Raw genomic sequence first — 56,691 nt, 5'->3', positions numbered from 1 at the left:
AGGCAATCCGGCCGGGAAGCTGGATGGCCGCCATGCCCATATAGTGCATGGCGCCGATGCCGAGACCCACAATGGCGCCGCCGAGTGCGCGGCCGGTGGCGCCCTGCGCGCGCCGCCAGACCAGGATGCCAACCGCCACCGCGGCGACGACCGTAAATGCCGAGCCGAGCGTTGGCACCACGGCAAAGGCCGTGGGAAGACCGGGATCATAGGCCAGCATGGCGACAAAATGCGTGGCCCAGGCGCCGCCACCCAGAGCAATTGCAGCCATGATCGCCCGCCCATAGCTCGTCGCAAGCCGCGTCGCCGCCGGTTGCTGCCCCAGAAGGGTCACCGAGAGGGTGGCCGACAGCATGCAGATCAAGGCGGCAGCGAGGACGAGACGGAGGTCGTGCTCGGTCACGACGCAGGCGAGGATGCGAAACATCGATAGGAGGCCCCGGTGCGGCGCGGCAGTTGCCAAGGGGATCGGAACGGACCGGCTGCAGGGTATGATCTTAGTGCGGTCACGTCCCTGTGCGGGCGAGAGCCGCGCCGCTTGCGTGCCTCAAAAGCAACGGGTGCTGCGGCTGCAGGTGCTGCGACGCCCGAGGGAACTTGAGCAAGACCAGCTTGAGCGGATCGAGCCTGATCTCGACGGCGTGGTTTGAACCGAAAATCATGGGGGACCGACGATATGCACCCTGGCCGCGCGGCGCCGTCGGTTTCGGTGCCTGCGTGGCGATGTGGCATCCGGGCGTTCAGGCTAGCGCCTGGGCCTGCCGCGCCGCCGGCCAGCGGCGGTATCCGGTGGCTGGTGCCGTGGCCATGTAGCCTTGCCCTGACGGCTACACTCCTGGTATGGCCCGCAGACCTCGCCAGGTCCCCGCCTGGGTTGGTGGCGGCGAGACAACACCGTCCAGCAGACCCGATCGCGTGCGGCAGGGCCGGATCCAGAGTGACGACGGTGTCAGCGGTTCTGGTTGGCGCCGGAGAGGGTATTCGCGGGGGCGCCGTCTGCCGGTCGCGCGGCCGCCCATCGATGATGTTGGCGGGCCAAGCCCCGTCCCAGCTCTGTCACAGCGTCCTGCCAGCAGTCGCGGCCTCCGACTGTGACGGCGTCACTATCCTGGCGCTCCTGCGGCAGCGAGATGCTGGCAGCCGGTGCTAACCTCGTAACCCGGATGCGGCAGAGGCTTGCGCCGGGCCAGTGCCTTGGCAGGAGGCGCCGCATCAGGATGTCCGGTGCCGCCATGTGGCGCTACGCCATGCGCTGGCGTCGCGCCAGCGCCTGCCACTGACACCCGGACGCTGGGTTAAACCCTCCGCTGGGAACCCTACTTCTCCTGGCGGCGGAACGCCTCACGCCGGCCTGCAATCTCCTGCGTCACCGCCATGGCTGCTGGTGGATCCATCTGCGCCAGGATCGGGCCGGCCTGGCGCTCGGGGATCTTCAGCAGGATCACCGCGGCCTGCGTCGCTTCCAGGCGCTCCATCACCTTCGCCGCCTGTTGCGGGCGCATGTTGACGTAGAGGGACACCAGGGAATCGATGTCGCCCTCGGCCGCCGTCACTTCGCGGGCGACGAGGCGCTCGACTTCCTCGCGGAGCTTGGCCAGCTCGGCCAGTTGGGTGCGCGCCATGGCTTCGGCGGCTACGGCGCGAGCCTCACGCACTTCCAGGGATCGCTCACGACGTTCGGTTTCCGCCTGGCGTCGAGACACTTCGGCCAGCAGCCGGCCGTCATTCTGGCGGGTTTCAGCCAGGGGATTGGTCCTGACAGGACCGGACAGCGTCGTGGAGACTGTGGGGGTCACGGTCACCCCGCTCCGCAGTGTCATCGAACTGCCGACGACCTCGAGCGCCGGCGCCTCAACGATGCTCGGGATCGAGCTGGCGCTCGGCGTCGTACCGGACCACAGTTCAGCCAAGCCCATGATGCGCGCCGGCACCAGCGCGGCGATGCCGAGCACCATCAACGGCAGACCAAGCCGTGGGCCGAGAACCCACCCGAGAGACCGGTTCGGCGCTTCCAGTGTGGGCCGGCTGTTCGAAACCCGAGGGATGCGGTTCATTGATCGATCTCCAGCCGCTAGCCGAGTTTGACGCGCACAGCGCGTTCGATGGGTGCTTGCGCCAGCTCGGCGACAGCGGTCGGTCCCGGCGCGGGTGCAAAGGTCAGCTCGGCGGCCAGGATCTGCTCGGGCTGGCGGAACTCCACTGGGCTGGGGGATTCCAGGCGAGCGGCAAGCTTCTCGGCAAAGCCCAGTGGTTCCACCAGCTCCCGCGGCGGGGCGGCAACGCGGGCGTTGTTGAGCTTCCGGCTTTGCCGCAGGGCTTGATCAAGCCGCGCCGCGACCTCTTCGGCATTGCGGGACGCGATGGTCAGCTCCTGGGCGATATGCCGGCAGGAGTTCAGCTTGCTGTCGACCTCGGTCAGGCCCTCTTTGACCTTCCGCGCGATGCCGCTGGCGGACAGATCAAGCCGCTGCGATGCGGCGTCGAGCTGGGCAATCACGGTACCAGCCTGCCCAAGCGCCGTCCGCAAACTGCCCATGCGGCGATACAGCAAGACGATCCAGCCCGATTGGGCGGTTAAGATGGCGAGCCCCGACGCATCGAGGATCTGCAACAAGGTCATGGGATTCTCCACAAGCCGGCAAACGGTGTCTGGCGCGAGCTATGCGATGAGACGCGTGCGATCCTCGGCGGTCTTCTCGACAGCTCGGGAGCTTGGCCAGTCCTGCTCTACGATGCGCTCATCAACCTGCAGCACCACCCGGCCGCTTTTGGCGGCCATATGGGCGCGGCAGATCAGGAGATCCTCACAGAACACCTCGACCGGCTCCTCCTGCCGGCGGTCGAGCGGCACCACTGAGCCAGGCTGCCAGGCGGCCAGCTCTGAGAAGAACATGGTCCGGCTCTCGATCACGGCGCGCAACTCGACCGTGGCCCGCGGCAGTTCTTCCGCCAGATGGTGGCGCCAGATGGTGTCGCCGCCCTGTTTCCGCCCCATCACGTCCTGGCTCAGGAGATCGCGCACCGGCTCGATGGCGGAGTAGGGCAGCAGAAAATCGATGTTGCCGCCGCGACCTTCCATGGCGATCTCCGCGCGGAAGGTCACAGCCGCCGCGGTGGGCTTGGTGATCAGGGCATAGCCCGGGGTGATCTCAAAGCGCTCCAGGCGGAAGGTGGCCGGACAGACCGCCTCGAAGGCCTTGCTGAGATCCTGCGTCACCACGCTCACCAGCTTTTCCACAAAGGTCCGCTCGATGGGGGTGTAGGGGCGTCCCTCGATGGGTTGCACCGCATTGCGGCGGCCGCCCAGCAGGATGTCGACAATGGAGCCGATCAGCCGGGAATCGAGGGTTGCGAGGCAGTAGCCATCCCATTCCTCGATGTGAATCACCCCGATCATGGCGGGCAGCGTGACGCTGTCGAGAAAGGCGCCGACCCGCACCGGGCGGGTGCGGTCAATCACCACCTCGGCATTATCCGCCGTGAATTTACGCACGCTGCTGGTCAGCAGCCGCGCCAGCCGGTCCACCACAATGTCCAGCATCGGCAGCCGTTCATAGCGAACGGCACCGCCGAACAAGGCTTCGAGGCCACGCCGCGGCGCCTCTGGTGCAGCGGCCTCCGAGCCACCAAAGAGATCATCAATATCGCCCTGGCCCAATTGCGGGCCAGCGGCATTGGCCCATTCCGCCATGTCGTTATCGGCGGCGGCGGAGTCGTTTTCATCGCTCATGGCTCAGGCCACCGTAAAGCCGGTGATCAGCACGTCGCGCACCACATCCGGCCCGAGCAGCACCTCCAAGCGACGGAACAGGTCGCTGCGCAGGCGGTCAATAGCCAGCGCCCCCTCCAGCTCGCCATCGCGCAGGGTCCGCAGATACAGGATGAGATTGTCATACACCCGAGGCCCCACCAGCATCGGCTGCACCAAACTGGCATCGCCCATGATCTCGATAGACAGGGCCAGGCGCAACTGACGCGGCCGCCCCCCATTGGGCAGGGTCAGCGTCATCTCTGGTAGTTCAACAAAGGCCGGCTTGGGGGCCGGGACAGCGGGGGCTGGGGTCGGACCCAGCACGCCGGCGAGCATCCCGCGGGCGCCCTCAGCAATGCCCGGCACGAAGAACCAGGCGCCGGCCGCCCCTCCCCCCAGCAGCAGGACGCCGCCAAGAGCCAACAGGGGCAGGCGGCCACGGCGGCGTCCCGGCGAGGCAGCTGGCCTCGTTGAAACCTCAGCGGTAACATCTGACATGCGGTTTCTCTCGCATACGAATAGGACGCGGTAGCGTAGAATGCGAAATATATACGCTACCGTCGGTTTTCGCGCTATGCGAAAAACGCAGAAGACGGTATCTCGTTGAGGCGCGCCGGACGGGTTGGTCGGCACTAGGACGGAACGACAGAACGTCGATGGAAACCAAGACTCTCGAACCCGCATTCCAGTTGCGGAGCCTTGGGGCCAGCTTGGCCGGCCTGGGATCTGCGAAACTTGCTGCGCTGAGCGGGGTCGCCCTGGCGGCGCTGGTGGGCGTCGTGTTGGTGGCACGGGCGCCGCAAAGTCCCAATGGCCTGCTCTATTCAGGGCTCGAGCCGGCCGATGCCGGGCGCATTGTAGCGCGGCTGGAGGAGCTCAAAATTCCCCTGGATGCCCGCGGTGATGGCACGATTCTGGTGCCGCTCGACCAGGTGCCGCGGCTGCGCATGCAGCTGGCCTCCGAGGGTCTGCCGCGGCAGACCGGCGCCGGTTACGAGCTGCTGGACCAGGCCAGCCCCATGCAGATGACCTCCTTTATGCAGCGGGTGCAGCGGCTGCGAGCCCTCGAGGGCGAGCTCGCCCGCACCATTATCACCATGCACGGTGTGCGCACCGCCCGGGTGCATATCGTCCTGCCGGAGCGCGAGAGTTTTTCGCGGGATGCGCCGCCACCCACGGCCTCGGTGACGGTGACCACTCAGGCCGGCCAGCGGCTTGGCAGTGCCCAGGCCGCGGCGATTCGCTTGTTGGTGGCCGGTGCCGTGCCGCGGCTGCGCCAAGAGGGCGTGTCCGTCGTTGATCCCACGGGGATCGTCCTGGCTGCGGATGGCGGGACCGGCGCGATTGCAGGCCGGGTGGGTGAATTGCGCGCCGCCCAAGAGGCGGTTTACCAAAAGGCGGTCCTGGATCTGCTGGAGCCGATTGTCGGCCATGGCAAGGTGCGCGCCATTGCCGCCGTGGAGATTGACGCCGCGCGTGTGGTGGCCCGCGAGGAGAAATACGACCCACTCGGTCAGGTGGAGCGGAGCCGTCAGACCTCGACGGAGCAGGAGACAAACGAGGATTCGCGGGGGCAGCAGCCGGTCACGGTGGGGCAGAACCTGCCGAACCAGCAGGTGGCGCCCAACAATCAGCGGACCAATGCCACGGCCCAGCGCAACAACGAGACCATCAATTACGAGATCTCCTCGCGCACTGAGGAAACCACGCGGGAGCCCGGCGCGGTCCGGCGGCTGAGCGTCGCCGTGGTGGTGGATGGCGCGCCCGATGCGAATGGCGTCATCCAGCCACGCTCTGCCGCTGAGCTGGAGCGCTTTACCGCCCTGGTGCGCTCGGCCGTCGGCTTTAACGAACAGCGCGGTGACCGGGTCACGGTCGATGGCATGCGCTTCCTGAGCGAGGACCCCCTGGGCACCCTGGCCGGGGGCGAGGTTGCTGCCACTGGCATCGCCTGGTGGCAGCTGGGCCTGGGGCTGGTGGTGGTGCTGACGGCCGGTGGCGGTGTCCTGCTGCACCGCCGCCGGGTTGCGGCCGCGGCCCGCGCGGCAGCGGCAACGTCGGCCCAGTCCGAGGCGCTGCAGGAAGCGATTGCCAATATCGGTCCTGACCTGCAGATCCGCCTCTCCTCGCTGAACGCGCTCAACGAACTCATTGACGAACGTCCCGACGAGGCCTTGTCGGTGGTCCGGGCCTGGATCCAGGAGGGGACGCCGGGATGATGCGTCCATTCCTCCCACCCTCGCTCGAGGCCCTCAGTGGGGCCGACGGAATGGTGGCGGCCCGCATCGCCGCCGAGGCCCAGCTGCGCGATGCCGCCTTTGCCGACGGCCATGCCCGCGGCCTGGCCGAGGGCCTGAGCCGCGGTCGGCTCGAGGGCGCGGCAACGGGACGCCTGGAGGGTCAGGCCGAGGCGGAGGCGGGTTTTGCGGAGCAGCGCCGCCATGGCGCGATGGCCGCCGAGCAGGCTCTCGTGGACTTGGCGGCCGGGCGGAGCCAGGACCGCGCCGCCCTGGATCGGGAGATGCGTGCGGCTCTCGCCGCCGTCCTGACCCTGGTGGTGCCGGCGCTGCTGGAGCACGAGGCCGGCGCCAATCTCCTGGCGCTGATCGCCGAAGCCATGACCCAGCGCACGGCCGACCGCATCGTGGTGCGGGCGCATCCCGACACGCTGGCCCTGCTCGAGCCCGGTGGATTCCCGGCGGCGGGACCGCTGCCCGGCCTCGCGGCGGGCGAGGCGGAGCGTCTGCTGTTGGAGCCTGATCCCGCCATGCCGCCTGGAGCGGCCACCGCCGCCTGGACCGGCGGGGGCTTGCTCATGGATCCACGCACGATGGCGGCGCGTGCGCTCGCCATTCTTGGTCCGATGCCGACCGAGATTCGTCCTCAGCAGGAAATGACGCCATGACCAGTGATCCCTTCGCCTCCGAGCCATCGTCCAGCGGCGACCGCAAGCCGCGGATTATGGACATTCCCGTCAATGTTCAGGTTGTGCTGGGCAATAAGCGCTTGCCGATGGCGGCCCTGTTCAATCTCAGCCGAGGTTCGGTCATCGAATTCGACAAGAAGGTCGGAGAGCCGGTCGATCTCCTCGCCAATGAACGCCTGATTGCGCGTGGCGAGATCCAGATCACGGATGATGGTCGGCTGTCGATCTCCATCACTGAGATTGTCTCGTCGTCCGTCTAGCGCTTCACATTACGAAAGTCGGCAGAATGCCAAGCTTTCCTCTGCGGTGGTGGATCCCCGGCCTGGGCGCAATGGGCGTGCTGCTGGCGCTGCCTGATCTGGCCTTGGCACAAAGCGTGTCGATCAATGTTGGTGCCAGTGGCGCCGCGGCGACGGCCAGTGGCGGACAGAGCCTGACGACCAACCTGGTTGCCCTGGTTGTAGGGACGACGCTGCTGGCGATCGCACCAGGTATTTTGGTCGTGGCAACAGCCTTTACCCGCATCGTGGTGGTGCTCTCCATGTTGCGGACTGCGCTGGGGCTGCAGCAGTCGCCCCCCAACACGGTGATCGTCAGCCTGTCCTTGTTTCTGTCGGCCTTTGTGATGGCGCCCGTGCTGGAGACCGTCTGGCAAGATGCGGCGCGCCCGCTGATGGATGGCGCGATTGCGGAGGAGCAGGCCGCCGAACGGGCGCTGCGGCCGTTCCGAAGCTTTATGGAGGCCAATGTGCGGGAGCGCGATCTGGCCCTGTTTATTGAAATCGCCCAATGGCGGCCCAGTGCCGAGGCGGGCGATGCTGCAGGGTCCTCCGCCCGCACCGCACCGGCGAGCCCCTCGCCCGCTGCCGGCTCTGCCATCCCCCTGCCCCGCGAGAGCCGGTCGCAGGTTCCCCTGCATATCATGGCGGCAGCGTTCCTGACCTCGGAGCTGGCCAAGGCCTTCCAGATCGGGTTCTTGTTGTTTTTGCCCTTCCTGGCGATTGATATCGCCGTCAGTGCCATTCTGATGGGCATGGGCATGATGATGTTGTCGCCCGTGGCCATCAGCCTTCCCTTCAAGCTGATTTTCTTCGTGCTGATCGACGGCTGGGCCTTGGTCGCCGGCTCGCTGGTGCGTGGGTTTTCGCTATGACCGCCCTGGTGCAACCCACGGCGCTGGGCGGCCCGCGCACCCAACGTCGGCGGCGGTTGGCCGGAACCCTACGTTGGCTGGCCACCCAGGAGGCGCTGTCCCTCACTGCAGGATCCAGCCTGGCACGCCCGAGCGATCCGCTGGCCCTGCAGGTCCAGGCCATGGCCGACGAGCAGCGCCTCCAGAGTCTGGGCGCCGATCTGCCTGAGCAACTCGCTCGTGTGGCCGCGACAGCGCCCATCCCACCTGAGGTCTGTGCCGCGCTGGCAGCCATCCTGCTGCCGCTGCTGCACTGTCCTGCCCCCGCCACCGCGCCTCTCGACGCTGCCAGGAATCCCAGCCCATGAAGGCTCCCGAACCACGCCGCAATCTGCGAACGACATCTGGTGACGCCGGGCCGACGGACCCGCTGGCGGATGTGGCCGTGTTGTTCATGGCGCTGGACGAGCAGCGAGCGCAAAGCATCTTCGCGCGCCTGGAAGAGGAGGAGATCCGCCGGGTCAGCCGCTCCATGTCGTTGCTCGGCAAGGTGGACATCGAACAGGTGGAACGGGTCATCACCCGCTTCCGCAGTGAGGTGGGCCGCACGGGTAGCGTGATCGGCACGGCGGAGAGCACCGAGCGCCTGCTGCGGCGCCTGCTTCCCAATGAGAAGGTCAACGAGATCATGGATGAGATCCGTGGTCCCGAGGGCAAGACGATGTGGGAGAAGCTCGCCAATATCTCGCCGGAGGTCTTGGCGACCTATCTCAAGACAGAATTGGCGCAGACGGCGGCCGTGGTCCTGACGAAACTGCCGGCCCAGCATGCCGCGCGGGTGCTGGCGCTGCTGCCACAAGCTTCGGTCGATGAAATCGTGCTGCGCATGGTGCGTATGGACAGCATCCAAAAGCACGTGTTGAACGACATCGAGCAGACCCTGCAGCGTGAATTCATCACCAATCTGGCCCGCTCCTATGAGCGCGATAGCTCGCAGATTGTCGCGGAAATCCTGAACCGCACCGACAAGAGCCTGCTCGAGCGCCTGATGACGCATATCGAGGCGCGGGAGCCGCAAACGGCATCGCGAATCCGCCGGATCATGTTCACCTTTGACGATCTGGTCCGGGTTGATCGGAGCACCTTCGGCACCCTGGTTGCCGAATGCCCGACCGACAAGCTGCAGGTTGCGCTGAGCGGCGCGAGCCAGGAGCTGCGGGACATGTTCCTCGGCAGTATGTCGGAACGGGCGGCGACGATGCTGCGCGACGAGATCGACAGCATGCCGGCCCAGCGCCGGAAGACCGTCGAAGATGCGCAGGGTGAGATCATCACCATCGCCAAGCGTCTCGCCGATGAGGGGCGGATCTTCATCCTCGACGAGGATGAAGCCGAGGGCTGAGTGGGTCATGTTAGCCAGTCGTTTGCTGTCGCACGCTCCCGGTGAGGTTGGCACGATGGCAGCCGATCCGGCCCCGGGCGGCGGCATGGCGTCACGCTTGGGGCGCGAGATCGCCGCTGGCTATGCAGCAGGCCGGGCGGCCGACCGAACCGGCGCTGCCGCTCCGGTCTTGCCCCTCCGGGGTGCCGACAGCCTGCTGCCCAGCCTGTCAGGACCTTTTGTCCTGGCCTTTGCCCTGGCCGTGCTGCGCCCGGATGCACGGCGATGGCTGGGGCGAGAGCGGTTGCGCCAGCTGGCAGCCAAGCTGGGCCTCAAGGATGCTGCGTTGACCAGTTTGCTGGATGCGGTCCCGCAGCCCCCGGCCGCGCTGGGGGAGAGCGTGGCCTGGGCCGGGCGCCGCGTTCCTCTGCTGGCTGTGGATGGTCGGGCCGAGTGGATCGAGCTGTTTTGGCGGCCCGACCGCCGCGGCCCTGATCGTGGCGGCTTTGCCGTGCGGCTGCGACTTCCCGTCACCGGGCGGATTGAGATTCGCGGCCGCCTTGAAGGCCTGCGGCTCGACGCTGTGATGGAAACCCAGCATCCCCTGCCGAAACCGCTAGCTTTCGATGTGACCGAGTGTTTTGCGGCGGCGCTCCTGCGGCTGGGGCTGGAGGGATGTTTGACATTGAGGCACGCCCAGCATGAGCGCCGCACTTGAATGCGAAAAATGATTGGGGTATAGGATGATCAACCCTTGGTTGGCGTCCTGACCGCATGAGTTCCGATAACAAGCACAAACGCCAGATCATCGTGAAACGTGCGCATGCTGCGCATGATGACGAGCATGGTGGCCAGTGGAAGATCGCCTACGCTGACTTCGTGACGGCGATGATGGCGTTCTTTCTGGTGATGTGGCTGCTCTCGAGCACCACGGAGGTGCAGAAGGAGGGCATTGCGAAATTCTTTACCTCCTCCAACTCGGTGGATATGCCCGCGGGGACCGGCATGCTGGAGGGCGGGCGATCGGTGATGACGGCTGGCGCGTCCCGCCAAGAAAGTCCGGAATCGGCCGAGGGTGGGGTAGCGCAAAACGAGGATAGCGGCGCCGCCGCCCGCGAAGCCAATGCGCAAACGGCCGATGGGTCAGGCGCAGCGGCGCGCGACCGCATCGAGCGCCAGCGGCTGGACGCCATGAAGGCCGAGTTCGAGCGGCAGATGCTAACCGATCAGGGCGAGCTGCACAGTTTTGCGTCCAGCATCCTGGTGGAGATGACGCCAGAGGGGTTGCGACTGCAGCTGTTCGACCGCGAAGGGGCGCCGATGTTTCTGCCGGCCTCGGCCGAACCAACCCCCCGTCTCTCTCGCATGCTGGGTGTGGTCGGCAGCGTCCTCGCCAGCGTGCCCAATGAGGTGGTGGTGGCGGGGCATACCGATGCTCAGCCGCTGGGACGCGGCAGCTACGGCAACTGGGAACTGTCCACCGATCGGGCCAACAACTCGCGCCGGGTGTTGGAGCGGTCCGGCTTGCTGCCTGGTCGCGTGTTCCGGGTGGAGGGCAAGGCCGCCTCCGAGCCCCTCTTCGCAGACCAGCTGACCGATCCCCGCAATCGCCGGATCGTCATCACCGTATTGCGCTCGGAGGCGGTCGCCGCTGCGCGCAACGCATCGGCCGCTCAGAGCGGCGCCTCGTCATCGCGGCGGTAACGCCCTGCCATCCCCTGCGCCGGTGCTGCAGAACGCCTGCGCCGGCTTTTGTATAGTCCATCCCTATAACCCTAGCGCCAGGATCTCCAATGTCCGCTCTAGACGCTCTCCGCTCCAGCGTGTCTGGCTTGAATGCCCAGTCCAAGAAGCTGTCTGGCATTTCCAACAACATCGCCAACAGCTCCACGGTTGGCTATAAGCGCGTGGCCACCCAGTTCGAAAGCCTGGTTCTGGAAGGCTCGGGAAGCGGCGCCTCGGCCATGGCCGGGACCACCTCGCACAATCGGGTGGAAATCAGCAAAGCGGGCCAGGTGCAGAGCACCGGCAATGCGACGGATATCGCGGTGAACGGCGATGGTTTTCTGGTCGTCAATGAGCAGTCTGGTAGCACGGGCAAGTACCTGGCGACCCGAGCGGGCTCCTTCCGCGCGGATCAGTTCGGTAATCTGGTCAACACCGCCGGCTATTACCTGCAGGGCGTGCCGCTCGACGCGGCGGGCAAACCGCTCAATGGACTTGGCGGCAACAACATTGACAGTCTGACGACGGTCAATGTCAACAGTGTTACGGTCGCATCGGCGCCGAGTACAACCATCAGCTTCTGGGCGAATCTGCCCGCCAGCGACACCAAATTCTATACCACCGCTCCCACTCCGAAGGTGAGCAGCGTCGACTACTACGATGCTCTCGGCGGTGCACAGACTCTGACCTATAAGTTCACTCCGACCATGGCAGCATCGGCGGCAGCCCCGGCGACCAATATATGGACCATGGAGGTCTTTGATACTGCCACTGGAACGGGAGCGGTTGATGCGGCGGCCCGCCGGGTGGGCCAGGCGACGCTCACCTTTAATGCCAGCGGCCCGAACGCCGGCACCATCGACACGGTGACGGCGACGACACCGGCAGCGGCCTATAACCCGGTGGACGGCAGCTTTACCGTTCCTACCGGCAACAGCACCGGTCCCACCCTGAAGCTCATGATTGGCATTCTGGACAGTGCCTCGGGCATGAGCCAGCTCGAAGGAGCGTACACGGAAACCAAGATCGAGAAGGACGGCTCGGCCTTCGGCCTGCTCCAGAACATTGGCGTGGAGAAGGATGGCCGGGTCATGGCGACCTTCTCCAATGGCAAGTCTCGGCCGATCTACCAGCTGAAGCTCGCCACCTTTGCCAATGCTGACGGCATGAACCCGGTCCGCGGCGACGCCTATGAGATGTCGATTGCAGCCGGTGCGCCGCGGCTCCTGGATCCGGGCACGGGCGCCGCGGGCAGTGTCGCCGGCAACGCCCTCGAATCCTCCAATGTCGATATGGGCACCGAGCTGACCAATCTGATCGAAACACAGCGGGCTTACAGCTCGAATGCCACGGTGATCCGCACGGCAGACCAGATGCTGCAGGAAGCCAACGAGCTGAAACGTTAAGATCGGTCGCCGCCGAAACCACCGTTGATCGCTAGGACGAGAGTGAGGCACACGCTCCTCTCGTTCTATGCGAAAAATTAAGGTAGCCTTCGGCGCCTGCAAGGATTTCGACCATGACCATCCAAGGCGCCCTGTTGAATGCCCTGTCGTCGCTGGCTGCCGAGCAGGCCCAGGCGCAGATCATCGCCAATAATATCGCCAATGCCAGCACGCCCGGCTATGTGCGACGTGACCTGCCGCGCTCGGAAAACATGGCAGGCCGCGAAGGCAACGGCGTCGCTTTGGGGGTCACCCAGCGCGCTGGCGACAGCCTGCTCGAGATCGTGGCTCGCTCGGCCAATGGCGACAAGGCCTATGGCACCCGCATGACCGACATCCTGGGGGCCCTGACCCGCATCGCTGGCCAACCTTCGGACCCGCGCTCGCTGTCGTCGATGCTGGGCAAGTTTCAGGCTGCCATGACCAGCCTGTCCAGCACGCCCGCTGATGCCGTCACCCAGACCCAGGCGATCTCAGCGGCATCCGGCCTGGTCGATACGTTCCACATCCTCGATCGCGCCGTTTCCGACGCCCGTATCAACGCCGATCTGGGCGTCGCGCAGGATGTCGACGCCGTCAATACCGCGCTGGACGAGCTCGCCCGGGTTGAACGAGATTATGCGCGTGCGGCAGCCCGCGGCGAGTCGACGGCCGAATTCGAAGATCGGCGGGCCACCCTGATTGACAGTATCGCTGCCAATGTGCCGGTCAGGGTTTTTGGCAACGGGCCAGGCCAGTTGATCCTACGGACCGACCAGGGCACGACACTGCTGGACACCGGCACTGTCCATCGTCTGACCTTCACGCATAGTGCGCTGATACCAGCAAGCGGGCCCAGCGGTGGCCTTTCCGCGGTGATGGTCGACGGTGCCGTCCTGCGCAGCACGCAGACAGGATCGATTGCCGCGGGCCTGCAACTCCGCGACAAGGAACTGCCGCAATACGGTGATATGCTGGACCAGATGGCGGCCAATCTGGCCACCGGCTTCCAAACCGCTGACCCGATTGCCAGGGTTGCGGCCGTTGATGGCAGCGGGGCAAAACTGGCCGGCCTGTTTACCAGGGTTGGCGCCACTAATGTTGGTGCGCCCAGCTTTGTGGTGGTCAACCTGGCCGACCCCGCGACGTATAACGGCTTTGCCCGAACCCTGGCGCTCAACCCGAAAGTTGATCCGAACCAGCCTGGCAATGAGCCGCGACGGATCCGCGATGGCGCGAATGACGACGCCACACCAGGGAATGCGTCTGACAACAGCATCATCCTGGCCGCTCTCAACGCCATGGACCAGAACCAAGCCTATGGCACCTCAACGGGACTGCCGGGCCAGCTCACGATTGCCAACGCCGCCGCGCAGTCACTGGGGCGCATTCAGAGTGACAATAGTGGCTGGCTGGTCCGCGCGGACACCCGGACCCGGCTGGCGACGCAGGCCGGGCAGGATCTCTCCAACAAGACCGGCGTCAATGTCGACGAGGAAATGCAGCGCCTGCTGCTGGTGCAGCAGACCTACAGCGCCTCCGCCCAAGTGATCCAGGCAGCCGCTAAGATGCTGGACACACTGAACACGCTGAACGCGCGCTGAGTCTGGTCGAGGAGATACCCCATGTTTAACCGCATCACATCGCTCGGTGTCGCCTTAGGCCGTCAGCTCACGCTGCAAAACCTGCAAGGCGAACTCGCTACATTGACCTCTGAGGTGTCCTCGGGGAAGAAAGCGGATCCGTCGAGGGAACTCGGTGTAGGTGTGTCCGTCCTTTACAAGCTGTACACCGACGTTCAGCAGGGCGACGCGATCCGCAGCGTGGGCACCATGGCCGGGCAGCGCCTCGAGACCATGCAGACTGCGCTGAGTTCCACCGGCAAGCTGCTTGGCAGTATGGCGACTGTTGGGTTGCAAGCGGTGAATATCAGCCCCCCTGGTTCACAAGCGATCGTCGCTACCCAGGCGCGTGACACCATCGCCTCCCTGGCGACTCTGCTCAATACGCAGGTGGATGGCGAAGCGGTGTTCGCGGGCACCGATAGCGGCAAAGCTCCAATGCTGCCGAGCAGTGTTGGATTGGCTGGTATCCGCGCGGTGCTTGATGCCAGCAATGCGGGCCTGCCGCTCGACGAAACGGATGTGCCTGCGCTGCTGACGGGCATGAACGATCTCTTCAATGTCACGGTCGGCCCCCCTCCCGCCCTGTCCTATGAGAATTTGTTCTATACATCGAGCAGCAAGACTGGCGGTGCGCCATCGCAAATCCGCATTGGCGCGGGCGAGACGCTGAACTATGACGTCCGCGGCGACAATCCGGGTTTCAAAGAGGCCTTCCAGGCATTGTCGCTGATGTCACTTCTCGACGCCAAGACTGCGACTGGCGTGGATATGCTGGATGAGGATGCCAAGGCCCTCGTGCTCGAGAAGGCGAATAGCTTGCTGGGCAAGGCACAGTCGCTTCTGACTACGGTCGCTGGTGAGCTTGGCGTCAAGCAGCAGCGGCTGGAGTCGGTGTCCGATATTCAGGACAAGGCGGTAACCGCGGCCACCGCCCAGATCAACACGCTCGAAGGGGTCGATTACTATACTGCCTCAGATCGCATTAGCTCGCTCGAGATCCAGCTCAAGGCCACCTATTCGATTACGGCCAAGCTGTCTGATCTGAGCCTAGTGAACTATCTGCGGTAAGGGCGGCCCCGCCGATCATTCTTATCAGCAGGGTTTTTGAGTTCTCACACGGAGAATCCGACGTGACTGACACTGGTCTCATGACCTCAGCCTCCGCTGAGGCCTATATCCCGATTGCCCTTGAGGCGGAGGATATCGCAACCTACAGCGCCATGGCCGAAGCTCTGGGCTGCGCACTTGAGGACTGTGCCACGGGTTTCATGCTGGCGACGCCGAAGGCGCGGCGAGCCGCCGCCCTGATGTGGGTCAATGCCGCCACAGTTCGCAGTCAGATTGCCAACTCTGCTGCCAGTGGCGATCCTGCTGCGAGCTGCTTGGCACTCGAAGCGGCGCATGCTCAAGCCTTGCACGGGCTGCGTGGTCTCATCGGGCTAGACCCCCAGGCGATGCCGCATGATGTCCTCGCGGATATCGGCCTGCGCTACCGGGCCTGAGGAGATCAGCATGGCGCCTCATTGGGCCCGTACGCTCGCCGCGGCGACGTGCTTCGCCGCGGCTGCTTGCATTGTAGCGCCTGGCACGGCGATAGCGCAGGTGCGCCTCAAGGACATTGTCACGATCGAAGGGGTGCGCAACAACCAGCTGGTCGGCTATGGGCTGGTGATTGGCTTGCAGAGCACCGGCGACCAGCTGCGCAATGTGCCCTTCACGCAGCAGAGCCTCACCGCCATGCTCGAGCGGATGGGCGTCAATGTCGCGGATCAGCGGCTGCAAACGCGCAACACCGCCGCCGTCATGGTCATTGCGACCTTGCCGGCCTTTGCCCGCCAAGGGACGCCCCTCGATGTGATGGTCTCCTCCCTGGGTGACGCCCGCAGCCTCAATGGCGGCACCCTGATTGCGACGCCCCTTATGGGCGCTGATGGCGAAGCCTATGCCGTCGCCCAGGGTCCCGTGGTGGTGGGCGGCTTTGCCGCCGCAGGCCAGGCCCAGTCGATCACCAGCGGCGTGACCACGACCGGCCGCGTGCCGGGGGGTGGAATTGTGGAACGCGAGGTGCAGCAGTCGCAGCGCAATCAGAGCAGCATCCGCCTAGCGCTGCGTGCGCCGGATTTCACCACCGCCATCCGGATTGAGGAGGTGCTCAATGCCCGGTTTGGCCCGAGTTCAGCCAAGGCGCTGGATCTGGCCACGGTCGAACTCCAGGTGCCGCCGTCGCTGCGAGATCACCTGCCGGCGCTGGTGGCCCAGATGGAATCGCTGCAGGTCCGTCCGGACACCCCGGCTCGGGTGGTGGTTGATGAGCGCACCGGAACCATCGTGGTCGGGGCCCAGGTGCGGATTGAGCCGGTGGCCATCACCCATGGCAACCTCGTCATCCGCATCACCGAAACACCGGTCGTGAGCCAGCCTGGCGCCTTTTCCAATGGCGAGACGGTGGTGGTTCCCCGGACCCAGGTGGAGGTGGACGACCAGCGCGGACGACGGCTGGCCACCCTGCCACGGGCCAATACCCTGCAGAGCTTGGTGGACGGCCTAAATGCCCTGGGTTTGGCGCCGCGGGATCTGATTTCGGTGCTGAACGCGCTGCGCGCGGCGGGTGCCTTGCACGCCGAGTTGTCGTTTATCTGAACCCTGGCCAGTGCGAGGCCGGCTCGGGCGCCAGCCCCGCAGCCGGCTCCACAGCGGCCGGGTGGGTCGCGGCGTTACCCTTACCGACGTATGACCGGGGGCTGGGCGATCGGCGGCAGGGGCTCGACCCGGACCGGGGGCTGCGGCAGGCGCGGCGATGTCAGGTCGAGCGGTAGCAGGACGGCGGGCGGGACAGCCGGCGGTGCCGGCACCACCAGCACCGCGGCCGGTTCGACCAGGATGGTCGGCGGCGGCGCATAGGGGGGCGGATAGGGCGCGAAGGCGACGCGTCGGCCACCAAAGGCCGGATCTGGCCGGTAATGGGCTTCGGTGACATCCAGATAGGTCACACGCGTGCATCCGAGGAGGGCCAGGATGGCCATTAGCAGCGGAATGGTGGGCGACATGGCAAACTCCGAACTCTGAGGGCTGGCCGGCGGCAGACCAGTGGCGGCCAGCGCCAGGCTGAATGCCGCCGGCGCAGCTTGCGCTCTGGGCAGTTCAACTGGCTTATTCTTCTACCAGAGGGTGAGGTCGGAGGGATATCGCAAGTCGCAGCACCGGCGGTGCCGCGCGTGCGGCGGTCCCTACGGCCTGGTTGCGTTGGTTTCGGGTTCGGCCAGCGCCGTCCGGAGACATTCGGCAATGGCACTCTGCAAGTTATCGCAGCTCCAGCGGAGCGCCCGGTATCCGGCCTGGCTGTTGGCCTCCGGCAGCGTTTCCGAATCCGCGCGGAGGCGCTGCATGACGAGCGCCGGAGGCAGGCTCTCGACCTCGCAGAGAAAGCCGTGCCGGGCATGACCGGGGCGTTCGCGGATCAAGCAGGATTGGAGATGCGTCCAGGTCGGGCCATCCGTGGCCTGACGGTGCTCCTGGCTCAGGAAGTCGCAGGCCCAGACGCGTGGCAGACCCGGTTCGCGGCGGATCTCGACAAAGGCAGGCGCCACATAGACCGTGCCCAACAAGGGCTCACCATGCGGGTCGAGCTCCGCGCTCAGGGGCTGGTAGGCCGCGCTGAGCGCCGCGATGATGGCCGATGGGAGGCCCGTCTCGGTGCCGCCCGCCACCGTCATGGCTTCCGCGGCAGCCACACCGCCTTGCGCACCGAGTATGATGTCCTCAAACCCACGGCCGAGCGCCAAGCTCTCGGTCCGCCAGGCCAAAGCCTCATGCCGAACTGGGGATGGGCTGGCCTTGAGCACGGTACAGGAATGGAAGTGGGTCGCTCCGGTCCGATCCTGCCGCCAACCCGGCGCCATGGTGGTAAAGGCACAACCGCGGCGGATCCATCCACCGCCGTCGGGGTCGCCCTCGATGGTCACAAAATGCGGGCCCACAAAGCGTGCCATGGTGCTGTCTTCCTTCACTCGGCCAGTCGGGCCATCGCCGGCTAGAGAACGCGCAGCCGGGCTGCGCGATGGGCGTGTTGCAGCTCCGTCGTGCTGCCCTGACGCATGGGTTTGAATGGATCGCTGGCCTCGGACTGCTGCAGCTCGTCTCCGTCGCTCAACACAAGCTGCAACGCCTCTTGGGTCAGCGCCCGCAGCCCAGCTTCAGCATCCTCATCCTGCAGGGCCCGGGTCAGGCGGTGTCGCTGCGGTGGGCCATCGTCGAGAATGGCGCGCAGTTCGATCTCGGCATACACCGCCGCGCTGCCGAGGTACCCGTGCCGTGTGGTGGGGGATCGCCACCGCCGAATCCACACATCGTGGGTGGCGCCATCAGCGCGCGCCGATGGGCAATCCGGGCGGGCGATACTGAAGCGGGCGATGTGCAGATGCAGCCAGGTATTATCCATACGCCAGAAGTCGGATACGAAGCTGGGCTGCCAGCTTTGGGTGCCGGCGACCGCGTCATGAGTCAACTGCAATCCTTGCCGTGCGGCGCTGGCGAAATCCAAGCCACGATAGCCGCCTCGATGGTGCGCCTCGCCTGCCATGACCCGCATTTGGTCGCTATCCTGGGCCTCAGGCGCGCAATCGACATGCACGTCGAAGCTATCGGCAGCCTGTGCGGTCGCCGTAGCGCAGCGCGTGATGGTCACCTTGTGACGCGTGCTCTCGCTGAGAGGCGAGGAGCCCTGGCTGAACGTCTCGAAGGACGCCTGCCACATGGCGTAGCCAGGCTCTGGCGGTGTCTCGGTGGCGACCAGCGATGGGGGTGGGGACAGGCAGACAAATTGCGGAGCGATGAGTCGCCCAACACGGCGCGGTCGTTGGGATGTCCGGAGAAACGACAGCATCCGCGCCAGTCCTAACTGCGGTGAGTGGAATACGTGACTTGCAAGCCGGCAGAGTCGTCACGCCCCACGGAGGCCAAGCGGCCACCGCGACGGCACAGCGAAACGTCTGGCTTGGCCAACAATTGGCCTCAACTTGAGCGCGAAAGGAATGACGCGAGTGCCTCAGAGTGGTGGGGTTGCTGCCTGCGCATCGGGTTTTGCATCCTGGAGGCGCGCCATGGGCGTCGGGCAGGCGTGCGGCTGCGGCAAGCTTGGGTTGCGGCGGTCAGTCCCCACACCGAAGCTTCCGTTTGGGACCTGTTTGGAAGCCGGTCCGAAGAACCGCGAGGCTGCCCGGATGGGGATTGTCACCACGCTTAACTGGCAGCCGAACCGCCAGCCCCCCTGCCCTTTCCGGAAACCTGCACACAGGCGGTGTGGTTCGGGACCGAGTATAAGCGGTCGATCCGGGGGAGTTGGGATCGGGGCGTCCCAATCTCACCAGTCTGAAGCATACCGCACGATGGCGGCATCGATACCGGCCCGTGCCGCCTCTGGCGCGTATCCCCCGTGAATGAGTTGGAATGGGAGGATCCATATCCACGGCGGAGTGGAGCATTCCAAGGAACAGGGATGTCCCGGACTGAGGCATGGATCGAGTGCCCAGGCCTGAGAGATTATTGCGAATGCCGGCGAAGGCGCGACGTGGCCGTGCGTAGGGTGGACCGCCATGCCGCGTACCGAGCGGGCAAAGCCAGGTCAGGCTGTCGAAGCACGGCGCCGGCCGTGCGCGCCGCTCGCTGCTGGCGGTGGGAAGGCCGTTGCAGGGCACTGCGAGGGTGCGATTGCTGCTTCGCTGCTCCGCCCGGGCTCCCGGCTGGAGGGGCGACGACACAGGCGAGGATCGATCCTGTCTTCCGAGCGAGCGGGGCTATCCGAGCCACATCGTGGGATGCGGGGGCGGTGGCAGGGATCCGCATTGCGCGGCTGGCTGGCCATGGCGATGCTGCCCAACCGCGGGCTGGACAGGTCGGCCGGAACACCGCTGAATCATGGGCGCGGTTGCTGGTGCAGCTCAGCGCTGGCCGCCAAAACCGTCTCTGGTCCAACCCTGGCTGAACATGGGCCGCCGTTCAGGGGCAGGCCTGCGTTCCGCCGGCCCCTCGCCCTGCGGCGGGGGCATCCATTCGGGGAGCAGGAGGGGAAAGGGCGGCGGCACCCCGCCGCCGGCCCAACCCCCCGGCACCTGTGGAATGGCCCCCGGGTGTGGGCTACCCCAGTAGGGCACTGCCCCAGCATACCCTTCGGCGCCTCGCCAGGGCGGCGGTGCAGCATAGGGAGGGGCTGCATAGGGGTAGGACAGGCTCTCGGAGCCTGCGGGCGATCTGGCCGAGCCTCCTGGCAGTGGCGCGCGATCCGGCGACAGCGGTTCCAATGGCCGGGGTCCGGCGCGGCGAGCGAGACCGTCAAAGCTTCGCGCATCAAAGCTGTCAGGACCCAAGCGCTCCAGTGGGATCGGCGGCAGGTGTTGCGGCCCGCGCTGTGACCAGGCGCTACCGGCGACGCCCGCGAGTCCGACCAGCATCACCATCCAAGGCCAGCGCATCCGAACCCTCCTTGGCATCTCACAACCAAACCACAGTGTAGATGCCGAAGAATCTCGCCTTATGGTGTCACAGCCCCGAGATGAGAGCCTCGTTCGGCGGTGAACCGCCCGCTCAGACCAGGAACCAGACTGCACGAAGCGTCGCTGAAGAGCTACGCCGCTTCGCTCGGACCTGCCGCAGGGATACGCCCCCTACCCCGCTGGGTTCAGATGGCGCCGGCGCGATCCGCCTACCGGTCCCGCATCGCGGCCACCACGGCAGCCGGCAAAGCTGTGCCGGAGCCATGACCGGTGTTGGGCTTGGCCTCCTCAGCACCACGCGCCCCCTGGCCAATGGTCACGCGGCCCATACGGGAAAATACCTCCACCAAGGCCGACACCATGGCGCGTTCGGGGGCATGGGCCGTGCGAACTGGCGTAGAGCTATTCCACAAGCCAGGTTCCTGACCCATGACGGCCGGGGTATTGGGCTGGAAGGTCATGGCGCCGTCTGGCGGGCTCAAGCCCAGCTCAGCATAGGTTTTATTCAGACGTTCGCGGATCCGGTCGGCGAACTGGGCCACTGTCAGGGGGCGACCATCGGCGCCCTTGAACATGCTGGGGTTGGCGGCGGCGGCCGCCGGCAAGATCTCGGCGGCGGCACGTCCCGGATCGCTGCCCAGATGGCGCAGCATCTGGGTGGCGCCGCCGGTGCCGAGAAAATGCCCCATATACAGTTCGGCTGCGTCCGGGCGCCGGCCCAGCACCGGGGTCAGCTTGTCAGACACCTCTTTCAAATACTCCCCAGCCAGCCGGGCCGACAGTTCCGGATTGTCCCGGAGAGCCAGGATGCGGCTGCGCTCGGCCGGATCCGCCACTGAAAGTCGGCCGCCCCCGACGGGCCGGATGGCCGCGGCTTCGGCGCCGAGACCGTGCTCGGCGCCATGGCGCTGCACCATATCCAACCAGGTCTGGTCGATGAACTGGAACAGGCCACGCGCGGAAGAGGTCGAGGCCTGCGCGGTGGGGCGGAAGCCACTCTCCATGGCAGCCTTGGTCGCCAACACTTCGAAATTGACGCCGGTCGCCGACGCCGCGGTGCGCAGTGCGCCCAGCACCTGGCCGCCGGTGCTGCCGGCCCGGGCCGCCAGTTGGCGGGTCGCCCCGGCTGCGCCACCCGCAAGGCGCTCCAAGGCCGACTGTCCGGCCGCGAGATCGGCGGAGGAGAGGGGGAGAATGGGGAGTGGCAAGGCCGGGGGTCTCCAGGGACAAGGGTTATGCGAAAAACAGTCTATGCGTTTGTTGTGCGAAATGCTATGAGGCACCTACGGTCCACTTAGGTCCTTGTCAACCGAAACTAACCCTTAGCAGACGCAAGGACGGCGCTTCCGCATGATCCAATTGCTTGGCATTGCCGGTGTGGTCGCCGCCGTGTTCGGCGGCTACTACGCCACGGGCGGCCAGATGGGCGTGATTTTGCATGCCCTGGGCGGCGAGCTCGTGGTGATCGCGGGCGGCGGCTTCATGACCCTGCTGATTGCGAATGACGGCGCCGGCGTCGCCAAGGTGATGAAGGCATTCGGCGTTGTCTTCAAAGGGCCGCGGTGGAAGCGCGGCGATTACGGCGACCTGCTGTGCCTGACGTTTCTGTTGATGCGGGTGCACCAAAAAGAGGGCGCCGCGAAGCTCGAGCGGCATATCGAGAAGCCCGAAGACTCCGCCATTTTCAGCCGCTACCCCAATATTCTGCGCGATGCGCCGCTCTGCGCGCTGCTGTGCGACACCTTCCGCACCATTTCGCTCAATAACAAAGACCCGCATCGGGTCGGCGAAATGATGGAAAGCACCATCGAGAAGAAGTTCCACGAGGACATGAAGCCGGCCAAGGCGCTGCAGACCGTGGCGGATGCCTTTCCGGCGCTGGGGATTGTTGCGGCGGTGCTCGGCGTCATCAAGGCCATGGGCTCCATCACCGAGCCGCCCGAAGTGCTGGGCGGCATGATTGGCTCGGCCCTGGTGGGAACCTTCCTCGGCGTCTTTCTGTCCTATGGGCTGGTGGGTCCCATGGCGGCGCGGGTCAAGGCGATCCGCGAGGAAGAGCGGCGCCTGTTCGACGTCGCCCGTGCGGTCTTCACCAGCTATCTCGAAAATCTGTCGCCGCAAATCTGCGTCGAGGTGGGTCGGCAGGGCATCCCGAGCGCCTTGCAACCCAGCTACAACGACATGGAAACGCAGCTGCGCGAGGCCAGCCGAACCAAATCCGATGGCGGTGGCGAGGAGACTTGAGCATGCGCCGCAGCACCCTCCTTCTGACCACCGCCCTGCCCTGGCTGAGCCTGGCGCCGGCCAGCTGGGCCCAGCCGACGCCCGCCGCCGTGGTGCCGCCCGGACCGGCGGCAGCCGCTGGCGCCACCGCATTCCCTGCCCCTGCCGCATCGCAGGGCGCGATCCGGGTGCGCACCGGGCAGCACGCCACCCATGGCCGCGTCGTGCTGCATCTCGGCCGGATTCCGCCCCATCAAATGCGAAAAACCGCCAATGGCATCGAGTTGCAGCTGCAGGGTGTGTACGACTTGAACCTGGCGGGACTGCGTCCGCTGCCAAACCTGGTGTCCGTGCAGGCGCAGCGCCAGGGTGCTGATACGGTGCTGCTGCTGCAGCTCGCCTGCGACTGCCGCATCGAGGTAGCCTCCGGCTCGGGCATGCTCTGGCTGGATTTCGCCCCCGCGTCCACAGCGACCGCGGCGGCGACCAGCGCACCCGGCGCCGCTGCGGCGCGCGGAGCGGCGCGGCCCGCGGCGCGGGAGGCTGCGCGGGCGGCCGAAACCGCGGCGCTGCGCCGCCGGCTGCTGGATGAGGCGGTCCGGGCGGGGCTGATGACGCGGGATCAGGCGGCTGCAATGCTGGCGGCCGCCCCTGCTGCGCCTCCCGCCGCCCCAGCGACGGTGGCGGCCGCACGCCGGCCTGGGACGCCGCCGGCGGCCTCCGGGGCCCCGGCCGTGGATGAGGCAGCGCAGCTGCGGGACCACCTGACGGCCCAGCTGGCAGCCCTCAGCGGGCGCCCGCAGCCTGGCGCCACACCGTCCAGCCCGGCCGCCGTGCCCACCAGCACGCCGCCGGTGCGCCCGCGCTGTGCGGCGCCGTTTGACATGAAGGACTGGATGGGGGAGGCCGATGGCGTGGCCTTCGGCGACCGCTTGGCCGCGCTCCGGCGCGCCCTCGCGCGCTCGCATGAGGCACCCGCCGAGCTGGCGGCGCTGACCGAGTTCCAGGTGGCCCATATCTTCGCGCATGAGGCGCTCGCCGCCCTGTCCGCGCCCTTGCCGGATGACATGGCGCAGGATCTGCGTGCCCGGCTGTCCCGGGTGCGCGACGTCGCCCGTCTGCTGCAGCGCCTGCCGGTGGACGGCAGCTCCCCATTGCTGGCGGAAACCGCGGATTGCGAGCGCGATGATATCGGCCTGTGGCGGGCGCTGAATGCGGCTGCCAATGGCGATGCCGCCACCGTCACGCGGCTAGCGCCGCGCGCCCGCGAGGCGCTGCGCGCCGTCCCGGAACGGCTCCGCTTTGCCATGACCTTCACCCTGGCCGATGCCATGGGCGACGACCCTGAAGCGCTGCGCAACCTCCTGGCCCCCATCCGTACCACGGAGGCGACTCCCGCCGAGGCGGCGGCCCGCAACTGGTTGCAGGCTCGGATCGCCGGGGCCGAGAACAACCGCGAGGGCGAGCTGCTTTATCTGCGCCGCGCCGCCAATGCCGGCCGGTTGCCGCCCAGCCTGTTCGCCACGGCCCGGCTCGCGGCCCTGCAGGCCGCGCAGCCAGGCCTCGAGGGCGAACGCGCGGAGGCGAGTTTGGTCGACTTTGTCCGGACCTATCGCAACGACGCGCTGGGGGAAGAAGCCGCGGTTCTGCTGGCCCATCTGTTCCTCGAGCGCGGCGAATTGGCCGAGGCGCTCGTGGCGGCTGATGGGGCAAGCCAGGCCAATACCCGGCCGGGTGCCGTGAGCCGAGGGACCAATCTGGCGGCGCAGATCCTGCGACTGCTGCTGGTGGATGCCAAGGGTGCCCCCCTGCCCGCCCCATCGGATCGGCTCGCCCTGTTCTGGCAGTTTGAAGGCTATGCCACGCCCGGCGAGCGCGGCGACGACATTCGCCTTGGTGCGGCGCGGCTGATGCTGGATCAGGGCCTGGCCGAGGCGGCCCTGGACACCGTCCGACAGCTGGCGCCGGTCACCGCCCAAACGCCTGCGGCGAAGCTGCTCCTGGCGCGAGCCGAGGCCAGTGCGGCTCAAGGCGACCCGCAGCGCGCGCTGGCGCTGCTGCGGCAGCTGCCGCCCTCGGACGACGTGAAGCGCGTCGCCGCCCTATCCCTGGCGCGCCTGGGTCGTCTGCTGGAGGCGGCCAACGAGCTGAAAGGCCTCAGTGGCACCGCGGATCTGCTGCATCGCGCCACGCATCTGTATACCGCCCGGGCCTGGACCGACGCCGCCGCCGCCTATGGCGATGTGTTGCGCGATCCGGCGCTGGACGCCCCGCGGCGGGCGGAGGCCACGACCCGCTATGCCAGCGCCATGGCCTTGGCCCAGCAGCGCCCCCCGGCTGTGCCGGCGCCCCTGCTGACGCCCGCGGATGGGAACACCACGGCGCTGTTGCAGCTCACGGCGGGCACCGCCGTCGCGGCGACGGCCGCGCGGCCGGCGATCGGTCAGCTCCGGTCGGCCCTCGAGCGGGCCAAGCTGATCGAAAGCCTGCTGCAATCCCCGGCTGAACGCTGATACCGAGAGGACCTAGCTGTGGACGGACCTGGAATCATTGGCCTGTCGGGCCAAGTGGCCTTGCAGCGGCAGCTGGAAGCCACCGCCAACAACATCGCCAATATGAACACGGCCGGGTTCCGCCGCGACCGGATGCTGTTTCAGTCTTTCGTGTCGCCGCTGGCCGTGCCGGGCCGGCAGGTCGCTTTTGTCCAGGATCGCGCGACTTATGTCGATGTGGGCCAGGGCGCCATCGAGACCACAGGCAACCCGCTTGATGCGGCCATCAATGGCGAAGGCTTCTTCGCCATCGAGCGCCCGGGCAATGCCGGTCGGGGCTATAGCCGGGATGGCCGGCTGCGGATCGGCGCTGATCGCACCCTGGTCGACAGCAGCGGGCGGCCTGTTCTGGATGACGGGGGCAACCGCATCCTGATGCCGGAACGCTCCACGGCGCTGGAGATCCGCGCTGATGGCAGCATCATTGCCACCATCGATCGGCTACCCCAGCAGGTGGCCCGTCTCGGCCTGTTCCGCGCCAATGAGCCGCGGGCGGTCCGCAAAGCCGGCGATGGGCTGTATGAGATCCCGCAAGCCGAGCTGCGGCCGGTCGACCCCCAGGCGCGCAGCACCCGAATTGCCCAGGGCGCCTTGGAGGCCTCCTCGGTGCACGCGGTGGGTGAGATCACCAATCTGACGGATCTGCAGCGCAGCTATGAGCGGATGCAGAAGATCATGTCCGATGATGACAGCCGCTTGCGCCGCATGATCGAGGCGCTGGGGCGTCCCAACTAACATCGCAACAAAGGATTCTCATCATGCGAGCCATGAGCATCGCGGCCACCGGCATGCAGGCCCAGCAGACCAATGTCGAGGTCATTGCCAACAACATTGCCAACGTCTCGACCACCGCCTTTTCGCGCCGCCGCGCGGAGTTCCAGGATCTCCTGTATCAATCCTCGGAGCGGGTGGGCTCGTCCTCCTCTGAAGCGGGAACGGTGCTGCCGGTCGGGACCCAGGTCGGCCTGGGCACGCGGAATTCGGGCGTCAACCGGGTGACCTTGCAGGGCACGCTGACGCAGACCGAGAACCGCTTCGACCTGGCCATCGAAGGGCGCGGCTATTTCGGCGTGCTGCTGCCGGACAGCTCAATCGCCTATACCCGTGACGGCAGCTTCAAGCTGTCGCCGCAGGGTCAGCTGGTCACCACCGAGGGCTACCCCGTGGAGCCGGCGACCACGGTGGCGGCCAATGTGCGCGACGTGACCATCAACCAGGCTGGTGAGGTGATCGTCACGACGGCCACCGGCACGCAGCAGACGGCCGGCCGTCTCAACCTGTACCTGTTCGAAAACGAGGCCGGCCTGGAGGCGACGGGCGGCAACAAGTTTCTTGAGAGCGCCGCCTCGGGCCAGCCCACCCGCGGCTTGGCCACGGATCCCGGCTTTGGCCGTGTACGACAGGGCTATCTCGAGGGCTCCAACGTCAATGTTGTGCAGGAGATCACCCAGCTGATCCAGGCGCAGCGTGCCTATGAGATGAACTCCAAGGTGATCGAAGCATCGGATCAGATGCTGCAGACCGCCAACAACATCCGATAGGCCAAACCGATGCGCATCCTGGCCTGGGCGGCGGCGCCCCTGATGATAGCCGTGCTGCTGTCCTCTGCGGCGGCGCGGGAGGTGTGGCATACCGCGCGCCCGTTGATGCCGGGCGACACGCTGCGCAGTGATGACGTGCGGGCGGTCGAGGTGCCGCCGGCGCGCGACCGCTTCACCATGCTGGATGCAGAGCGCCCCATCATAGGGCTGGAAGTCAAGCGCCGCCTGGCGGCTGGCATGGCGTTGCACGAGCGCGACATTGGCGAGCGTGATCTGGTGCGGGCCAGCCAACCCGTGCGGGTGTTCTGGAAGTCTGCCGGGATGACCTTGGAGTTGCAGGGCCGCGCGCTGGAGAATGGAGCAGCCGGTGCCGAGATCCGCATCAGCAATCCCAATAGCGGACGGACGTTCCGCGCCATCGTGGTTGCCGAAGGAACCGCCGAAATCACGGCGGCGCCCTGAGTGATGCGCCCATCCGCCGCAACTCCTAACCACGGCAGCCCCATCGAATGACCGTATCCTCGGCACCTTTCCTGCGCCTGTGTTTGACGGCCGGCCTACTCAGCCTCGGTGCCTGCGACACCTTCGGTCATATCCAGAAGCCGCCCGATATGTCGGCGCCGGGCCAGTTGCGGGCGATTCCGCCCACCGTCCCTACGGAAAGCCCCATGGCGGTGGCCTACCGTCCCCGGGAAGAGCCGCTGGAGCCGATGATGGCGGGGTCGCTCTGGCGTCCCGGCGCCCGGAGCTTCTTCCGCGACCAGCGCGCCCGTGCGGTGGGCGACCTGCTGACCGTGGAAATCGAGATTGATCACAGCGTGTCGTTTGATAACCAGACCCAGCTGCAGCGGACCAGCTCGCAGAATCAAACCATCTCTGGCTTGTTTGGTGCGCAAGGCATGCTGTCCCGCCTGGTTCGCACCGTCGGTGGCGCCGCAGCGCCTCTGGTGGATGTGGGCGGCGGCAGCACGTCCAATGGACAGGGACAAATCAACCGGGCGGAAAAGATCAAGCTGCAGGTCGCCGCAACCGTGATCCGGCGGCTGCCTAGCGGCAATCTGGAGATTGCCGGTTCGCAAGAAATCCGGGTGAATGATGAGCTGCGCGAGTTGCAGCTGCGCGGCCTGATCAGGCCAGAGGACATCCAGTACAACAACCGGATTGACTCGGAGAAAATCGCGGAAGCCCGCATCATCTATGGAGGGCGCGGGATCTCGAGCGACGTCCAACGACCGCATTGGGGCCAGCAGGTCCTGGAGCGCATCCTGCCGTTCTGACCCTGGCGGGAGCGATGATCTCGCTCCGCCGGTGCAGCCGCCCCGACGCCGCTGTTGGTGGTGCTGGCCATGGCCCAGTCCGCCAACAGCGCAGCCATGCAGCGCCGCACCCGACGCGACATCGATCCTCGTCCACCTGCTATCCGGACGGGAATGCCAGGTCCTAGTTTAGGCGTTCCTCCCTGGGCTGCATGGGCCGAGCGCAGTCCTCCACCCCGTGACAGGGACAGGGCCGCCTCGTCCGGCCGTCAACGCAGACACCGTCGAAGCAGGGCGAGGCGACACGGCATCGGCTGTGAGCAGAACCGCATCGCGGTCCGCAGCCTGCACGCGGAGTATGGGCCAACCACCACCCTTGGGTGACCTGGTGCCACGGAGCGCCGCACAGTCTTCAGTGCAGCCCGGCCTGTTCCGCCAATGCTTAACCTCTTCGAAACGGTTCTGGCATTACTCACACGGGTGATGCAGCGGGAATTGTCCTGCTGTGATGTTGCGGAGATTGTCATGCTGCGCCGTCTTGCCCTGTCGCTGCCACTGCTGGCCGCCCTCGCGGCGCTCACAGCCACTCAAGCCGCCGGCCAGTCCTGCGATACCTCAATCGAGGTGGTCAACAACTCCGGCGTCCAGATCGACGAGCTGTATTTTAATCCGTCGTCCAACAGCAATTGGGGACGCGACAGGCTGGGTGACAATGTCCTGACGGCGGGCCGCAAGGCCAGCTTCCGGCCGGGCGCCGGCGGCGCCTATGACTTCAGGGTCGTGTGGAGTGGCGGCGGCGAGGCCGAAATCCGCGGCGTCGACATCTGCGCGGTCAGCCGCGTGGTGGCAACTCGTGGCCGGCTGCTCGCTGAGTAACATCAGCCTGGCACAGGCCGGACCGGCTCCGTCGGATTGCCACCCTTAAGCCTGCACGCGAGGCCCAATGGTCCTGTGACAGCGTCGGGGCGGTGCTCCGATTGGGAGCTGATCACCGGGATGGCGCAAGGCGGATCCTGAGCATGCCGCCCGCCGCAGCGGCGAGCGGGCATGGCGCCATTCTTGGTTCGACCCCACGGTGGCGTGGTCTGCAACGCCAATGGCCGAGACAACCCTGTCCCCGGTGGTGCCGACCCCGGGGCCGCTCGACGAGCGGTCATGCATCGGTCGCCACTGCGGCGCTACCTTGCGCCGCGATGGTGGTGTTGGGACCAGCCACCAGCCGGTCCTGCTGAAGCAGGACGCGATGTGACCGGCGGCATAGGGCTGAACGGTAGCGTGCACGACGCCTGCGACCTGGCTTCGAAGCTCGCCGCGGTGTGACATTGCGAGGCGCTCGAAGCACCGCTTGACCCCTATGACTGGTGACGGCGTGGGGTGGCTGTGGAACACGTCCAGCAGCAGACCATCGCCAACATACAAAGGTTGGAAGCGACGGACCCTGAGGCGCAGCGGGCTTTCCAGGCACGGCTGACCGAGGCGGCGTCCGATCCAGTCCGGGCGTCCGCCTGGCTGCTCAACACGTCCATGATCGGCAGTCTGCAGCGGGTTGAGGCGATCCAGTGAACCCGGCTCGCCTGATCAGCCCGGCTGGTTGTCTGCTGCGCCGTTGAGTTCTGCTGTCACAGCGCGAAGGTGATTGAGAAAGAGCTGCACGGCCGCGATCAGCCGTCGGCGGCGCAAAGTGGCCATCACGCGGGCACGGGCCGTTGGAGTGTGATGGGTAGTGCCCGCAGGCCCCAGCGTTCGCCGTTCGCTCGCAGCAGCGAGGCCGGCAGCGAGGTGACATAGTCGCTTCGCGCCAGCAGCTGCATGCGCAGCTCCATGTTGTGCGTGCTCACTGCGGCTCTGGGTGGCTCCAGCCCTTCGGCTTGGAATGCCTCGACCACCAGCGCGCGGATGGCCGTGTCGGGTGGCCCCAGAAGCCAACGCGCTGACATCAGGTCCCGCAAGGTCACGGCCGGTAGCCTTGCCCAAAAGCTTTGGGCTCCGGTCGCCACCAGGATCGGTTCGCTGAACAGCACCTCTGCCTGGATGTCCGCGCAGGCATCCAAGGCCGACATGCGACCGAGAACCACGTCGAGCCGCCGCTCGCGCAGCCCCCTGAAATCGAGCGCGCCGGTGTCTGCCTCCTCGACGAGGACAGTGAGTTGCGGGTGGTATTGCTGTGCCCGCTGGATGGCCGCCGCCAGGAAACCGCCGGCGATATAGGGACCGGACGCGCCAATCCGCACCTCGCCGGAGCCTGGATCGCCGACAGACGTGGCTTCGCGCAGTGACTGATCCAGCAGGTCGAGCGCCTCAGCGGCGAGTGGCAGGAATTGATCGCCGACCCGCGTCAATGTCGCGCCGCCCTGGCCGCGCTCCAGCAGAGGCTGACCCACAGCGCGCTCCAGGTCGGAGACGTGGTGCGATACGGCGGACTGGGTGATGCCAAGCGCATCGGCAGCGCGGCTCCAGCTGCCGGTTTGCATGACCGCCAGGGTGACACGCAGGTCGCGCAGGCGGATGCCGCGGCAAGCGCTATCGTCGGGATCGAGTATTGGCGCCATGAACAGGCCCTTTGGTTGCGGTTCGACTGTCCTGCTCTCGATGTTCCGAAATACAACTAATAGGGGTATGAGTATGTAAAAGCACTACCATCCGACTTATGGGGGTGTAAGCTTACAACTCGACGCCCTGGCGTCCATCAGATTGAACAGACTACAGACCGCGGGAAGCGGAGGGGTAGTCATGCCCGATCACCTCCCCAGACGAGGGCTGCTCAGTGCAGCGCTGGCAACCACGTCGCTGCTACGGCCAAGCCCCGTTCAGGCGGGCGCTGTGTGGCCCGTCCGCACCGTGCGGGTCGTGGTGCCTTTTCCGCCCGGACAATCCATGGATGTGATGCCGCGCATCCTGGGCGAGGTGCTGACGCGGCGACTGCCCTATCCATTGATGTTTGAGAACAAAGCCGGGGGCGTCGGCGTGCCGGGCACGGAAGCAGTGGTCCGCGCCACGCCGGACGGGCACATGCTTGGCATCGGGGCGATGAGCACGCTGGCAGTCAACCCCACCCTGCTGCCGCAACTGCCCTACGACCCGGACCGCGATTTGACCCCTGTGGCAGGGGTGTTTGCTGGTGCACAGGCAGTGGTTGTCCACCCCTCGGTGGCGGCGCGAACCTTGCCAGACCTGGTGACCTGGCTGCGGGCCAACCCAGGTACGCGCTACGCCTCGGCTGGGCCTGCCACAACGTCACACCTCTCGGCCGAGCTATTGGCGCGCCGGCTTGGTCTCGCCCTGGAACACGTGGCCTATCGCGGCAGTGGCCCGGCAATGGCTGACCTGGTGGCTGGGGTGCTGCCGCTGATGGTGGACTCCGCTGCGAGCGCGCTGCCGCAGGCACGCGCTGGCCGGGTGCGGCTGCTGGCGGTCACCACGGCGCAGCGGCTGCCGGGCTGGCCGGAGACGCCGACGGTCGCCGAAACGGTCAGTCCCGGCTTTGAGGTGGTCGGCTGGGGTGGGCTGGTCGCGCCTGCCGCCACGCCGGCACGGCTTGTCGAGGCGATCAATGCAGCGATCCAAGTCGGCCTGCGCGACCCAGTTCTGGTGGACCGCTTCGCGGAGTTCGGCGCGGTACCCACGCCTGGGACTGCAGGTGACTTCGCCGCCTTTGTGCGTGCCGAGACGGCGCGCTGGGGCGAACTGGTGCGGGTCACAAGGATCCGGCTCGATGGTTAGCCGGCCAACGCCCTTGTATCCGTTGCCATTTCAAACTGTGTCGGCTGCGGCACAAGCGGGATGTCAGATTGCGTCGCTGTCCGCAAAGGTAACGCAGGAATGGCCGGCGCTGCTTGGCAGAATGACGACACCACCGTCCTTCAGGGCTGGGCGGAGTGCGGTCAGGTTGTGGCGCATAGGCACCCAGACCCGTCGCTCGAAATCCTGCACGACAAGCCGCGACAGCGTCGCCCGCGCAGCAAGGTCGTGCCGGCTCCATTGCAAGCGTTCGCTTGCCCTGGCCAGCAGCGAGTTACAGCAGTGAGCCCTACCCTCACCCTCGCTGCCATCCACGCGCTGGCCACAGCCTGCGCTCCCAGTGTCGCGCCTGAGACCGTGGCCGCCATTGCACGCGCTGAGAGCGGCCAGCGCATTCTCGCCATCCGTGCCAATGGCGCAGGCGGTGGCGCCATCCTGCCCACGACCCGGCACGAGGCAATCGAACGCGCTCATGCCCTGCTCCGCGAGGGCCGCTCCATCGACCTCGGCCTGATGCAGATCAACAGCCGCAATCTCGGCTGGCTCGGCCTCTCGATCGAGGACGCCTTCGACCCCTGCCGCAACATCGCCGCCGGGGCACGCGTGCTCACCAGCTTCAGTGGCTACAACACCGGCCACCCGCAGCGCGGCTTCACCAATGGTTATGTCGCTCGCGTCCTCGCTGCGAGCGTCAGCAACGCCGCGCAGGCTCCGGCGCCAGCCGCGACGCTGCCCCTCAATCCGCCCCCGCCTCGTCCCCCAACCCTCTCCCTCGGCCGAACGGTCTCGGGGCGGACGCTGACCTACGGCCGCTAACAGGAGCACTGCCATGCAGTCCTTCATTCTCGGCGTCCTGACTTTCATCCGCGGCGGCTGGGGCGTCAGCCTGATCACCCTGGCGGTGATCTGCTGCTTCCTCGCTGCCGCTGCCCAGTTGCTGCCGCCACGCGTCGGCTTCGTTGCCTTCGCCAGCGAGCTGATGGCCTGGCTCGCCTCCTTCCTGATCACCTCCTACATGCAGGCGGTCTGACCATGGTCGGCCCGGGACGCGACACGCTGTTCCTCGCCTGCACCAGACCGGCCATGCGTATGGGCCTGCCGATGGAGGCCTGGTACCTGCTGGTCTTCGGCACCGGCATCGGCGGCATGTATCTCGGCCACCCGCTCTACTGGCTGCTCGGCGGCCTCGCCTACCTGCCGCTGCGAGCGGTCAGCAACCGGAACCCGAACTTCTTCCGCGAGTGGCGGGTATGGCTGGACACCAAGGCCGCTGTTGCCGACGGCGTTCTGTGGTCCCTTCCGTCTGGCCGGCCGCTCTGTGCACTGCAGGATCAGTCGGATGCGTAAGCCCCGCGCCGAGCTCGCCTATTGGGTGCCAATCGAGGACACCTTGTCCCCAGCTGCTCGCCTGCTGCGCGGTGGCCATGTCTACGCCGCTTTCGAGGCAGACGGGCTGCAGGGCGACACCGCCGACCAGGCCAGCGTCCGCCGCTGCCATGCCGACATCAACACAGTGCTGCGCAACCTCCGCGACAGCCGCTTGGTCCTCAAAGTGACCCTGATCCGCAGCCACGCCGACCCGACCACTTGGCCGCACCAGCGCTGCACCATCCCCTTCATCGAGGATGTGCTGCATGCCTACCGCGACCGGCTGCTGGATCGGCGGCTGTACGACAACCGGCTCTTTATCACTATGGAGTACCGCGCCGCTGGAACCGGCACGGGTGGCTCCGGCACCGAGCAGACCATCCAGGAGCGCCTCGACCTGCTGGAGCGCGCCTGCACGCTGCTGCAGACGTCGCTGGCCGACTACGGCCTGCGCCGCCTCGGCTTGGTCGAGCGCGTCGTACCGGGCGGCCGACAGGTGTTCGACGAGATGCTGGAGGCCGCGGCACTCATCGCCACCGGCCTCTGGCGACCGATCGGCATGACCCGCGGGCGCCCCGGCGACATCGCGCTGGCCGAGGACGTTGTGCTGCACCACGAGCACCTCGAAATCCGCAGCCCCGGTAGCACCACCTACGCTGCCGTTGTAACCTTCAAGGAGTACCCCGCCCGGACCTACCCAGGCATCCTGAACGGCCTGCTGGCTGCGCCCTTCCGGTTCTCGCTGGTGCACAGCTTCCGCTTTATGGAGCCGGCCGAGGGTCAGGCGGTGATCACCCGCAAGCAAAACAAGATGGTCTGGGCCAACGACAAGGCGGCCAGCCAGATCGCCGGCCTCTCGCTGGCCGCCGACCAGTTGCAATCGGGCGACTTCGTCATGGGCGAGCACGCCATGACACTCTGCGTCTTCGCCGACCGCGCCGGCACCGGCTCGGCCCTGTACGACCGCCTCCTCGCCCGGGCCCAGGAGGCGGTAGCCCGCACCGGCCTGCCCGCCTATGCCCTCGACGTATTCGACGGCGCGGTGCAGGCCGCCATCGGCCGGCCCGACAGCAACCCGCTCTCCGACGTGGTCAACGCCGCCTGGAAGCTGCTCGGCTCGACCGGCTGCACCGTGGCCCGCGAGAGCCGGGCTTTAATGGGGGCGTGGCTCTCCATGCTGCCCGGCAACGACCGGCTGCACCCGCGGTCCGGCGCGATCACCAGCCTCAACTTCGCAGGCTTCAACCCCCTGCTCGGCTATGCCCGCGGCCCGGCGCTGAGCCGCTGGGGCGAGCCGATCGCCATCACCGTCTCGCCTGGAGGAACGCCCTACAACTATCATTGGTATGACGGCACCGGCGACAGCGCGGTGGGCAATACTCTGATCACTGGCTGGACCGGCTCGGGCAAGACCGGCACCATGGGCTTTCTGCTACTATGCACCGTCGCCCGGGTCTGGGAGCGCGGCGGCGGCTGGATCGGCCTCGATCATAAGCGCGGCTGGAATGCCCTCACCCTGGCCATGGGTGGGTCCTACAGCATCCTAGGCGACGGCGAGCCGGCCTTCGCGCCGATGAAGGCGCTGGCGAATACGCCGCGCAGCCGCGAGTTCCTCAACACCCTGCTGCGCGGCTGCATCCTGCAGGGGGGCGAGTACGCGATCACGCCAGAGGAGGAGTACCGGCTGGCGCTCGGTATCGAGACCGTCATGGACAACCCGCCGGAGCACCGTTGGATCCGCGAGGTGCAGGCCTTTCTCGGCAACCACCCGGACGGCGCCGGGGCCCGGCTGCGCAAGTGGTGCTGGGGCGAGGAACTCGGTTGGGTGCTCGATGCCCCAGTTGATCGCGTCGATATGAGCCGCGACATCAACGGGTTCGACACGACCCGGCTGTTGGCCAACGAGCGGGCCCGCGGGCCGGCGATGTTCACCCTGTTCTTCCGGGTCGAGCAGCGCCTCGACGGCAGCCCGCTGCTGATTACCGTGGACGAGGGCTGGTACGTGTTGCTGGAGAGCACGGTCTTCGCGCCGGCGATGGAGAAGATCAGCCGGACCATCCGCAGCAAGAACGGCGTGCTGGTCTTCATCACGCAGTCGCCCGGCGATCCGGTGCGGGCCGGCATGGGCGCGGCGCTGGTCGAGCAGTTCCCCAACCAAATGCACTTCTCGAACCCGAAAGCCCGGCGGGAGGACTACCGCGCGCTCTCGCTGACCGACGGTGAGTTCGACGCGCTGATGGGCCTGCAAAAGGGTACCGGCGCCTTTCTGCTGCACAAGGGTATCCACAGCAGCATCCAGTGCGTGCCGCTGGCCGGGCTTGATGATGCCCTCGCCATCCTCTCCGTCTCGGAGGCCAACCTCGAGGCGATCGACGGCATGGCGGAGGCAGACCGAGCCGACCCGATCCGCTTCCAGGCCGAGTTCCACCGCCGCCGCAAGGCCATCGCCGCCCGGCATAGCCGGGAGCGGCAGCGCCTTTCCCAGGAGGAGATGTCATGAAGCGCCTCATCCTCGCCAGCGCTGCCACCGCGGCGCTCTGCCTCGTCCCTGGTCGGGCGGAGGCGCAGGTCGCGGTGGCCTGCGTGACCTGCCCGACCGAGGTGCAGGAAGCGCTGCGCTTTGGCAAGCAGTTGGCCGAATATGCCAACCATCTGCGCGAGTTGCAGGCGATCTACGCCCAGGCGAACGCCACCTACCAAGCCTTCACCAACATCCGCGACCTCGGCTCGGCAGTGGGCGCTCTGCAGATGGTCGGCATCAGCAATCCGCTGCCGATCAACCCCTATGCCGTGCAGTCGCTGATGAATGGCTCCGGCGGCACCCAGGGCATGATCGGCCAGATCGGCAACCTGTTCACCACCAACAGCCAGAACCTCGCGGTCTACCAGTGCAACAGCGGTGCCTGGATCTGCGGCGCCATGGAGCGGTTCCGCAACGGGGCCGCCGGCACCCAGGCCGCCTCGATGCAGCTCTACACCTCGGCGGCCGATCGGGCGCCGCAAATCACCGCCCTACAGGCGCAGATCGCCGCGGCGCGCACGCCCGCCGAGCGCGAGGCCCTGACCGCCCAGCTCACGGCCGCCAACGCGCAGTCCAGCAACCAGCTGGTCCAGGCGATCGCGGTGCAGACCTTTGGCCAGCAGCAGATCGCCATGCGCGAGCAGCAGGGTACTGAGCGCCTGCAGCAGAGCATCGACGAGGAGCTGCAGCGGCTCCGCGCCCGGGGCTATGCCCGATGATCCCGAGCGGGCTCACTCTCACGGTCCTGGCAATCGCCGCGTTGCCAGCCGCAGCACAGTCCCCGTCCCCGTCGGCAACCTGGTTCGCCGACAACCCCGGACCGCGCAATCGCATTCTCGATCTTTGCCGCGAGCATCCAGGGCCGGCCGAGCATGACGATCGCTGCAAGGCAGCTTTTGAGGGGGCCGGCATCGCCGCGTCGCGTGAAGTGACCCGGAATTTGGGCGATCGGACGCCACCCACCTCGCTGAAGTACTGGCTTGACCGCCCGGAAGAGCGCAGGCGGCACCTCATAACCTGCAGCCGTATACCACCAACCATGCCGCGGCTGTGGTGCCCAGAAGCTGAGGCGGCCGACCGCGAGGCCCAAGAAGCCGAGCGACGCGCCGAGCAGCGTGCGCAACAGCCCAGTCCGCAGCTTCGGTCTCCCCGACCGCCCGGGAGGACGTAAAATGGATCTTCCCATTTTCGCCATGCTGTTTGATGGAATTGGGCCACCGATCATCCAGGCCGTCGACGCCATGGTAGCTGCGCTGCAGGGCTGGATGCGGCCCATCCTGGTCTCGGGTGTGGTGCTCTATGCCGTCGGCCGGATGATTTGGGCAACGTTGCGCGGAGACGGCAACCCGTTCGGCGACAGCCTCGCCATCATGATCTCGGGTTCGATCTTCATTTATGCCGCGACCACAGCTGCCGGCCTTGGGCCACAGGCGCGCAACCTGCTGCTCAGTGGAGTATCCGACGAAATCGGCCGTCTACTCCTAGGCGTCATTGCGGGACAACAGCTTGGCGCTAATCTCTTCGACGATGCCTTGGCTCGTGCCTGGGCGGCTGGACTCGACGTCTACAACAAGCTGCCGACCTTCTCGCTAAAGGCCTGGGCGCTTGCCGTCCTGGTGGTCTTCTACTGGATCTTCGCCTTCGGCTGCGTCGCGGTGGCCTTCTTCATCTGGCTGACCGCCTTCGTCATGGTGGCACTGCTGGTGGGCTTCTGGCCACTCGGCGTTGGCCTGTTTGCATTCCCCTGGACCCGTGGCCTCGCCTGGGGCTGGCTCCGCTCGACCCTTGCCAACGTCCTGCTGCAGATCCTGCTCATCGCCGTACTGGCAGTGCTCCTTGAGGCTATTAGGCGCATCCTGGGTTTGGTGGCGGCCAACCTTCAGAACGAGATCACCAATGTCGGGCGTCTGCTTTTGTCCGGCATCGTCTTCGGCCTGCTGGCCTGGTTGGCCAAGCAGCTTCCGGGTCTCGCCGCCACCTGGGCGCATGGCTTCACCGGCTTCGGCCAGATGACCTTTAGCCGCCTGCCGAGCTTTGGTAGCCCATCAACGGCACCGCCGCAGCTTTCGCCGCACGCTGGCACGCCGGATCTGACCTCGCCCGGCGCGCCGCAGCTACTGCCGGTGCCGCACCCCGTGCCCCGGTCCACGCCGCCCGGCCAGTCGCTCGGATAGTCGGAGGGACACCGCCATGCGTCTCGTCATCGCCCTTGTCGCCGTCTTTGTCCTCACCGCCTGCAGCACCGGGCCCGCGGCCCTGCCGAAGCCCGACGGCCAGGTGTTCCGCCTTAATGCCGACCGCTGGCCCACGACGGTGAACGATCTCCCGGCGGTGCCTGCCAGGACCGCCGCGCGATGAGCGCCGTTCAGTTCCTCGCCCGTCGGGCCGTGGGCGATCCCGTCCTGGCAGCCGACCGAGACGCGCATGTCGCCGCCGGGCAGGACCGCGCCGCCGCCATCGCCGAGACCAACCGCGCCATCCGCCGCACCGGGCTCTGGGTCGGCGGCATTGGCGCCCTGGTCGGCCTGCTCGGCATCACCGGCATGGTGGTCCTGGCGCAGACCCTCGCCGGCGGCCCGGAGCGGGTCTTCCTCGAGCGCGACCCGCGCACCGGCGAGCTCGCCCAATTGCCGCGGCCGCTGGAAGCAGCCGCCCGGTTCACCGATGCCACCGTTCGGCAGCACCTGCGCATGGTGCTCGACCATTGCGAGGCCTACCTCTACCCGACCTACCTGCTCAATGCCCGGCGCTGCCAGCTCTTCCTCACGCCGCAGCAGCAGGCGGTGCATGCCCGCGAAGTCGAGCAGACCAACCCGGACAGCCCGATCGCCCGCTACGGTCGCGACGGCTCGGTCTCGGTCGCCGACCGAGTGACCTATGAGCAGGTCGCCGCCGCACGCGACGGCACGCAGGTCTGGGGCATGCGCTACGTCAAGGTCTTTGCCCGGCCAGGCCGGCCCATCGAGTGCCTGCCCTGGACCACGGTGGTGACCTTCCGCTGGCGGCCCGACCTGCGCATGGCCGACGAGCACCGGGTCATCAACCTCGGCGGCCTGCAGATCAGCGACCGCCGCAGCGGCCCCGATCCCGTCCGCAAGCCCGAGTGCTGACCATGCGCCCGATCGCCCCTGCCCTGATGGTCGCCACCGCTCTCGCCGCCTCGGCCCTGGCCCAGGGTGACCCGAATACGCCGGCGGTCGCCGGCCCCAACCCCAACATGCGTATCGTGCCCTACCACCCGCATGCCCGGGTCCAGGTCATCGGCAATATCGGCCGCCCCACCGTGATCACCTTCCGCCCCGGCGAGGAGGTGATCCGGGTGATGATCGGCGACGGCGGCGACGGTGCCGAGCAGTCTTGGGAGGGGCCGAGCCCACAGGAGGTGCAGGAGAGCCCGCTCGAGAATATCGTCTACCTCTACCCGCGCCGCCCCGGCTACACCGCCATCGCCATCATCACCCGCTCGCCCAAGGGCCAGCGGGCCTACCAGCTGGGAGCCCTGGCGCGCGGCGTGCCGCCCTGTGGCCGCCTGGCCTGCGACGATCCAGAGGCCACCTATGGGTTGACCTTCACCTATCCAGACGATGAGCGGGCCGAGCACGAGGCCGCTGCCAGGGCAGCCGCCGAGGCCCGGCGCGCCCAGTGGGAGGCCGAGGCGCCGCTGCGCCAAGCCCGGGCCGAGGCGCTGCAGACCGCAGGTATGCGTGCCCGGCTCGAGACCGACGCCTTCGCCGGCGGCGCCTGCCGCAACTGGCAGTATGAGGCCGAGGCCAACGATGCCGGCCGCCAGCGCATCCTCCCCGACGCGGTGTCCGACAACGGCCAGGAGACGGTCTTCGTCTTCCGCGGCAACCGCGAGCTGCCCGCATTTTACCGCCTCGCTGCCGACGGAGTGACCGAGGTGCCGGTCTTTCCGGTGCTGCGCGGCCCGGAGACGGTGACCCTCCAAGCGGTCGCGCCGCAGTTCCGGCTGCGGCTCGGCCAGGCGGTGGTGCATGTCTACAACCGCCACCTGCTGCCGCCGGACTGCGTCGCCCAGACCGGCACCGTCAGCCCCGACGTAGCGCGCGTGCTCCGCCGCCCGGCCCTGGCCCGCGAGGCGCCGCGCTGATGGCGGAGGAGCGCGACATCCCGACCCGGCTCGGCCGCTTCGGGCGCCCGGTCCGCTCCGGCCTCGGCGTCGCCGGACTGCTGGTGACCGGCGCAGCGGTGGTCGCCTTCGCGCTCCGGAGCGAGTTGAGCCCCGCGGTCAATCCGTCGCAGACCGAGGCCGGCGCGGACACCATCACGCCCGGCGCCGCGATTACCCAGCCCACCCTGCCTGCCGTGCAGCCGGCCGTTATGGCCTTGCCGCAGCCGGGCCCGGCCGCGCCAGTCATGCCCGCCAACAATGCCCTGCTGCCGCAGGGCAATGCCCAGGGGCCGCGCCGCGTCACCAGCTTCGCTGCCAAGGCACAGCAGACCGGTCAGTCTGCTCAGCCCCCGCCCTCGCCTGGGGGAGCACCCCCCTCGGCCAGCGGGGCGCCTGCCGCAGCGAGTCTTGCCACCGGCGTCGGTCGGCCGGAGGCGACCAGCGTCGCCTTTGCCGCAGGCGCGATGCCGGGCCTGCGCGCCGGCCCGGCAATCGACCTGACCTTCGTCATGCCGCCCGGCCTCTACCGCCTGGTGCTGGCGGCGCCGATCAACAGCGAGCGCGGCGGCAGCTTCTTCGGCATCCTGCCCGAGGCCATCCGCTCCCCTGCCGGCGTGGTCCTCATGGAGCGCGGCAGTCGCCTCTGGGGCACCTACAAGAGCGAGGTCGGACCCGGTCAGGAGCGCATCGTCTCCGCCGCCGCCTGGGGCCTCACCCCGCAGGGCGTGCCGGTGCCACTCGGCGACGCCGTGGTGGCCGACGGCACCGGCCGGGCCGGCATGCCGGGCACGGTCAACACCCATTTCTGGGCTCGCTTCGGCGGCGCCATCACCCTGATGGTCACCCAGGGTGCCTTCCAGGCTGCCAGCGCCGCGCTGCAGGCTTCGCTCACCCGCGGCAGCGGCAACTTTTACGTCAACCTCAACACCGCCAGCCTCGATGCGGCGCTCGCTGCGACGCTACGCAACACCCTCAACATCCAGAACACCGTGGACGTGCCGGCCGGGACGGAGATCGCCTTCATGCTCAACCAGCCGATCAGCTTCGCCGATGCCTACCGCCTCGCGCCGACGGGAGCGCGATGATGGACCCCCTCCCCATCCCCGGCGTGCTGACGCTGCGCCGCCTGCTCGAGCCCTTCGCCGCCGCCATGGCGCTCGACGACACCCGCGAGATCGTCGTCACCCAGCCTGGCAGCTTCGGGGTCGAGGGCGACCAGGGCTGGACCTGGCACGGCGACGCGCGGCTGACCTATCGCTGGCTCGACGCGCTCGGCCGCTTGGCCGGCCGGATGACCCACCAGGACCTGTCCAGCGCCGCCCCGGCCTGTTCCTCCCGCCTGCCGGACGGCCAACGCATCACGGTCAACCTGCCGCCGATGATGCCAGAGGGGGTGATCCAGCTGACCATCCGCCAGCGGGCCAGGAGCTTCGATCCCAGCCTCGACTGGCTGGCGGCCCGCGGCTGGTTCCGCTGGACCCGCGGCACGACCCATGGCGGCGCGCCGTTCCACCCGGCCGAGGGTTGGGCCGCCTGGCTGCGCGCCAAGGTCCGCGGCCGGGCCAATATCGTCCTGCTCGGCAGCATCGGCTCGTCCAAGACCACCGGGGCCGAGGCGCTGATCAAGGAGATCCCCGACTGGGAGCGCCTTGGCACCCTCGAAAGCACGCCGGAATGGGAGCTCGACCGGCGCAACTGGGCACCCATCCGTTATGCCCAGGAACAGCGCCCCGGTATCGGCCTGCCCAGCGCCGAGGCGGCACTCGAAATGGCGCTCCGCATGCGGCTCGATCGCGTGCTGTTCGGCGAGCTGCGCAATGCTGAGGCCTGGGCCTGGCTGCGCTCGCTGCAGACCGGCCTGCGCGGCGCCATCGCCACGGCACACCGCCACCAAGGCTTCGAGGGACTGTTCCGTGCCCTGCACCCGATGATCCGCCAGTCGCCGCACTCGGCAGCGATGGACGAGGCGACGCTGCGGGCGATGCTCCACGCCAATATCGACGTCGTGCTGCACTGCGCCCGAGTGGACGAGGCTAATGAGGGCGTGCCCTACCGCTGCCTGCATGTCGAGGACGTGCGGGCGCCATGAGCACCGCCCGCAAGGCCCTGGCCGAGGCCGCGCTCGGCACCGCCATCATCGCCGCGGCCTGGACCGCCGGCGCCTCTTCGGCCTTTCTCGCCGTTACCGGCCTGTGGAGTCATCCGCAGATGCCTGCCACCGATTATCTCTGGGGCTGGTGGCGCTACCTGCCCCATGCCGGGCGCAACACCACCGTCACCCTCGGCCTCGTTCTCAGCGCCGGCGCTGTCGCCGTGCCGCTGCTCAGCCTCGCCACCTTGGTCGCGCGCTGGCGCTGGCGCAGCCTCGGCGGCCTGCGCGGCGTCGGGCAGCGGCTCGGCCAGATCCGCCGGGCCAGCAGCAACAACCACGGCCAGGCCGACTGGATGGCGGAGGCGCGGATCAGCAGCCTGTTCCCTCCGGTCCCCCATCCCGAGATCGCCGGTGTGGTGGTGGGGGAGCGGAGCCGCGATGACCTGACGCCGCAGCACGCCCTGACCTTCGACCCGCGTGACCCCACCACCTGGGGCAGCCAGGGTCGCGGGCCGCTGATGTTCGACCACTGCGAGCGCGGCACCACCCACTCGCTGATCATTGGCGGTGGCGGCACCTACAAGTCCACCACCCTGACCACCACCCTGCTGCACTGGCGACCGAGCGCAGTCATCCTCGACCCCGCCCGCGAGCTCCATGCCAAGCTGGGCCAGGCGCTCGCCGAGGCTGGCAAGACCGTCCTCCGACTCGATCTCGGCGCCGCCGGGCCGAACGTGCTCGACGCCATCGACCTCGCAACCCCCGAGGGCCGGCTGATGGCGGACAGCCGGCTGCGCAGCGTCGCCAGCCGGGTGATCGGGCCGATGCCCAGGGACGACAGCGGCAATGCCGGCCGCTTTAAGCGCTGGGGCCGGGCCATCGTCCTTGCCCTGCTGGCCGACCTGGTTCACCGCGACGATATCCCCGCCGCCGCCAAGACCCTGCGCCAGCTTCGCTGCGGCCTCGACGTGCCGAGCGAGCGGCTGCGCGACCGGCTGCGTGGTGTGTACGAACGCTCCTCCTCCGGTCTGGCCCGCAGCATGGCGGCCAATGTCATGGACCTGCCGGACGAGACCTGGGGTGGTGCCGTGGGCAATGCCATGGACGACACCGAGTGGCTGGCGACCGAGGCCTATGCCAACCTCGTCTCCGGCGGCGCCCTGCGGATGCGCGACATCGTGCGGGGGCGGCATGCGATCTTCGTGCAGATCCCGCAGGAGGTTCTCCAGGTCACCCCGAGCCTGGCCCGCGTCCTCATCGGCGGGCTGCTTGATGCCGTGCTGGCCCAGCAAGGCAGGGTGGTCGGCCGGGTTGGCTTCTTTATCGACGAGGCGGTGCTGCTCGGCCCCGAACCCTCGCTCAAGCTGGCCCGCGACCAGGGCCGCAAATCCAAGGTCACCCTGCAGCTGTTCTACCAGAGCGAGGGGCAGATCGAGGATGTCTGGGGCAAGGCGCAGCGGGATGCCTGGTTCGATGGCGTCAGCTTCCGCAGCTATACCCGGGTGCAGACCGTCACCACCGCGAAGGACCTCGTCACCACGCTCGGCACCTATGGCGCCAAGGCCGAGAGTCGGAGCAACAGCGCCGGCAGCAGTGGGCGGCCGCTGGAATGGGCCTCCCGCCAGCGCGGCGACAGTGCCCAGGAAAGCGAGCTGGCGCGCGAGCTGATGAAGCCGCACGAGCTGCTGCAAGAGCTGCGCGCCAACGAGCGCATCACCATCGTCGCCAACGACCGTCCCATCCGCCACCTCAGCGCCATCGACTTCTGCCGGCCCGAGATCGCCGCCCGCCTCGGCCAAACCGACTACCAGACGCGCTTTGCCGGCGAGGACCTGGAGCACGCCACATGAACGACCTGCACCGCCTGCTCGAGGAGGGTGTCGGCGTGATCCACGCGGTACGGACCGAGCAGGCGGGGCAGCGCCGGGAGCTCGCCTCCCTGGAGCAGGCGGTCGCCGCGCTGACCGCGGTGATCGGCGAGCTGGTGGCCGCCCGCCGCGCCGACCAGGAGGTGCTGCAGCGCATCCTGGAGGCCTGCACCCGCGAGGCGAGCGGTGAGTTGCAGGAGGCAATTCGGCAGATGGCGACGGCGATCGCCACCATGGGCGGGGACGTGCGGGCTATCCTGGCCGCGGTGGGGCCGCGGCCACTGCCGGGCTAGCCGGGCATGGTCTGCACCTACCGCACCTTCGCGCCCGGTGCCCGGCAGGAGGCGGCCGCCTTTGCGGCGCACCTGCTGGAAAAGACCTTGGCCGCCGAGCGCATGGCGCAGGCGGTCTACTACACCCAGGGGCAGGCGCCGCCAACAGACCGGGCGGATGCCATGGGTTCGATCCCACTGGTCCGCGCCGACCTCGATCCTGCCCTTGCTGCGGCGCTCGGCCTCCGGCCGAACGCCGTACTCGAGCCGGATCATCTGGCCCAGGTGCTGGGCGGCCGGCGGGCGGACGGGGAGGAGATCGGGCACCAAAGCAACCAGCACCATAACATTCGCACTTACGAGAATGCCGAAGGACACGCCGTCCGGCACCGCGTCGCCGGCCTGGACCTGACCTTCTCAGCACCCAAGAGCCTCTCGGTTGCCTGGGCCATGGCCGCGACTGATGCCGAGCGCTGGTCGCTGCTGCAGGCGCACCGTGACGCGGTCACCGACGCCCTGCACTATGTCGAGCATGAGACCGCGCGTGCGGGGTTCGGCGACGGCCATCGCCAGGGCGGGCATGAGCCTGGCCGACTGGCCTGGATCACCATCGAGCACTTCACTGCCCGCCCGACGGTCGAGATCACCCGGCCCGACCCGCAGACCGGGGTGGTCGGGACCGAACTCTATGCCGTGCAGGCCGGCGATCGGGTGCGGGGCGACCCGCAGCTGCACACCCACACGATCCTGCCAAACATCATGGTGACGGAGAGCGGCCGGCTGGTGGCGGTCAACCGTGACGGCCTCGCCGGCCGGATCCACGAGTTCGGCGCCGTCTACCATGCGATGCTGGCGACCCACCTCCGCCGGCTCGGCGTCGAGGTCGTGCTGTGCGAGCGCACCCTGACCGCCCGCCTGCCGGCCATTCCCGCGGCGGTATGCGAGGCCTTCTCGCACCGCAGCCAGAACGGCGCCGCCGCGGCGCGGGCCTTTGCCGCCGAGGCCGGGCTGGATTGGGATAGCCTGGACGCCGAGCGCAAGGTGGCGCTGCTCAAGTCCGGCACCCAGAACCACAAGCTGCCGAAGGACTTCGCCCTCACCCCGGAGGGCCAGGCCTTCGGGCGAGCCGCCCGGCGGGACGACCTGGCCGACTTCGCCGCATGGGCAGCGCAAGCCGACCGCCTCGGCTTTCGCCATGAGACCGTCATCACCGCCGCGCCGGCCGAGCCCGAGGCGGACGCCGCCGAAAGGGCCAAGGCCGGATGGTGGGCCGCGCTGCCGGTGCTGGAGCGCGAGCTGGATGCCCGGGCGGTGGTCAAGGTCGCTGACGCCCGCATCGCCGCCGCGCGCGGGCTGATCGCCTCCGGCGCAGCCGAGACGGCGGATGTCGATCGGGTGCTGGTGCGGCTGGCCAGCCAGGGTGTGCGGCAGCAGGGTCGCTGGACCGAGGTGCTGGCGCCGGCCGGCACCAGTAACCCGCAGGCCCGCCTCACGACCGGACTACACCGCGACCAGGAGGCGGAGGTGATCCGCCTGGTCCGGGCCGCGGCGCAGGACCTGCGCTTTGCCCTCACGCCGGAGACGCTGCGGGCGGTCACCGCCGGGCAGGACTTCAGCACCGCGATCGGCCGCGAGCAAAAACGGGCGATCGGCAAGGTCGGCGTCGGCGGTGCCGTCTCGGTGTTCATTGGCGTCGGCGGCAGCGGCAAGACCACCCGGGTCCTGCCACCGCTGGTCGCCGCCTACCGGCAGCAGGGCCGCGAGGTCTGGGGCACGGCTCAGGCCTGGGAGCAGGCGAACCGCCTGGCCGAGGCCGGCATCGAGTTGCGGCGGACATTTGCCATCAAGCCCTTCCTGGACGGGCTACGCGCGGGGGCGGACCGGCCACTGCCGATGCAGCCCGGCGCCGTCGTGATCGTGGATGAATTCAGCCAGATCGGCACGCGGGAGTTGCTGGGCCTGCTACGGGCGCAGCAGCGGCACGGCTTCAAGCTGATCCTGACCGGCGACGAGCGGCAGGCCCAGAGCATCGAGGCCGGGCCGATCATCGCCCTGCTGGCCGAGGCGCTGGGGCCACGCGAGATCCCCGAGATCCTCACCATCATGCGGCAGGCAACCGCGCGGGAGCAGCAGATCGCCGCCCTGTTCCGCGGTGAGCGCGGCGACGGGCCGGTCGAGCGGCTGGCCGCGGTCACCCGCGCGATCGGGATGAAGCGCGAGGATGGCACCGCCGAGCTGGTTCCCGGTGGCCGAGAGGAGGTCATCCGCCGCGCGGCCGAGGCGTTCATGGCGGCCTCTGGCCGAGCGGGGCACGACGCCGACTACCGGGTCACGGTCTCGGCGCCGACCAACGCCGACGCGCACGAGATCAGCCTGGCGATCCGCGCGCTACGGCGTGAGGCAGGCCAGGTCGGGCCGGACCTGATCGTGGTCGATGCCTTGGATGGTGCTGGCCGGCAGTACCCGATGGCGCTCGCCGCCGGCGATCGCATCCGGCTCTACCGGCGCACCCATGCCCGGTTCCGCGGCGCCCAAGGGGTTGAGCGCAGCGCCATCGCCGGCAACAACGGCACCGTGCTGACGCTGCGCCGGGTGGTGGACGAGCCGGTCCGCCGCGGCAAGCGGGTTGAGCGCCGCGCCGGGCTGGAGATGGTGACGCCCGGCGGCAAGTTGGGGTTCATCGCCTGGGAGGCACTACGGGCGCGGGGCTCGACCCGCCTGCAGATCGCCTATGGCGATTGCAAGACGATTGACAGCAGCCAAGGACTGACCTCGGACGAGCACATTCATGCCCTGCCGGGTGGCTCGCGCGCGGTGCAGGGCTTCAAGAACTATGTCGCCGCCAGCCGCCACCGGGTCCGCTCGCTGCTGCTGAGCAGCGCCGGCGCCGAACTGCGCCAGGTGGACGAGGCGCGGCCGGCTGGCGTGCCAGCACCGACGGACTGGATCAACCGCGAGCGCGAGGCTTGGGACAACCTGATCGGCAACATTGCCCGCCAGCCGGTGAAAGAGACCGCGCGGCAGCTGCTGGCGAGCGCGGTGCAGGACAGCCGGCAGTCCATCCGCATGCTGCAGCGCTACCTGCGCGCCGCCGAGGCGCGCCAGCGGTCGGGCCTGGCGCCGACCACGCTGCGGGACAATCTCGACCAAGCCCAGGCGGCGCGGCAGCTCGCGCTCACGCTGGGTGCAGCGGCGCACGAAGTGCGCGCCGCAGCCCAGGCGGTGCAGGGTGCCGCCGCACCCGGACCGCGGCCGACACCTGAATCCGATATCAGGCTGCCACACCCGGCACGCCCACGAACCCGCATCGGGCTCAGTGAGATCGAGGCGCAGCAGCAGTTCGCCGACGCTCTGCGCTCGGCTGGGCTTCGCCTGCAGGGCCTGCCCATCATGGATGGCCAGCGCCACTACGCGCCGGTCGAGGGCAACCGCGGCCGACAGAAGTCCGGCGCCTATATGGGCTTCTACGACAGCGGCCTGCCGAACGGCATCGTCTGGAACTACAAGGCCGGCACCCGCCTGACCTGGAAGGCCACGGGTGCTGCCGTCCCGCTCTCGCCGGCGGAGCACCGCCGCCTGGCCGAGCAGGCCGCGGCAGCCCGGGCGGCGAACCTTGCCGCACAGCAGGCCCGCGAGGCGGCCGCGGCACAACGCACGGCTTGGCTGTTGGAAGGCACCCGCCCGGCGACGCCGGCCAATGCCTATTTGCGCCGCAAGGGCATCATCGAGGTCCCGCCCGGCCTGCGCGAGGACCTGCTGGGTAACCTGGTCATCCCGCTGCGTGACCCCGCCGGCCGCTTGCGGAACATGCAGACCATCCTGGCCCGACCACCGCGCGAGGGCACCGATAAGCTCTACCAGGAGGGCGCCCAGAAGAGCGGCACCGGCTTCCTGATTGGCACGCTGCAGCCGGGTGCGCCGCTCGGCATCGCCGAGGGTTTCGCCACCGCCTGGAGCGCCCAGGCGGCCTCCGGCCTGCCCGTGGTCATGGCGCTCGACACCAGCAACCTGAAGCCGCTTGCCGAGGCCATCCGCCAGATCGAGCCGGACCGAGCGCTGGTGTTCTTTGCTGACAACGACCACCACCTGCCGGCACGGCCGGCGCCGCTGCCGAATGCCGGCCTGGAGAAGGCCAGGGCGGCCGCCGAGGCGGTCGGCAACGCCGTGGTGGTCGCGCCGCCGCTGGACACGGAGCGGCACGCCGCCGGTCAGGGCACCGACTGGAATGATCACCACCGGACACACGGGCTGGCAGCGACCCGCGACGCCATCGCGGCCGTGTTGCGCAGCGGTGCCGCCCAGGCGGCGGCCGGTCATGGTCCGGATCAGGATGTGCCGGAGGGGCCGGCGCAGGCGCAGCGGGCACGCCAGGACCAGGGCCCGCCCAGGGAGCCTTCGATGACCGACAGCAGAATCCACAAGGCCAAGGCGGCGATCCGTAAGGATCAGCAGCGCGAGGTGGATGTCTGGCGTGACCGCGAGGCGGCGGGCCGAGCCGCCCGGCAGGCCGAGCCGCCACACGGGACCCAGAGTGTCGCCAGCCCGGACAACAGCCCCATCGCCAAGGCCAGCACCGGGCTGCGTCAGGCGCCGGGCGCTTGACCGGCGTGACCAGGCGTCATGCAGTCCCTGGCGGATCCGGGTAGCAGCCTCGGCGGGCGAGCCGAGGAAGACCTCCTCCTCGCCAACGCGGAGGCGGACGATGGCAACCACCGCACCGCGCCGTGCGCGGTCCCGCACCGTGACGAGGATCTCCGAGCAGGTCGCTGCCGACACAGGCGTGCCGTGTTGGACGCTGTGCATCACGCCAAGGCCGCTGGCGCCGGTCTCGGGATCGAGGCGATGCCACGGGGTGGTGATCATCAGTGCCTCCAGGACGGCGCGACGCAGGTGATTCTTTCCGCCCTCTCCGCCCTATGGCGCTGGCCTTCCGTGCCGCTGCAGGGTGTTGCGAGGCATCACTTGGTCTGTCGGAACTCATCACGCGTGCGTCGGAACTCATCACGCGTGCAGCTTGTCGCATTTCGGTGCGGCACGCGTGCGCGGCACGTGGGTTTTACGTGCTTCCGGCGTGCGCAAGCGTGCGCGGCCACATGCGCATCATCGTGCGCCCGAGGCCGAAGCGGGCCGAAGAGGCAGCGCTATGCCGGCTGACGACACAGATCCCCTGCTGCACCGCATGCGCGAGCATGTCCGAGCCGGCGGATCCGGACGGTCCAAGCTGTCCGCTTGGATGGCCGAACGCGAGGACGAGATCGCTGAGATGATCGGGACCTATGGGGCTGCTTGGGATGGCTGGGCAGCGGGCTTCATTGCTGCCGGATTGATGACGGCACCCAAGGGCTGGGGAGCCGAGGGGCCAGATGGTATCCGGGCACGTCGCCGAGCCGCAGGTGCCGCACGCATGGCGTGGCAGCGACTTCGCCAGCGCAAAGCGGCGGCACCGCGGTCATCGGCACAGCAAGACATGCCTCAGGCGACGCGACGCAACCCCTCACCGGTTGGGAGCGGCAACGGCATGCAGCGACTGCTGGCGCGGGACGAGGACGCCGCCAAGCGGCGGCTGGCAGCACTGGACCGGGAAATGCGGGAGCGCAGCCGCTGACCGGAGGCCCCCATACCAGCACGTGAGATGGCCGGGACTGACTAGGCAGATTGCTGACCAGCATAGGAGGCGACGATGGCAAGCGAACAAAGAGTCACCCGGCAAGTGACGCCCAGCAAGAAGCTTGTGGTGCGCTTCGGCCGCGGCCGGCTAGGTGGAACCACATACCTCGACGCCCTTGCCCAGCGCGCCATGCAGGCTGGGCGAGAGGTAATTCTGGTCGATGCGGATGTGCGCAACCCGTCGCTATCGAAACTGTACCCGAATGCCCGGGTGCCGGCTGGCGGGTCACCGGAAGAATTTGCCGAGATGATGGCCGAGGTCTTGGGCGAGCTCGCTGATTACCCAGGTCCGGTCTCGCTGTTGGTTGACATCGGCGGCGGCCAGGATCGGGCCATGGCTGAGTTTATCCGCGATCTGAACTTGGTCGGGTTCTGCGACGAGAGCGGGGTGCAGGCGGTGGCAGCCTACATGCTCGGGCCGCATCCGGACGACTTGGCGCATGCGTTGTCGGTGCGCGATGCTGGGCTGCTGGACGGCGGCGACACGATCCTGGTGTTGAGTGAGGCGGTGGTCAAGCGGGGGCAGACCCCGGAGACGGCCTTTGCCCCGCTGCGCCGCGAGCCGGCTTTCATTGCTTGGGTGGAAGACGGGGCGCTGCCAGTACCGGTGCGCAACCTCGCCTGTTTGGAAAAGGTCCGTGGCCTTGGCCTCGGCCTTGGCGACGCCATGGCGGGCAAACGCAGCGATGGCGGCAAACCCCTCGGCCCGGTGGAGCGGTTCCAAATCAGGGACTGGTTCCGCGGCTTTGAGGCGCGCCACACCGAGGCCGAAGCATTGGACTTGTTGCCGTGAGTGGCGTGACCGCTGAGCAGGTTGCAGCGCTCTGCGACGCAGCGGGGATGGACGAGGGCGATCCGCTGCGCGCCAGCATGGTGGGCCTTGCCCGCTCAGCTGAGGACCTCCACGCCGCGGCAGACCGGATCGGCCGCGAGGCGGCCGGGCGCGCTGCCAGTGCCGCCGTGGCCGAGTGCCGGTTGCAAATGGCGCGCGTAGCCCGCGAGGTGTCCTGGATCCGCCGGCTGGCGGTGGCCGGGCTGGTGCTGCTGGCGGCCGGCGGCGGCTGGTGGGCCGGGCAGCGCCTGCCGCAGCCCACGCCACTCGGGCGGTTGACGCCGGCGCAAGCCGAGACGCTGCGCTGGAACGACCTCGGTGCCCTGCTGGAGAGCTGCCAGCGCGGCGTCCCGCAGGGTGACCGGGATTGGTGCGGCTTCACCCGTGGCTGGTGGCTATCGCCGCCGCCACTGCCGAAGGGAGGCAAGGGATGAAGCGCTTGCACGATGATCCGGCGCGGCGCTGGAGCGCGGCCGGCACGATGCTTCGCAATGGCGCCGTTGCCACCCTGGCGGCTCGACGGACCATGACCATGTCCGGCCTGAGTGCGGCCAGCCCAGCTGTATCGGTGCTGGCCACGCCTCCGCGGTGGCGGTCAACGCCTGGCACGGTGTGTCCATGACGCAACCCACAGCACTGCCGCCGACCCCGCTTGCAACCGGCCGGCGTGTCAGCCGGACCGATTGGGTGACTAAACCGTGGGCAGCCTCACCGGTAGCGCGGGTACCTGGGGCGCTCTCGTCAGCGGCCACGCTGCTGGAATCGGGCCAGCGACGACGCCGTCGCTGGAGAGCAGCGGTTGGCCATTGTCACAGCGGTCCCAGGAGCCCGGCATTGAGCAATCAGTCCTGCAATTCTGGCGACGCAAGCTACCGCTTTCAGGAGGTCCGTCATCACGCCCTGCTACTCCGACCGGAAATGGTCATGGGGTAGTGCCTGCGATGGCCGCTGGCCAAACGGAGATCCGCCGTGTGCGCCGCGAGCTTGAGCGCGTGTCGGCTGGCAAAGTTGGCTGGCGCTGCGCGTTGACTGGGTGGTCCTTTGCCAGCACGGTGGTGCCCAGCTGGCGGTGGCCTGGTCACCAAAGAAGCCAGGCGATCAGCAGCGGCGACAGTAAAATCGCCGCCGCCGAGGCGCGGATGAGGAGGACGGCGAGGTGGGCGACCAGCACACCGCCCAGCCTCCCCGATTCAAGAGCGGCGTCCGGTACGGCATGGTCGGAGGCAGAGATTAGGTGGGCCACGTGTCGTCGCCTCGGCGGTTAGGCGTTCTGCCAGTGGATCATATTCAACCATATGGTTCCATTCCATCGTGTTTTTATCAAGTCGATATTATTGCAACCTACTGATGCGGAGGGCGCTGTGCGTCAGGGTGTTGCATCACCAGGCATGGTCTTTGAGGCCGAACGGCCGCAGGGCTGGGGATGGCTGGAGGCCTGACCTGTCCGGGAAGGTTGAGCAGGGGACCCGGTTCCGCCCCCGCCCCCGGCCAGGGGCATGGCTTAGTGAGATGATCGGTTGGCTACAGGCGGAGACCCATCAGCGACGATGAGGGACGCCAACCAAGCCCCATAGGATGCGTGTTGGTCAGGCCCCAGCCTGGCGTGAGTCGGCCCTTGGGTCTGCCGCTCCGTCGACACTCGTCAGGCCGGCAGCCGAGGCGCCCAGGCGTGCGGGCCGCGGCCACTGGTGCCGAGGATCGGATCATGCCGCCCTGTGGGCTTGGTGCTGGCCGTCTCACCGCCGAGCCCCGACGGAGTTAAGGTGGGAAAGCGGCTTGCCGACTGATCCCATGCATGGTTCGTAGTGGCCATGCCCCTACCTGCCGTGATCGTGGACGCGCGCTGCTTACAAGACCCCGCCTACCGTGAACGCGGTATTGGACAGCATGCCGAAAGCTTGCTGAGAAATCGTCCGTCGGGCCCCGAGACCGGGCCTCTGATCGGCGTGACGGACCCCAAGCTGCCGCCACCCCTGCCGCGCGCAGCCGCGCTGTTTGATCGGTTGGTGTCCAACGCCTATGCGGCATCGAGTCTGGGTGTTGGCGGCTGGTTCATCAACCTGTCTCCGATGACCCATGATCCGCTCTGGGTGGCGCGTTTACTAACCCGTCCTGGCCACAAGCGGGCCGCCATCATCTACGATTTTATTCCGCACGACCTGCCTGATCTTTATCTGCGCGCCGAGCCGGATCGCCTCGATTATTACTCCCGTCTGGCTTGGTTGGGATCCCACGACCTGTTTTTGCCGATCTCCCACACAACAGCGGGCCGGTTGCAGGATCTCGTCGCTGGCGCGAAGTCCCGACGCAGCGTGGTGACCGGCGTCGCGGTGCGAGGCAGCTTGCTGCCGCTCGCAGCGGCGGAACGGCCCGTCACCCCGGCGCATTTGCTCGCGGTTGCGGGGCCTGACCCGCGCAAGAATGTTGAGGCGCCGATTGTGGCGCATGCGTCCAGCGCCGCGCTCCAGCGGGCGGCCATACCGCTGCTGGTGGCGGGCGGCTACCCGGCTGATCAACAGCAGCCCTTGCGGGCGCTGCACGCTCGCCACGGTGGCCAACCGGAGCTTCTCGAGTTTTTGCCCCACCTGACCGATGCGGAGCTTCAGGCGGCCTATACGGCCGCCTTCGCCACCATCGCGCCCTCGCGCGCGGAAGGATTCTCCATCCCGGTGATCGAGGCCGGCGCCAATGGATGTCCGGTGCTGGCGGCCAATTGCGGCGCGCAGGCCGAGTTGGTGGAGGACGCCGAGGCGCTGTTTGCGCCCGACGATACGGAACGCCTGCAAGTGCTGATGGAGCGTGTGACCTTTGACAACGCCGTGCGCACAGCGCTCGCCGGCCGCCAGGCGGGCCTGTGGCGACGCTTTACCGAGGCCGAGGTCGCCGCCACATTTTGGGTCGCCTTGGCTGCGGAGCCGGCCGCCCCCGCCATTCAGCGGGGTGCCCTGGCCAGCATTGCCATGCTGTCGCCGGTGCCGCCGGACCGCAGCGGGGTTGCCAACTACACGCAGGTGATCCTGGGCCCGCTGGCGGAGCGCGCGCAGGTCACGGTGTACACCGAAGCTGAGGCGCCCCTCCTGCCCGCCTCCGTCAGAGTGGAACGGCTCAGCCCCTTAGCCCATTTGTCCGGCGATTATGACGCTGTGGTTGCCGTGATGGGCAACTCGCATTTTCACCTCAAGATTTTCCACCAGCTGCTCGAGTATGGCGGAGCCTGCATCGCGCACGACGCCCGCATGGTGCGTTTCTATGTTGAGTTGCTGGGTTATGAGCGGGCCCGCGCCGTGGCGGAACAGGAGCTGGATCGATCCGTGGCGCCGGGCGAGATCGAGGGTTGGCTGCACCACGTGCGCACATTGCCGACCTATTTGCTGTCTGAGATTGTGCAGGCGTCGTCGCAAACCTTCATGCACTCGCGCAGATCCTGCGACCTAGTTGGCCGAGCCTACGGCGCCGAGATCGGCTATCTGCCCTTCGCGGCGATGCGGCTGCCCGACCCTGGCTCGTTGCAGCTGGGCGCCCGGGCTGCCGCCCGCGCCCGTCTGCATCTCCCACCCGAGGCCTGGGTGATGGTGACCTTCGGCTTTGTCACACCCGACACGGCGCCCCACGAGCTGATCTGGGCGCTCAGCCTGCTGCGGCGCTGGAAGATCCCGGCCATCCTGGCCTTTGTGGGCGCCGTCTCAGCCCCGCTGCAACAGGAGCTCGAGGCCTTGGCACGGGAGCTGGGCCTAGCGGATGGGGTGCGGTTTCACGGCAGCGCCGATGATCCCACATGGCGAAGTTGGTTACAGGCCGCTGATGCTGCCGTGCAGTTGTGCATGCATAGGATTGGCAGCATCTCCGTCGCGGTGATGGATTGCCTCACCGCCGGGGTTCCGGTTGTCGCCAATGACGATTTGGCCGACGCCTTGGAGGCGCCGGCTGCCCTATGTTGGCGGGTGCCCGACAATGTGTCCGCCGTGCTGATTGCTGAGAGGCTCGCCGACATCGCGGAAGCCGGGCTGCTGGCAGACCGCAACGAGGGCGCGCGCGCTGCCTATGTGGTAGACCATTCGGCGGACCGGTATGTGGCGGCATTGCTGGCTGGCCTGGGTCTGGGCTGAGGATGTGACCATGCCGACAACGCCGATCGTGGCCGATGTCAGTGAACTGGCCGGCAATCCCATCCGCACCGGGATTCAACGGGTGGTGCGGGCCGTGCTGCAACACTGGCCAGGCCCGCGGCCACTTCTGCCGTGCCGCTTTGACGCCGAACGCGGTGGCTTGGTGCCGCTGCCTCCCAATGCGGTGGATCTGTTGACCGACCGCCGGGCCGGCCACGTCGCACTGTCGGTCGGCGAGATCAAGCCGCTGGTCGAGGCAGCGATCGCTGCGGGCGCAAAACAGCCCATCGACCTCGCGGGATATGACCGGATTCTGGTGCCTGAACTCTTCTTCAACCCGTCCCGGTGCCGCTTCTATCGGGATCTGCTGGAGCGCCAGCCGGAGCATGCCAGATTTCTGGTCTATGACTTCATCCCCTGGTTGCGACCCGATCTGATGTGGTTGGAGCGGACCCATGAGTTGATGCCCTATCTCACGAGCCTGACGATGGCCGGTCGTCTCGCCTTCATCAGCCAGGCGATCCAGGAGGTCTACAGTCATCGGATTCTGCGTCAGACGGATCTGATGGGCGTCGTGCTGCCCCTTGGAGCCGATGGTTTGCGCCGCAGCGACGAGGGCGACGCTGGCCTGGCGCGACAGAAGTTTCGGCCGGATCGACGTTTGTTCGTGGCGATCGGCTCCATTGATGGCCGCAAGCATCAGGACCGGATCGTGGCCGCGTTCGCGCAGTTGCGGACGGCAGGTGTGCCCGCCGAGTTGGTGGTAATTGGCGGCGCCTTTACGCAAGCCGGAGCGCAAGCGCAGGCGCGGGCCGTGGCAGACGCCGCCGCGGCGCATGCCCCAGGCATCCAGTATCTGCCGTATGCCTCCGATGCGGAGGTGGCCGCCTTGCTGGCGAACGCCCGCGCGATGCTGTACCTCAGCGAGGCGGAAGGCTATGGCTTGCCGCCCATCGAGGGTCTTGACCTCGGCATTCCTGTTATCGTGGGCGGGGACGTTCCATCAGTACATGAACTTCCGCCCTTGGGTCAGATCAGGCTCAGCGCCCTGACGGTGGAGGCGCTCAAGGCGGCGATCATACGGGTAATGGACAACCATCAGGCAGCTCAGCTTTGGGATGAGGCCGCGCAGCTGTCGCTACCCAGCTGGAGTGGCTTCGCCGAGGCAACGGCGGCGTGGATGCATCACTAGTGCAGTGACTCAAACGGATGGTGCAGGGAGCCTGGCCAGCTTGCCGAGGATGGTGTCGGCGGGCTTGGTCCAGACGAAGGGCTTGGCGGCCCTGTTGTGGTCACGGATGGTGCGGGCGATGGCGTCTTGCAGATCGGGTACGGATTTGAAGACGCCGCGTCCGATGCGCCTGCGGGTGATGGTGGAGAAGAAGCCCCCGACGGCGTTGATCCAGGATGCCGAGGTTGGCGTGCAGTGGAAAACCCAGCGGGGGTGATCGGCTAGCCATTGCCGTACCTTCGGTTGTTTATGGGTGCCATAGTTGTCGACGATGGCATGGATCACCTTGCCGACCGGGACCGCGCGTTCGACGGCATTAAGGAAGCGGACGAACTCCCTATGGGCGTACTCGGTCGAGCGGTCGCGGGCAACGGCGTGAACCCCGCGGTGGTGTCGAAGCCATTCGGCCAGCGTCGGGGCGCTCCGGTCCGGCAGCAGGTCGACAACGCGACGCCTCTCCAGGTCGACGAGAATGGTCCCGTAGGTCTTGCCCCGGCGCAGTAATTACCCACCCCCCTTGCGCAGGAGCGGGTTGGCTGATTCGATCCCCAGATGGGGCGGGACGAGCTTGAGCACCTGAGCAAGGCGGAGCTGATCGAGCTGGTGCTGCGGCTGCAGCGGCCGGAGAAGACCTCGCGCACATCCTCCAAGCCGCCGTCCACGGACCGGAAGGAGCGGCGCGAGCATGCCAAGCCTGGAGGCGCCAAGCCGGGCCATGAGGGCCACAGCCGGCCCTTGAGCGACGATGTGTCCGAGAGGGTCGCCCACCGCCCCGATGTCTGCCCGTGCTGTCGAATGGCGCTCGCGCCCGGTCTACCGACCGAAGCAGCCGGGGTCTGG

General features: G+C 67.8%; 52 protein-coding genes and 3 pseudogenes (1 of these 55 only partly in view). 42 read left to right on the top strand and 13 right to left on the bottom strand.

What is annotated here, in order from left to right:
* The 5 genes from EP26_RS16330 to EP26_RS16310 all read right to left on the bottom strand — a co-directional run.
* Window positions 1-427, bottom strand: partial view of a bifunctional diguanylate cyclase/phosphodiesterase gene (locus EP26_RS16330; protein ID WP_043339974.1) — the 5' portion only. Its footprint begins 2,327 nt before the window's first position; the window shows 427 of its 2,754 coding nt (coding positions 1-427); its start codon is at window positions 425-427; its stop codon lies beyond the left edge, outside the window.
* 889 nt (window positions 428-1,316) lie between these two features.
* Window positions 1,317-2,054: a MotE family protein gene (locus tag EP26_RS16325; RefSeq protein WP_157033579.1), complete on the bottom strand. Its 738-nt coding sequence runs from the start codon at window positions 2,052-2,054 to the stop codon at window positions 1,317-1,319.
* 17 nt (window positions 2,055-2,071) lie between these two features.
* On the bottom strand, window positions 2,072-2,620 hold the full coding sequence (locus EP26_RS16320; protein WP_043339970.1) for a hypothetical protein: 549 nt from the start codon (window positions 2,618-2,620) through the stop codon (window positions 2,072-2,074).
* A 39-nt stretch (window positions 2,621-2,659) separates the two neighbouring features.
* A complete protein-coding gene (locus tag EP26_RS16315; RefSeq protein ID WP_043339968.1) occupies window positions 2,660-3,730 on the bottom strand; it encodes a FliM/FliN family flagellar motor switch protein in 1,071 nt (356 codons plus the stop codon).
* A 3-nt stretch (window positions 3,731-3,733) separates the two neighbouring features.
* Complete coding sequence (locus EP26_RS16310; RefSeq protein ID WP_043339965.1) at window positions 3,734-4,249, bottom strand: flagellar basal body-associated FliL family protein; 516 nt, start codon at window positions 4,247-4,249, stop codon at window positions 3,734-3,736.
* 158 nt (window positions 4,250-4,407) lie between these two features.
* Between EP26_RS16310 and fliF the strand changes: the two genes are divergently transcribed.
* The 13 genes from fliF (at window position 4,408) to EP26_RS16240 (ending at window position 16,604) form a co-directional block, all read left to right on the top strand.
* Window positions 4,408-5,970 (top strand): flagellar basal-body MS-ring/collar protein FliF, encoded by a 1,563-nt coding sequence (gene fliF / locus EP26_RS16305; protein ID WP_052389270.1) that lies wholly within the window; start codon window positions 4,408-4,410, stop codon window positions 5,968-5,970.
* A complete protein-coding gene (locus EP26_RS16300) occupies window positions 5,967-6,656 on the top strand; it encodes a FliH/SctL family protein (RefSeq protein ID WP_043339963.1) in 690 nt (229 codons plus the stop codon). The genes fliF and EP26_RS16300 overlap by 4 nt, the downstream gene beginning before the upstream one ends.
* A complete protein-coding gene (locus EP26_RS16295; RefSeq protein ID WP_043339961.1) occupies window positions 6,653-6,937 on the top strand; it encodes a FliM/FliN family flagellar motor switch protein in 285 nt (94 codons plus the stop codon). Before EP26_RS16300 ends, EP26_RS16295 begins: the two co-directional genes overlap by 4 nt.
* Window positions 6,938-7,008: 71 nt before the next feature.
* Window positions 7,009-7,830 carry a flagellar type III secretion system pore protein FliP gene (locus EP26_RS16290; protein ID WP_052389269.1) on the top strand — a complete coding sequence of 274 codons (822 nt, stop codon included), beginning with the start codon at window positions 7,009-7,011 and terminating at the stop codon, window positions 7,828-7,830.
* Window positions 7,827-8,177: a hypothetical protein gene (locus tag EP26_RS34900; protein WP_157033578.1), complete on the top strand. Its 351-nt coding sequence runs from the start codon at window positions 7,827-7,829 to the stop codon at window positions 8,175-8,177. Before EP26_RS16290 ends, EP26_RS34900 begins: the two co-directional genes overlap by 4 nt.
* Window positions 8,174-9,211 (top strand): flagellar motor switch protein FliG, encoded by a 1,038-nt coding sequence (locus EP26_RS16280; RefSeq protein WP_052389268.1) that lies wholly within the window; start codon window positions 8,174-8,176, stop codon window positions 9,209-9,211. The genes EP26_RS34900 and EP26_RS16280 overlap by 4 nt, the downstream gene beginning before the upstream one ends.
* Window positions 9,212-9,266: 55 nt before the next feature.
* Window positions 9,267-9,908, top strand: a complete 642-nt coding sequence (locus EP26_RS16275; protein ID WP_043339958.1) for a hypothetical protein — start codon at window positions 9,267-9,269, stop codon at window positions 9,906-9,908.
* A gap of 56 nt (window positions 9,909-9,964) precedes the next feature.
* Complete coding sequence (locus tag EP26_RS16270) at window positions 9,965-10,894, top strand: flagellar motor protein MotB (RefSeq protein WP_043339956.1); 930 nt, start codon at window positions 9,965-9,967, stop codon at window positions 10,892-10,894.
* 89 nt (window positions 10,895-10,983) lie between these two features.
* Window positions 10,984-12,321, top strand: a complete 1,338-nt coding sequence (locus EP26_RS16265; protein WP_043339955.1) for a flagellar hook protein FlgE — start codon at window positions 10,984-10,986, stop codon at window positions 12,319-12,321.
* A 113-nt stretch (window positions 12,322-12,434) separates the two neighbouring features.
* Window positions 12,435-13,943 (top strand): flagellar hook-associated protein FlgK, encoded by a 1,509-nt coding sequence (gene flgK, locus EP26_RS32065; protein WP_052389267.1) that lies wholly within the window; start codon window positions 12,435-12,437, stop codon window positions 13,941-13,943.
* Between the two features lie 21 nt (window positions 13,944-13,964).
* On the top strand, window positions 13,965-15,032 hold the full coding sequence (locus EP26_RS16250; RefSeq protein ID WP_043339951.1) for a flagellin N-terminal helical domain-containing protein: 1,068 nt from the start codon (window positions 13,965-13,967) through the stop codon (window positions 15,030-15,032).
* A 152-nt stretch (window positions 15,033-15,184) separates the two neighbouring features.
* The gene (locus tag EP26_RS16245; RefSeq protein ID WP_245624423.1) at window positions 15,185-15,466 is read left to right on the top strand and encodes a polysaccharide deacetylase; all 282 of its coding nucleotides are present in this window, start codon (window positions 15,185-15,187) and stop codon (window positions 15,464-15,466) included.
* Between the two features lie 100 nt (window positions 15,467-15,566).
* On the top strand, window positions 15,567-16,604 hold the full coding sequence (locus EP26_RS16240; RefSeq protein WP_245624422.1) for a flagellar basal body P-ring protein FlgI: 1,038 nt from the start codon (window positions 15,567-15,569) through the stop codon (window positions 16,602-16,604).
* An 80-nt stretch (window positions 16,605-16,684) separates the two neighbouring features.
* On the opposite strand, the gene EP26_RS16235 is transcribed toward EP26_RS16240, so the two are convergent.
* From EP26_RS16235 to EP26_RS16220, 4 genes are all read right to left on the bottom strand, one after another.
* A complete protein-coding gene (locus EP26_RS16235) occupies window positions 16,685-17,011 on the bottom strand; it encodes a hypothetical protein (protein ID WP_043339948.1) in 327 nt (108 codons plus the stop codon).
* A 180-nt stretch (window positions 17,012-17,191) separates the two neighbouring features.
* Window positions 17,192-17,953, bottom strand: coding sequence for a hypothetical protein (locus EP26_RS16230; protein WP_043339946.1), 762 nt, complete (start codon window positions 17,951-17,953; stop codon window positions 17,192-17,194).
* A gap of 41 nt (window positions 17,954-17,994) precedes the next feature.
* A complete protein-coding gene (locus tag EP26_RS16225; RefSeq protein WP_043339945.1) occupies window positions 17,995-18,717 on the bottom strand; it encodes a hypothetical protein in 723 nt (240 codons plus the stop codon).
* 1,944 nt (window positions 18,718-20,661) lie between these two features.
* Window positions 20,662-21,603 carry a lysozyme family protein gene (locus EP26_RS16220; RefSeq protein WP_157033577.1) on the bottom strand — a complete coding sequence of 314 codons (942 nt, stop codon included), beginning with the start codon at window positions 21,601-21,603 and terminating at the stop codon, window positions 20,662-20,664.
* A gap of 199 nt (window positions 21,604-21,802) precedes the next feature.
* On the opposite strand from EP26_RS16220, the gene motA reads away from it, so the two are divergent.
* The 8 genes from motA (at window position 21,803) to EP26_RS16180 (ending at window position 29,587) form a co-directional block, all read left to right on the top strand.
* Window positions 21,803-22,696 (top strand): flagellar motor stator protein MotA, encoded by an 894-nt coding sequence (gene motA, locus EP26_RS16215; RefSeq protein ID WP_043339943.1) that lies wholly within the window; start codon window positions 21,803-21,805, stop codon window positions 22,694-22,696.
* Window positions 22,697-22,698: 2 nt separating this feature from the next.
* A complete protein-coding gene (locus EP26_RS32060; RefSeq protein WP_052389265.1) occupies window positions 22,699-25,188 on the top strand; it encodes a hypothetical protein in 2,490 nt (829 codons plus the stop codon).
* A gap of 18 nt (window positions 25,189-25,206) precedes the next feature.
* Complete coding sequence (locus EP26_RS16205) at window positions 25,207-25,962, top strand: flagellar hook basal-body protein (protein WP_043339942.1); 756 nt, start codon at window positions 25,207-25,209, stop codon at window positions 25,960-25,962.
* 23 nt (window positions 25,963-25,985) lie between these two features.
* Window positions 25,986-26,768 (top strand): flagellar basal-body rod protein FlgG, encoded by a 783-nt coding sequence (flgG, locus tag EP26_RS16200; RefSeq protein ID WP_211259456.1) that lies wholly within the window; start codon window positions 25,986-25,988, stop codon window positions 26,766-26,768.
* Between the two features lie 9 nt (window positions 26,769-26,777).
* Window positions 26,778-27,230, top strand: coding sequence for a flagellar basal body P-ring formation chaperone FlgA (gene flgA / locus EP26_RS16195; RefSeq protein ID WP_043339940.1), 453 nt, complete (start codon window positions 26,778-26,780; stop codon window positions 27,228-27,230).
* 47 nt (window positions 27,231-27,277) lie between these two features.
* A complete protein-coding gene (locus tag EP26_RS16190; protein WP_043339939.1) occupies window positions 27,278-28,045 on the top strand; it encodes a flagellar basal body L-ring protein FlgH in 768 nt (255 codons plus the stop codon).
* Window positions 28,046-28,549: 504 nt separating this feature from the next.
* A complete protein-coding gene (locus EP26_RS16185) occupies window positions 28,550-28,900 on the top strand; it encodes a hypothetical protein (RefSeq protein WP_052389263.1) in 351 nt (116 codons plus the stop codon).
* Between the two features lie 498 nt (window positions 28,901-29,398).
* Window positions 29,399-29,587, top strand: coding sequence for a hypothetical protein (locus EP26_RS16180; protein WP_043339938.1), 189 nt, complete (start codon window positions 29,399-29,401; stop codon window positions 29,585-29,587).
* A 125-nt stretch (window positions 29,588-29,712) separates the two neighbouring features.
* Here EP26_RS16180 and EP26_RS16175 read toward each other — a convergent pair whose 3' ends face one another.
* The gene (locus EP26_RS16175; protein ID WP_043339936.1) at window positions 29,713-30,573 is read right to left on the bottom strand and encodes a LysR family transcriptional regulator; all 861 of its coding nucleotides are present in this window, start codon (window positions 30,571-30,573) and stop codon (window positions 29,713-29,715) included.
* Window positions 30,574-30,907: 334 nt separating this feature from the next.
* Here EP26_RS16175 and EP26_RS16170 point away from each other — a divergent pair, with 334 nt between their 5' ends.
* The 18 genes from EP26_RS16170 to EP26_RS16090 all read left to right on the top strand — a co-directional run bounded on the left by EP26_RS16170 (window position 30,908) and on the right by EP26_RS16090 (window position 50,948).
* Window positions 30,908-31,744 carry a Bug family tripartite tricarboxylate transporter substrate binding protein gene (locus EP26_RS16170; protein WP_169747418.1) on the top strand — a complete coding sequence of 279 codons (837 nt, stop codon included), beginning with the start codon at window positions 30,908-30,910 and terminating at the stop codon, window positions 31,742-31,744.
* Between the two features lie 300 nt (window positions 31,745-32,044).
* On the top strand, window positions 32,045-32,578 hold the full coding sequence (locus EP26_RS33245) for a lytic transglycosylase domain-containing protein (protein ID WP_157033576.1): 534 nt from the start codon (window positions 32,045-32,047) through the stop codon (window positions 32,576-32,578).
* A 13-nt stretch (window positions 32,579-32,591) separates the two neighbouring features.
* Complete coding sequence (locus EP26_RS16155) at window positions 32,592-32,792, top strand: hypothetical protein (protein ID WP_043339931.1); 201 nt, start codon at window positions 32,592-32,594, stop codon at window positions 32,790-32,792.
* A 2-nt stretch (window positions 32,793-32,794) separates the two neighbouring features.
* On the top strand, window positions 32,795-33,109 hold the full coding sequence (locus EP26_RS16150; protein ID WP_052389260.1) for a type IV secretion system protein VirB3: 315 nt from the start codon (window positions 32,795-32,797) through the stop codon (window positions 33,107-33,109).
* Window positions 33,102-35,630: a VirB4 family type IV secretion/conjugal transfer ATPase gene (locus tag EP26_RS16145; RefSeq protein WP_043339928.1), complete on the top strand. Its 2,529-nt coding sequence runs from the start codon at window positions 33,102-33,104 to the stop codon at window positions 35,628-35,630. The genes EP26_RS16150 and EP26_RS16145 overlap by 8 nt, the downstream gene beginning before the upstream one ends.
* Complete coding sequence (locus EP26_RS16140) at window positions 35,627-36,370, top strand: type IV secretion system protein (protein ID WP_043339925.1); 744 nt, start codon at window positions 35,627-35,629, stop codon at window positions 36,368-36,370. Before EP26_RS16145 ends, EP26_RS16140 begins: the two co-directional genes overlap by 4 nt.
* Window positions 36,371-36,766: 396 nt before the next feature.
* Window positions 36,767-37,825 (top strand): type IV secretion system protein, encoded by a 1,059-nt coding sequence (locus EP26_RS16135; RefSeq protein WP_157033575.1) that lies wholly within the window; start codon window positions 36,767-36,769, stop codon window positions 37,823-37,825.
* A 16-nt stretch (window positions 37,826-37,841) separates the two neighbouring features.
* Complete coding sequence (locus EP26_RS34895) at window positions 37,842-38,009, top strand: hypothetical protein (RefSeq protein WP_157033574.1); 168 nt, start codon at window positions 37,842-37,844, stop codon at window positions 38,007-38,009.
* A complete protein-coding gene (locus tag EP26_RS16130) occupies window positions 38,006-38,761 on the top strand; it encodes a VirB8/TrbF family protein (protein ID WP_043339921.1) in 756 nt (251 codons plus the stop codon). The genes EP26_RS34895 and EP26_RS16130 overlap by 4 nt, the downstream gene beginning before the upstream one ends.
* Window positions 38,762-38,763: 2 nt before the next feature.
* Window positions 38,764-39,762: a TrbG/VirB9 family P-type conjugative transfer protein gene (locus EP26_RS32055; RefSeq protein ID WP_157033573.1), complete on the top strand. Its 999-nt coding sequence runs from the start codon at window positions 38,764-38,766 to the stop codon at window positions 39,760-39,762.
* A complete protein-coding gene (locus EP26_RS16120; RefSeq protein ID WP_043339919.1) occupies window positions 39,762-40,868 on the top strand; it encodes a TrbI/VirB10 family protein in 1,107 nt (368 codons plus the stop codon). Before EP26_RS32055 ends, EP26_RS16120 begins: the two co-directional genes overlap by 1 nt.
* On the top strand, window positions 40,868-41,872 hold the full coding sequence (locus tag EP26_RS16115) for an ATPase, T2SS/T4P/T4SS family (protein WP_043339917.1): 1,005 nt from the start codon (window positions 40,868-40,870) through the stop codon (window positions 41,870-41,872). The genes EP26_RS16120 and EP26_RS16115 overlap by 1 nt, the downstream gene beginning before the upstream one ends.
* Window positions 41,869-43,725, top strand: a complete 1,857-nt coding sequence (locus EP26_RS16110) for a type IV secretory system conjugative DNA transfer family protein (RefSeq protein ID WP_043339914.1) — start codon at window positions 41,869-41,871, stop codon at window positions 43,723-43,725. The genes EP26_RS16115 and EP26_RS16110 overlap by 4 nt, the downstream gene beginning before the upstream one ends.
* Window positions 43,722-44,036 carry a hypothetical protein gene (locus tag EP26_RS16105; RefSeq protein ID WP_043339913.1) on the top strand — a complete coding sequence of 105 codons (315 nt, stop codon included), beginning with the start codon at window positions 43,722-43,724 and terminating at the stop codon, window positions 44,034-44,036. The genes EP26_RS16110 and EP26_RS16105 overlap by 4 nt, the downstream gene beginning before the upstream one ends.
* Window positions 44,037-44,042: 6 nt before the next feature.
* Complete coding sequence (mobF, locus tag EP26_RS32050) at window positions 44,043-48,617, top strand: MobF family relaxase (protein WP_052389258.1); 4,575 nt, start codon at window positions 44,043-44,045, stop codon at window positions 48,615-48,617.
* Window positions 48,618-49,158: 541 nt separating this feature from the next.
* Window positions 49,159-49,620 (top strand): hypothetical protein, encoded by a 462-nt coding sequence (locus EP26_RS34890; protein ID WP_157033572.1) that lies wholly within the window; start codon window positions 49,159-49,161, stop codon window positions 49,618-49,620.
* A 75-nt stretch (window positions 49,621-49,695) separates the two neighbouring features.
* On the top strand, window positions 49,696-50,475 hold the full coding sequence (locus EP26_RS16095) for a hypothetical protein (RefSeq protein WP_043339911.1): 780 nt from the start codon (window positions 49,696-49,698) through the stop codon (window positions 50,473-50,475).
* Window positions 50,472-50,948, top strand: a complete 477-nt coding sequence (locus EP26_RS16090; RefSeq protein ID WP_157033571.1) for a hypothetical protein — start codon at window positions 50,472-50,474, stop codon at window positions 50,946-50,948. The genes EP26_RS16095 and EP26_RS16090 overlap by 4 nt, the downstream gene beginning before the upstream one ends.
* Before the next feature lie 644 nt (window positions 50,949-51,592).
* Here the strand turns inward: EP26_RS16090 and EP26_RS34885 are convergent.
* Window positions 51,593-51,757, bottom strand: a complete 165-nt coding sequence (locus EP26_RS34885) for a hypothetical protein (protein ID WP_157033570.1) — start codon at window positions 51,755-51,757, stop codon at window positions 51,593-51,595.
* Window positions 51,758-52,340: 583 nt separating this feature from the next.
* On the opposite strand from EP26_RS34885, the gene EP26_RS16085 reads away from it, so the two are divergent.
* Window positions 52,341-54,620 carry a glycosyltransferase gene (locus EP26_RS16085; protein WP_169747417.1) on the top strand — a complete coding sequence of 760 codons (2,280 nt, stop codon included), beginning with the start codon at window positions 52,341-52,343 and terminating at the stop codon, window positions 54,618-54,620.
* A 10-nt stretch (window positions 54,621-54,630) separates the two neighbouring features.
* A complete protein-coding gene (locus EP26_RS16080; RefSeq protein WP_169747416.1) occupies window positions 54,631-55,812 on the top strand; it encodes a glycosyltransferase in 1,182 nt (393 codons plus the stop codon).
* A gap of 9 nt (window positions 55,813-55,821) precedes the next feature.
* On the opposite strand, the pseudogene EP26_RS33240 reads toward EP26_RS16080, so the two are convergent.
* Both EP26_RS33240 and EP26_RS36815 read right to left on the bottom strand, forming a co-directional pair.
* Window positions 55,822-56,202 (bottom strand): annotated as a pseudogene (locus EP26_RS33240) (transposase); the annotation flags it as partial.
* Window positions 56,194-56,349: pseudogene (locus tag EP26_RS36815) on the bottom strand (transposase); the annotation flags it as partial. The pseudogenes EP26_RS33240 and EP26_RS36815, both read right to left, overlap by 9 nt.
* Window positions 56,350-56,403: 54 nt before the next feature.
* On the opposite strand from EP26_RS36815, the pseudogene EP26_RS36270 reads away from it, so the two are divergent.
* Window positions 56,404-56,691: pseudogene (locus EP26_RS36270) on the top strand (IS66 family transposase); the annotation flags it as partial.

Origin of the sequence: Belnapia moabensis DSM 16746 (assembly GCF_000745835.1) — a bacterium.
In the GTDB taxonomy this organism is placed as follows: domain Bacteria; phylum Pseudomonadota; class Alphaproteobacteria; order Acetobacterales; family Acetobacteraceae; genus Belnapia; species Belnapia moabensis.
This window is presented reverse-complemented; position numbering and strand designations above follow the sequence as displayed.

What these genes read in the sequence shown, in the direction of transcription:
- EP26_RS16105 (WP_043339913.1), top strand. Translation starts at nt 43,722, where the DNA reads ATGAACGACCTGCACCGCCTGCTCGAGGAGGGTGTCGGCGTGATCCAC.
- EP26_RS16230 (WP_043339946.1), bottom strand. Translation starts at nt 17,953, where the DNA reads ATGGCACGCTTTGTGGGCCCGCATTTTGTGACCATCGAGGGCGACCCC.
- EP26_RS16115 (WP_043339917.1), top strand. Translation starts at nt 40,868, where the DNA reads ATGGACCCCCTCCCCATCCCCGGCGTGCTGACGCTGCGCCGCCTGCTC.
- EP26_RS16325 (WP_157033579.1), bottom strand. Translation starts at nt 2,054, where the DNA reads ATGAACCGCATCCCTCGGGTTTCGAACAGCCGGCCCACACTGGAAGCG.
- EP26_RS32055 (WP_157033573.1), top strand. Translation starts at nt 38,764, where the DNA reads ATGCGCCCGATCGCCCCTGCCCTGATGGTCGCCACCGCTCTCGCCGCC.
- EP26_RS16080 (WP_169747416.1), top strand. Translation starts at nt 54,631, where the DNA reads ATGCCGACAACGCCGATCGTGGCCGATGTCAGTGAACTGGCCGGCAAT.
- EP26_RS16310 (WP_043339965.1), bottom strand. Translation starts at nt 4,249, where the DNA reads ATGTCAGATGTTACCGCTGAGGTTTCAACGAGGCCAGCTGCCTCGCCG.
- EP26_RS16275 (WP_043339958.1), top strand. Translation starts at nt 9,267, where the DNA reads ATGGCAGCCGATCCGGCCCCGGGCGGCGGCATGGCGTCACGCTTGGGG.
- EP26_RS16185 (WP_052389263.1), top strand. Translation starts at nt 28,550, where the DNA reads ATGCTGCGCCGTCTTGCCCTGTCGCTGCCACTGCTGGCCGCCCTCGCG.
- EP26_RS34895 (WP_157033574.1), top strand. Translation starts at nt 37,842, where the DNA reads ATGCGTCTCGTCATCGCCCTTGTCGCCGTCTTTGTCCTCACCGCCTGC.
- motA (WP_043339943.1), top strand. Translation starts at nt 21,803, where the DNA reads ATGATCCAATTGCTTGGCATTGCCGGTGTGGTCGCCGCCGTGTTCGGC.
- EP26_RS16245 (WP_245624423.1), top strand. Translation starts at nt 15,185, where the DNA reads ATGGCCGAAGCTCTGGGCTGCGCACTTGAGGACTGTGCCACGGGTTTC.
- EP26_RS16235 (WP_043339948.1), bottom strand. Translation starts at nt 17,011, where the DNA reads ATGTCGCCCACCATTCCGCTGCTAATGGCCATCCTGGCCCTCCTCGGA.
- flgA (WP_043339940.1), top strand. Translation starts at nt 26,778, where the DNA reads ATGCGCATCCTGGCCTGGGCGGCGGCGCCCCTGATGATAGCCGTGCTG.
- EP26_RS16175 (WP_043339936.1), bottom strand. Translation starts at nt 30,573, where the DNA reads ATGGCGCCAATACTCGATCCCGACGATAGCGCTTGCCGCGGCATCCGC.
- EP26_RS16120 (WP_043339919.1), top strand. Translation starts at nt 39,762, where the DNA reads ATGGCGGAGGAGCGCGACATCCCGACCCGGCTCGGCCGCTTCGGGCGC.
- EP26_RS16140 (WP_043339925.1), top strand. Translation starts at nt 35,627, where the DNA reads ATGAAGCGCCTCATCCTCGCCAGCGCTGCCACCGCGGCGCTCTGCCTC.
- EP26_RS16300 (WP_043339963.1), top strand. Translation starts at nt 5,967, where the DNA reads ATGATGCGTCCATTCCTCCCACCCTCGCTCGAGGCCCTCAGTGGGGCC.
- EP26_RS34900 (WP_157033578.1), top strand. Translation starts at nt 7,827, where the DNA reads ATGACCGCCCTGGTGCAACCCACGGCGCTGGGCGGCCCGCGCACCCAA.
- EP26_RS16155 (WP_043339931.1), top strand. Translation starts at nt 32,592, where the DNA reads ATGCAGTCCTTCATTCTCGGCGTCCTGACTTTCATCCGCGGCGGCTGG.
- EP26_RS16110 (WP_043339914.1), top strand. Translation starts at nt 41,869, where the DNA reads ATGAGCACCGCCCGCAAGGCCCTGGCCGAGGCCGCGCTCGGCACCGCC.
- fliF (WP_052389270.1), top strand. Translation starts at nt 4,408, where the DNA reads ATGGAAACCAAGACTCTCGAACCCGCATTCCAGTTGCGGAGCCTTGGG.
- EP26_RS16250 (WP_043339951.1), top strand. Translation starts at nt 13,965, where the DNA reads ATGTTTAACCGCATCACATCGCTCGGTGTCGCCTTAGGCCGTCAGCTC.
- EP26_RS16095 (WP_043339911.1), top strand. Translation starts at nt 49,696, where the DNA reads ATGGCAAGCGAACAAAGAGTCACCCGGCAAGTGACGCCCAGCAAGAAG.
- EP26_RS16265 (WP_043339955.1), top strand. Translation starts at nt 10,984, where the DNA reads ATGTCCGCTCTAGACGCTCTCCGCTCCAGCGTGTCTGGCTTGAATGCC.
- EP26_RS16295 (WP_043339961.1), top strand. Translation starts at nt 6,653, where the DNA reads ATGACCAGTGATCCCTTCGCCTCCGAGCCATCGTCCAGCGGCGACCGC.
- EP26_RS16190 (WP_043339939.1), top strand. Translation starts at nt 27,278, where the DNA reads ATGACCGTATCCTCGGCACCTTTCCTGCGCCTGTGTTTGACGGCCGGC.
- mobF (WP_052389258.1), top strand. Translation starts at nt 44,043, where the DNA reads ATGGTCTGCACCTACCGCACCTTCGCGCCCGGTGCCCGGCAGGAGGCG.
- EP26_RS16290 (WP_052389269.1), top strand. Translation starts at nt 7,009, where the DNA reads ATGGGCGTGCTGCTGGCGCTGCCTGATCTGGCCTTGGCACAAAGCGTG.
- EP26_RS16130 (WP_043339921.1), top strand. Translation starts at nt 38,006, where the DNA reads ATGAGCGCCGTTCAGTTCCTCGCCCGTCGGGCCGTGGGCGATCCCGTC.
- EP26_RS16225 (WP_043339945.1), bottom strand. Translation starts at nt 18,717, where the DNA reads ATGTGGCAGGCGTCCTTCGAGACGTTCAGCCAGGGCTCCTCGCCTCTC.
- EP26_RS16280 (WP_052389268.1), top strand. Translation starts at nt 8,174, where the DNA reads ATGAAGGCTCCCGAACCACGCCGCAATCTGCGAACGACATCTGGTGAC.
- EP26_RS16150 (WP_052389260.1), top strand. Translation starts at nt 32,795, where the DNA reads ATGGTCGGCCCGGGACGCGACACGCTGTTCCTCGCCTGCACCAGACCG.
- EP26_RS32060 (WP_052389265.1), top strand. Translation starts at nt 22,699, where the DNA reads ATGCGCCGCAGCACCCTCCTTCTGACCACCGCCCTGCCCTGGCTGAGC.
- EP26_RS16315 (WP_043339968.1), bottom strand. Translation starts at nt 3,730, where the DNA reads ATGAGCGATGAAAACGACTCCGCCGCCGCCGATAACGACATGGCGGAA.
- EP26_RS16270 (WP_043339956.1), top strand. Translation starts at nt 9,965, where the DNA reads ATGAGTTCCGATAACAAGCACAAACGCCAGATCATCGTGAAACGTGCG.
- flgG (WP_211259456.1), top strand. Translation starts at nt 25,986, where the DNA reads ATGCGAGCCATGAGCATCGCGGCCACCGGCATGCAGGCCCAGCAGACC.
- EP26_RS16320 (WP_043339970.1), bottom strand. Translation starts at nt 2,620, where the DNA reads ATGACCTTGTTGCAGATCCTCGATGCGTCGGGGCTCGCCATCTTAACC.
- EP26_RS34890 (WP_157033572.1), top strand. Translation starts at nt 49,159, where the DNA reads ATGCCGGCTGACGACACAGATCCCCTGCTGCACCGCATGCGCGAGCAT.
- EP26_RS16170 (WP_169747418.1), top strand. Translation starts at nt 30,908, where the DNA reads ATGCCGCGCATCCTGGGCGAGGTGCTGACGCGGCGACTGCCCTATCCA.
- EP26_RS16145 (WP_043339928.1), top strand. Translation starts at nt 33,102, where the DNA reads ATGCGTAAGCCCCGCGCCGAGCTCGCCTATTGGGTGCCAATCGAGGAC.
- flgK (WP_052389267.1), top strand. Translation starts at nt 12,435, where the DNA reads ATGACCATCCAAGGCGCCCTGTTGAATGCCCTGTCGTCGCTGGCTGCC.